This window comes from Brucella sp. IR068, assembly GCF_049065885.1.
Lineage (GTDB): Bacteria > Pseudomonadota > Alphaproteobacteria > Rhizobiales > Rhizobiaceae > Brucella > Brucella intermedia.
In genome coordinates this window covers 1-55,556 of record NZ_JBAKHE010000015.1, presented here as the reverse complement: position 1 = coordinate 55,556, position 55,556 = coordinate 1, and the positions used below count along the sequence as shown (strand labels likewise).

Genomic DNA, 55,556 nt, shown 5'->3' with positions numbered 1-55,556 from the left:
TGATGCCAGCGGATCGATCCTAACAACGACAGGGGGAGAGGGATGGACGGCAATCGGTGACGCCGCGATGACCTTCGATCCCTTGTCTTCACACGGTATCTTGAACGCCTTGGCTCACGGAATATTTGGGGCAGAGGCAATAGCGAAAGCCATTGATGGCTCCCATCAAGAATACCACTCTCTTCAGAGAGAAATACAAATCAAAAGAAATACGTATAAAACAGATATAGCATTCTTATACGCAAAAGAAACAAGATGGAATACTTCTTTTTGGAAGGTAAAACATGAATACGAAGCCTAATGTAAATCTAAAAAGCCCGACACTATCTCCTGATACAATAGAAGTGGAAGATGAAGATGCTGTCGTTGCAGTTACCGTCCCGCCATACCCAAACATGAAAGCCGGAGATCATATATATCTGGATGTCGGCCTCTTTACCTCCGAGCCTTACGAAGTTACAGAAAACGATGTCGGGAACAATATTACCCACTTGCTAAAGAGGGAAGAATTCTCCGACCAGGATATGAAACCAAACACCACAATTCCAGTTTCATATATCGTGCCGGTGGAAAGTGTCGAAGGTTATCCTGCCATATCGAATATATCGCAGGTATCGTATCTCAAAGTCTCTTCCGTGAACCCCGATCGCTAGTGCCCCGATGACTTTCGAGTTTATTCCTACATGGATTTAGAACGCTCTGCCCTAAGGGATGTTGGGGGCAGAGGTCGTAATGAGAGCGTTGATGGCGCTTATTCAGAATTTTCGAAAGTTAATTCTAAACAACCTCAGTATAAATTATCTAAAATTAAATAACGCATTTTTAAAGAGGGATCATAATGAAAAAGATTCACGTAACGCCGTCAATTTATCGGTCCGATGACTCTTTGACCAGGAACGCGACACCTAATCAAAATTTAAAGAGCCCAACACTTTCTCCTGAGAAAATAGGGGTTGAGGAAGAAGATTTTGTCGTTCTTGTTACCATACCACCATATCAAAACATGAGAAAGGGAGACCGTGTATATTTGAACGTCGGCATTTCCACCTCTGAATCATATGAAGTCTCAGAGAACGATGTCGGGACCAGCATTATCTTCTTATTAAAAAAGGAACAACTCGCAGGTCAGGACATGAGGCCGGGCGCCACAATTCCGATTTCCTATGCCGTGCCGACAGGAAGCGTTGAAGGCTACCCTTCGGTATCGAACATATCGGAGGAATCAGGCCTCAAGTTCTTTTCGGATATAACGCTCGACTTGACGCCACCGCACTTATCGTCAGGCCTGACATACATGACGGAGCCTCCGCAGAACCTTCCCCCGGTTTCTTCCGCTGTTGTCCTGCAATATGTCGAGGAATTGACCGAAAATGATATACTTTATTTATATGCTGTTGTTGGCGACGGTGAATATGTACACCAAACCCGGATCAATTATCGCAACTCTTCAGTGTCCCCTCAGAATTCATACAAGAGCATACTTATCCCATCAAAGGATCTTTTTCCTCACGCCGGTAAAAAAATCGCCCTATGGTATACCATAAATACCGGTGCAAATGATGGGGGCGCGCTGTACAAATCCACGACCACCGAGATCGACATACCAAATATAATTAGTGGATTACCCGTAGAAATACTAAATAAAGATCTTTCTCAGCTTCTTTCTACCTCAACTACATCAAAAGCATATTTAGGAAACTATTCTTTATATATAAGCATACCTCCGTACATTGATATGTCTAGTGACGATTATATTGTATTGAACACAAACAACGACTACGGATCTAGCAAATCATACGAACTAGCTGCGTCGGACTGGACAATAGACGGGAGCTCTAAAATAAAAATAGACACTTATGCAATAATATCGAATGATATTCAAAGAAGGTCTTTGTCGTACTATTATATAAATTACACCGTATACAAGAATGACGGCAGAAAAATAATCGGAGACTATACATATTTCAGGTATGCGTAGCCAACATTTATAATGTAATTTGTTAAACATCAACAATAAAAAGAGCCCATATTCCCTCTTTTAACGCCCCGTAAATCCTTTAAAGCGGGCAGCTTGCAGGCTGCCCGTCCAGCCCTTCATTGAGGCGCTCGAAACGGGCGCTTGAATGCCCCTCGCTGCGCTGGATATGCAGCACATAGATGCTGTCGAAATCATCGCCACGCCATTTGGGCACCGCAGCTTTATCTCCGCCATTCTCCTGCAGAAGATTCCGGGCCAGCTTGTAGAGCTGCTTGTGCTCCCAGCCGATCAGTATCGTGGCACTGGCATATTGCGGCTGTTCAAGTGCGGCTTGCAGCTTTTCGATCTCGCCATAACCGAAGCGCGTATCGACCGGCATTCCGAAGCGGATCGCCGTCGGCTCCACCGTCGCCAGCGGGCGGATATAGGCGTAGGAAACGCCGCCATCCATCTTCTCCTTTGCGGGATCTGGCGCGAAAATGGCGTCCGGCTTGCCAAAATCCTTTGCAATGACGGCGGGCAGTTTCAGGGAACGGTTAAGGCCCCGGCAGCTCAACTGCCCCATGCCGCCTTCCGGCTTCTCGCCATGGCGGACAAGGATGATCGTCTCGGTGGTTTGCGGGGGCGCGGCATGGGACGCGGTTGCACCAATCAGGAATGCGAAGGCGGTAAGGAAAATCTTGCGCATGAAAACGTTCTCATAAAATCATTCGGCTCAAAAAATCATTCGGCTCGAAAAATCCCGTCAGGCTTTCTATTCGACAGGTTTCCGGCTGCAAATTCAAATAATCGCGAAGGGTGAAGCGAAAAATACGCTGCAGCCGATTCCAATTGCCACAAAACCAGTCTAGAAAAACCTGTTTCTCCCTGCCCTGTCGCCTGCCATGGAGCCCGCGATGACGACACTTGAAAATCCCGAAATGCAAGCGCAACTCCTGTCCGCAGCCCTGCCCTATATGCAGCGCTACGAGAACAAGCATGTCGTCGTGAAATATGGCGGCCACGCCATGGGCAATCCGGAGCTGGGCAAGGCTTTCGCACGGGATATCGCGCTTTTGAAGCAGTCGGGTGTAAACCCGATCGTCGTACATGGCGGCGGCCCGCAGATTCAGGCCATGCTGACCAAGCTCGGCATCGAATCCCGCTTCGAAGGCGGCCTGCGCGTCACCGATGAAAAGACCGTCGAGATCGTGGAAATGGTTCTGGCCGGTTCCATCAACAAGGAGATCGTCGCGCTCATCAATGCCGAAGGCGAATGGGCCATCGGGCTTTGCGGCAAGGACGGCAACATGGTCTTTGCGCGGAAGGCGCACAAGACCGTCATCGACCCGGATTCCAATATCGAGAAAGTGCTGGACCTTGGCTTCGTCGGCGAACCGGCGGAAGTGGACCGCACCCTGCTCGACCTTCTGGCCCGCTCCGAGATGATCCCGGTCATTGCGCCGGTGGCGCCGGGCCGCGACGGCCACACCTACAACATCAATGCCGACACTTTTGCGGGCGCGATTGCCGGTGCGCTGGCCGCAACGCGCCTCCTGTTCCTGACCGATGTGCCGGGCGTGCTGGACAAGGACAAGAACCTCATCAAGGAACTGTCGGTTGCCGATGCGCAGGCGCTCATCAAGGACGGCACGATTTCCGGCGGCATGATCCCCAAGGTGGAAACCTGCATCGACGCCATCCGCCGCGGCGTGGAAGGCGTCGTCATCCTTAACGGCAAGACCCCGCATTCCGTGCTGCTTGAGCTTTTCACCGAGCACGGTGCCGGCACGCTGATCGTGCCTTAAAAAAGAAGCACGTTGATCGTGCCGTAAGGAAAAAACCATGACCGATATTCCGGACAGAGCTGCCTTCGCCCACGTCACGGACTGGGTGTTCGACCTCGACAATACGCTCTACCCGCACGCCGCCAATCTGTTTTCGCAGATCGACGTGAAGATGACGAGCTATGTCGAGGCGCTGCTCAACCTGCCGCGCGACGAGGCGCGCAAGATTCAAAAGCAGTTCTATCTGGAATACGGCACCACGCTGAAAGGCCTGATGGAGTGCCATCAGATCGACCCGGACGACTTTCTGCAAAAGGTTCATGATATCGACTATACGTGGCTGAAGCCCGATCCGGCTCTGGGCGAGGCCATCAAGGCGCTGCCGGGCCGTCGCTTCATCTTCACCAATGGGGATCGCGGCCATGCCGAACGCGCGGCGCGCCAGCTCGGAATCCTCGATGATTTCGACGATATCTTCGACATCGTGGCGGCAGGGCTGACGCCGAAACCGGAACGGGTCACCTATGACCGTTTCCTCGGCTCCTTCGGCATCGATGCGGGCAAGGCCGTGATGTTCGAGGATCTGGCGCGCAATCTGGTCGTCCCCAAAGCGCTTGGCATGAAAACCGTGCTGGTCGTGCCGAATAATTTTGAGCCTACTTTTTCCGAAATATGGGAAAGCGATCCCGAGTTCACCGATCAGGTGGACTATGTGACCGACAACCTGACCCGGTTTCTGGAAGAAATTGTTGCGCCAAGATAGGCATTTCACCGGCCTTGAAAAATGGCTGGACGCGGCAGCGCATCGTGTTCTCGATGCCCTGCCCCGCCATCCCGTCTCCGACGCCCTGATCGAATTTCTGGTTTTCGGGCTGAAACAGGCATGGGCCTGCCTTTTCGGCGGCGCCATGCTGGCGCTCATCATCATCACCCGCTGGTTCTGGCCGGATGGCGGAGCGGGGTTCGTTACCCGCTATGATTTCCTGTTCCTCGCCGCGCTTGCGATCCAGCTCGCCATGCTGGTCTTCAAGCTGGAAGCGTGGGAGGAAGCCAAGGTCATCCTCATCTTCCATGTGGTCGGGACTGCGATGGAGGTGTTCAAGACCCATGCCGGTTCATGGGTCTATCCGGAGGAAAACTTCTTCCGCATCGGCGGCGTGCCGCTCTTTTCCGGCTTCATGTATGCGGCTGTCGGCTCCTATATGGCCCGCATCAACCGCATTTTCGATATCAGGCTGAACCACTATCCACCGCTCTGGATGACCGTAGTTCTGGCTGCGGCGATCTACATCAATTTCTTCGCCCACCACTTTATCCAGGACATGCGCTGGCTGCTGTTTGCCGCGACCTTCGCGCTTTTCTGGCGTACCTCCATGCATTACCGCGTCTTCCGCTTCCGGCACAAGATGCCGCTGCTGATCGCCTTCCTGCTGACCTCGCTCTTCATCTGGATCGCCGAAAACATCGGCACTTGGTCGAGGGCCTGGCTTTACCCCAACCAGCGCGACGGCTGGGAGTTCGTATCGATGAGCAAGCTCGGCTCGTGGTATCTGCTGATGATCATCTCGGTGGTGCTGGTGACGCTCGTTCACCGTCCTCGTCCCTATCGAGCAGAAGATGAGCTGCAAAAAGAAACGCCCGAATAGATGCGCGTACAAACAAAGAGACAGAGCGGTCCCAATGACTCCGTTTTAACCGGAACCGCTCTGGCCGAGCGCATCGCACAGAATATCCGGGACGATCAGAGCTTGTAGAAATCCCTGATCTGCCCCCAGGCTTCGTCGGCGGTTTCCACGAAATTGAGCAGTTCGATATCGGCGGGCGAAATCGTGCCCTGCTCGGCCAGAAACTCGATATTGATCGCCTTGGTCCAGAACTCCTTGCCGAACAGGATCAGCGGCAGGCGCTCCATCCGGTTGGTCTGGATCAGCGTCATCGCCTCGAAAAGCTCGTCCATCGTGCCGAAACCGCCGGGGAAGACGCAGATCGCCTTGGCGCGCATGAGGAAGTGCATCTTGCGGATCGCGAAATAATGGAAATTGAAGCAGAGGTCGGGCGTGACATAGGCGTTTGGCGCCTGTTCATGTGGCAGCACGATGTTGAGCCCGATGGTCGGCGCGCCGACATCGGCGGCACCGCGATTGCCCGCTTCCATGACGCCCGGGCCGCCGCCCGTCACCACGATGAACTCGCGATAATAGGTGGTGGCGGAATATTCCGAGCAAAGCCGCGCGAATTTGCGCGCTTCCTCGTAATATTGCGCGTTGGCTTCGAGGTTCTTCTTCTGGACCTCGTTCTTGGCCGCCCAGGCCTCGCCGCCGGGTTCGGGAATGCGCGCGCCGCCGAACATGACCACGGTGGACTTGATGCCCCGGTCGGCCAGAATCATTTCCGGCTTCAGCAATTCCAGCTGCAGACGCACCGGGCGCAGGTCGCGCCGGGTCATGAACTCGTCGTCCGTGAATGCAAGGCGATAGGCCGAAGCTTCGGTCTGCGGCGTCTGCGGTACGGTTCGCGCCTGCTTGACAGCTTCCTCTGAATTGGGGAACGGCGTCCAGCCGGACTTCTCCATCGGGTTCATGCTACTCACCTGCTCCTTCATTCCGCCATGCAAAGAATTGAACATTCATTCTGGCGCTAATTGCTTAATCTGTCTCAAACGTGGCGCCGCAATCGGATCACGAACGCGATTGACCCATATGGCGCCATCGCTTAATCAATTTCCCAGCAAACGGGCTGGACCTTTCCCGCCTGCCTTCCGCCGCCCCATTCATGGAGACCGCACCTTATGACCAAGCCAGACCTCGCCTCCCTTGAGAAGACAATCGACAAGGCTTTCGACGAGCGCGACGGCATCAATACGGCAACGCGCGGCGAAGTGCGCGATGCCGTCGAACAATCGCTCATTCTGCTCGACCGCGGTGAAGCCCGTGTCGCAGAAAAACAGGCGGACGGCAACTGGCATGTCAACCAATGGCTGAAGAAAGCGGTTCTGCTCTCTTTCCGCCTCAACCCGATGGAAGTCATCAAGGGCGGCCCCGGCCAGTCGTCATGGTGGGACAAGGTTCCCTCCAAGTTCGACGGATGGACAGCCAATGAATTCGAAAAGGCGGGCTTCCGCGCCGTGCCGAACTGCGTCGTGCGCCACTCGGCCTATATCGCGCCGAATGCTATCCTGATGCCGTCCTTCGTCAATCTCGGCGCCTATGTCGATGAAGGAACGATGGTCGACACCTGGGCGACGGTCGGTTCCTGCGCACAGATCGGCAAGAATGTTCATCTTTCCGGCGGCGTCGGTATCGGCGGCGTGCTGGAGCCGATGCAGGCCGGCCCAACCATCATCGAGGACAATTGTTTCATCGGCGCCCGCTCGGAAGTCGTTGAAGGCTGCATCGTGCGTGAAGGTTCCGTGCTCGGCATGGGCGTCTTCATCGGCAAATCCACCAAGATCGTGGACCGCGCGACGGGCGAAGTCTTCTACGGCGAAGTGCCGCCCTATTCCGTCGTCGTCGCCGGCACCATGCCGGGCAAGAACGTTCCCGGCGAAAACTGGGGCCCGAGCCTCTATTGCGCCGTCATCGTCAAGCGCGTCGATGAAAAGACCCGCTCCAAGACCTCGATCAACGAATTGCTGCGGGACTAGAACGCGTCTGTTTGGTGGATCGCCGAAATCGGTCCACGCTTTTCGGGATGCGCTTTGAGACGCAGGCATATCAAGGAAAAAGGCGACGCCGCTGGCGTCGCCTTTTTCATAACTGGTCGCCCCTTCGGATGGCGCAATGCCTCTGATCCGGGCAGTCCGGGGAGACACTGACGCCATCCTCCGGGGAGATAGTTTTAAAGCTTTCCGGTTGCCCTGCATGGCTGATGCGTGAGGGGGACGAACGCAGAGCCACGCAGGACGACCGGGAGTCTCAACTATCAGAACCGATTAGTTCTGGTAGCTGGACGGGGAAGCGTCGCCGAAGCGGTGAGCCGAACCATCCTGGCTGACCGGCGCAGACTGGCGAATGGCAGCCGGAGCCGTATAGTCGATGTTGCTGCGGGTCGAAGCGACCGGGGTTTCGCCGGGAAGCACGAAGGCCTTGTCCTGGGCAGCCATTTCAGCAGGCTGGCCGACAAACGGGTTTTCGGCATAGGCGGCACCGGCGCTGAGAGCGACAGCAAGGGCGGCAAGAGCAAACTTTTTCATATCTCTATTCCTTTTCCATAGCGTCCCCGACATCGGCTTTCACCGGTCGAACCTCAATTTCGGGCTCGTGTTCGGGCTCAGGGGGGACATTCGGTTACTTGGTAGGTAACTGGCGGTTATCTGGCGGTTGTCTAATGGCAATCCGCCGGTTGGCTGGGCCTTCGTGGCCCGCCCTACGGTGTCAGGCACATCTGGGAGGAAATGCCCCGACACCTTCGGGATGACATGCAATGTGGGTATTCATGCCCGGCCCGTCAGGACCGGAAAGACCAAAAGTCCGGAAGGACTCTTAGTTCTGGTAAGAGGAAGGCGATGCATCACCGAAGCGGTGAGCCGAACCATCCTGATAGACCGTTGCCTTGTTGATCGAGGCAGGAGCCGTGTAGTCGAGCTTCTGGGCAGCGACCGGGGTGCGGTCGTTTGCATAAAGATCGGCAGGTTCGCCAACATGCGGGTTTTCTGCGAAGGCGGCACCGGCGGTAAGAGCAAGAGCAGCGGCAGCAAGAACAATCTTCTTCATTTTCCTATCTCCTTGGAAAGTGGAGCGGCGTTTGTTCGTCGTTCCGATGCAGCTGAAATGGGTGACAGTGAGCAAAAGTTCCAGTCACGAAAATGTTTTCTTGATCACACATTTGTGCGTCCAATTTTTTGAATTTGAGCCAAACTGATTTGAAAAATCAAATAAAAACAATAAATTGATTGATATACCAGCAATCACACGACTGTTACAAAGGTGTCTTTGTTCAAGAAGCGCGAACAGTCTGTCCGGATATATTGTCCAATGAGAGTGAACAATGGGACGATTTTCACGCTTCACCCCCTTGATCGCGCAACCCGTGAAAACAAAAAGCCGCATCGAAATGCGGCTTGATGATATTCAAACGGCCTCGCAGCGTTCGACGTTGAACGCCGTACTCCCGGTCAGTTGTTCGCGACGGCGACCGACCGCCCGGCGATGGAAACCCACTGGCCGGAATTGGCTGGCGACTGCATCTTGATATAGCGGTAGGACGTCTTCTCGACGGGCAGCACCTCGTCGCGCAGATTGTCGAGGATATAATCGCCGTGATCCGTACGGGCAGTCAGGATGACATGCGGCTCGCTGCCCTGCACCATGGTAATGAGCAGCAATGACGGGCTGATGCCCCGCGCCATGAGCTGCGCCCGCTTCATCAGCACATAGTCTTCGCAATCGCCCTTGCCGTTGACCGGAAGCGTCCAGTAGTCGCGCTTGCCGTAATTCTCCTGATCGGAGACCGGCTTGATACGGTGATTGACGGAGCTGCTGACCGATTGCAGCAGTTTCATGCGCTGCGGGGTCAGCTTCATCGGCGGCAGGACGCGATGCGCGCCGCAATCGCGCTTGTTGCGATCGCAATAATCCTTGTGCCCGTAAGGAATGCTCGTAAGCCCGCCTGCTTCACTCCATTGCGCGGCCTTGGCCGGTATCGCCGCCGCCCCGAAGAGCACCATCATGCCTGCTATCGCAGAAGTGACAAAACGCATGCGCAGTTTCCCATTTTTAAAAGAGTCCCCGTTGACCGGCCCTTTGCGGGTCTCGTTATCAACTTATTTTTAACTAACGATGACAGGGGCCCTCCGGTCAAGGAAATTTCGTTCCCAAATTGAAACCGGTTGAGAAAAACAAGTGAAAGGCGAAACATCCCCCATGCACAACCGCCGCCCTTCACACGCATCCTGGTCCGAAAACCGCTTCGCACTTTTCGGGATGCGACTTTGTTTTCTCGCGCATCTTGATCCGAAAACCGCTTCGCACTTTTCGGGATGCGCGATAATCTCGCCATCAGACGATTCCCTTTTCAAAAAGTCCCGATCACATGAGCTTAGCCGTCAATCCCGCCGAAAATCTCGCCGCCCTCATTCGCTGCCCATCCGTGACGCCCGCTGAAGGCGGCGCGCTGACGGCACTGGAAGCGATGCTGAAGCCGATGGGGTTTTCGGTGGAGCGGCCCGTCTTCCGCGATGAAGGCACGCCCGATATCGAAAACCTCTATGCGCGCAAGTCGGGCAACGGCCCGCACCTGATGTTCGCGGGCCATACCGACGTCGTGCCACCCGGCAATGAAGCCGACTGGAAACACCCGCCCTTTTCCGCCGTCATCGAAGACGGCGTGATGTACGGTCGCGGCGCCGTGGACATGAAGGGCGGCGTCGCCTGCTTCGTCGCAGCCGTTGCCCGCCACATCGAAAAGCACGGTAGCCTCAAGGGCAGCGTTTCCTTCCTCATCACCGGCGACGAGGAAGGCCCGGCCATCAATGGCACGGTCAAGCTTCTCGACTGGGCCAAGCAGCGCGGCGAAAGCTGGGATGCGTCCATCGTCGGCGAGCCGACCAATCCCAATGCGCTCGGCGACATGATCAAGATCGGGCGGCGCGGGTCGCTGTCAGGCACCATCACCGTCCACGGCGTGCAAGGTCATGCGGCCTATCCGCATCTGGCCGAAAATCCGGTGCGCGGCATCACAACGCTGGTCGACAGCCTGCTTTACCCGGCTTTCGACGCAGGCACCGCCGATTTCCAGGCCAGCAATCTGGAAGTCACCACCATCGATGTGGGCAACACGGCCACCAATATCATTGCGAACAAGGCAACCGCCTCGTTCAACATCCGCTTCAACGACACATGGACCGCGGAGAGCCTGCAAGCGGAAATCGTGGCGCGCCTCGAAAAGGCCGCCCGCGACAATCGCCTGCGCCCGGGCCGTGAAACGCCGATCAATTATGAGCTGACCTGGCGCGAGCATCCGAGCCATGTGTTCCTGACCCGCGACGAAAAGCTGATCGGCACGCTGACCGCATCGGTGGAGGCCATCACCGGCAAGCGCCCGGAACTATCGACTTCCGGCGGCACGTCCGATGCCCGCTTCATCAAGGATTACTGCCCGGTGGTCGAGTTCGGCCTCGTCGGGCAGACCATGCACATGGTCGATGAGCGCGTGGCCCTTGCCGACCTTGAAGGCCTGACACAGATTTATGAACGCTTCATTGCCGATTTCTTTGGGTAGAGCATAGCCCCGGACAGTCGCATGACGTGTCCGCCCGGATTATGCGAAAAATTGGGAATCTCATGCCAAGCCTGGACGATATTTTCAGATATTTCTGGGGCGTCTGGAAAATGATGCTCGGGCGCAAGGATGGACTGGATCATCTCGACATTTCCGCCGAGGGCTTCTGGTCGTCCTTCTATGCGATAGCCATTGCGCTGCCGCCGATGTTTGCAGGCTGGGTCGCTTATGCGGCGAACCTGACGGCGGGACGCGAGGAGGCGGGCCTGCGCTTCGCCATCGTCACCCGCGCCGCCTTCGTCGACATAGCGGCATGGATCGTCCCGCTCGTCGTCATCGGGCTTATCGCCAAGCGCATCGGCATCGCCAAGCGTTATGCTGCGTTCGTGATTGCCACCAATTGGGGCAGCGCGCTGATTTCGTGGATCTTCGCGCCGATCACGCTGCTGCAACTTTTCTTCCCCGGACGCACCGATGTGGCGACATTGTTCGCCTTCATCATGTTCGGCATATCCGTCGTGCTGAGCTACCGGCTGACTTTCATCGCGCTGCAGCGCCCGCATGCCTATGCAGCACCGTTCTTCGCCTGCATCTTCTTCGGTTCGCTGTTCCTGACCGTCCTGTTGCAGAATTTACTCGGAATCGGCTTCGAACCCCACGCTTACTGATACGATAGCCGTTATACCGGCATGGGATGATTGAGGGCACCAGCAATCTCGGCCATGACGGCGCGCAGAGCCGGGACGGCCTTCATGTCGGAGTGAACAACCATCCAAACCTCACGCAGAAGCGGAGCATGATCCGGCAGCGCTGGCACGAGATGCTCCTGTGTTTCAGCCATGAAATCCGGCAGCATGGCGATGCCAGCGTTCTCGCTCACGAGCGCGAGCTGCATCTCCAGCGTGTTGGCGCGCAAGGCAATTGGCCGGGTGCCAGCCAAGGCAAGCAGGTAAGCCTGCTGCGGCGCGTCCTCCAAACTTTCATCATAAGCAATGAACTGCCATTCTTCTGGGCGGGTTCGCGCCAGATAGTGTCGACTTGCGTAAGGGCGAAAGGCTTCCTCGCCAAGCCTGCGAATGGTGAGGTCGCCGGTCGTCGGACGTGTCAGGCGTATAGCTATATCCGCTTCCCGACGGTTCAGGGAACTGAAGCGCGCCTCCCCCATCACACGGATATGGATACCCGGATACTGCGCCGATATTGCAGCAAGCGGCCTGGCTAGTCTCGCAACCGCGTAGGAAGGCGGCGCCGTGAGTGTAACGGTAGCGCTTATACCAGTATCGCGGACTGCGCCCAGCCGACTAATAGCCTGCGCTTCGTCTTGCATCTTGCGGGCAATTGCAGCGATCCGTTCCCCGTCTTCCGTCAGCAGAAAACGTCGTCCCCGACGGTCAACCAACTTCAAACTGGTTTCGCTTTCCAGGGCAGCCACACGTCGCGCTATCGTCGCATGCTCTACATTCAGCATCCGCGCCGCGCCCGACAGAGTGCCGGTATCGGCCAAAGCTACAAAGTAACGTACGCTCTCCCAGTTCACCATTGTGAAATTTTTCCCATACGTTGCGATCAAAACAGCAATTTTTTCCCGTTTCTCTATCCCCGATACTGCCCCGGATTGCAACGGAGGCTAAACTGATGGACCACGAGATCATTCTGAACGAAACCGGTGAAGCAGGGCTGCTTCAGACAGTCCCGCAGACACCCCGAAGCCCCGGTGCGGGCGAGATACGCATTCGCCACGAGGCAATCGGCGTGAATTTTGTCGACATATACCATCGGACCGGCCTCTATCCGCTGCCGTCCTTTCCCGCTGTGCTCGGCGTCGAAGGCGCAGGCGTGGTGGAAGCCGTCGGATCGAGCGTAACTGATCTCAAACCGGGTGACCGGGTGGCCTATGCAGGCCTCCCCGTGGGTGCCTATGCCTCGACCCGGCTTTTACCCGCCCAACGGGCCCTGATGCTGCCCAATACAATTTCCGCGCAGACGGCGGCAGCCACAATGCTGCGCGGTCTTACCACCCATATGCTTCTGACCGATACATTCCCCGTTGGCCCGGATACCATCATGCTGGTGCATGCAGCCGCCGGCGGACTGGGTACTTCTGTTGACCCGCTGGGGCAAGGCTCTCGGAGCAACGGTAATCGGCACAGTCAGTTCGGAAGAAAAGGCCGAAACGGCGCGCGAGAACGGCGCGGATCATGTGCTCGCTGGGCGCGATTGTGATTTTGTCACCGCTACCAGACGCCTTACGAACGGACAGGGGGTTCACGTCGCCTATGATGGCATCGGTGGAGAAACTCTGCCCAAAACCGCGCAATGCGTGCGCCATCTCGGAACTCTGGCGAGCATCGGTCAGGCCGGTGGAAAAATCTCCCAGACGGTCATTGATGCACTTGGCAATCAAGCAGATCTTTCTTTCGTCCGGCCAAGCGTGATCGCTTACATCAACGATCTGGATAATTACCGGAACTCCGCTGCCAAGCTTTTCGGCATGATGGAAGAAGGCCTCACCGGAACTGTCGGCGCCACCTATGCACTGACCGAAGCAGCGGAAGCCCATCGTGCGCTGGAGACGGGAAAATCGTCAGGAAGTTTGCTTTTGATCCCCTAGAGCGCGCTAAAACGGAAAGGCGTAGTCCACACCAATCAGATAAAGCCCATAGGGCGGGGCAACCTGCCCGCAGGCCTTGCGGTCACGCGCTTCCAAAGCAGCTTGCAGATCATCCGCAGTCCAGCGACCCACCCCCACTTCCATCAGGCTGCCGGCAAAGGAGCGCACCTGATTGTGCAGGAAGGAACGCGCTGAAACGCGCATCTCTATCATGTCGCCATTGCGCGTCACATCGAGGCGATCAAGCGTCTTGACCGGGCTCTTGGCCTGGCATTGCGTGGCGCGAAACGTCGTGAAGTCGTGCTCACCCAGAAGCCGCTTCGCCGCTTCATGCATTGCATCGGCATCGAGCCGCTTCTGCACCCACCATGCACGCTGGTAGTCGATCGCCAGAGGCGCACGACGATTATGGATGCGGTAGAGATAATGCCTGCTACGCGCCGAAAAACGCGCGTCGAATGTGTCCGTCGTCTTCTCGACGTTCAATATGCTGACGCGCTCATCGGCCATGACCAGATGCGCATTCACCGCGTCGCGCACCTTGCCCGCGTCCCAATCCTTGGTGAGATCGACATGGGCAACCTGCGCCGTCGCATGAACGCCCGCATCGGTACGGCCCGCAGCGCTTAGCGTCAGGTCTTCGCCGCAGAACTTCTTGAACGCCAGTTCGATTGCATTCTGCACCGCATGGCCGTTTTCCTGCCGCTGCCAGCCGACATAGGGCGTGCCGTCATATTCGACAGTGAGCTTGTAGCGCGGCACCGCCTACAAAACCTTCGTGACCTGTGCGCCGCGCAGAAACTCCTGCGCAGGCAATGGCTTGCCGCCGGAACGCTGCAGCGTGACGAGCCGAACGGCACCCTCGCCGCAGGCGACCGTCAGGCGATCATCCAGCACCGCGCCCGGTTCGCCCCTGCCCTCGCCCAAGGTGGAGCGCTGCAATTTCACGCGCTCGACAGCGCCGTTGATTTCCATTTCGCACCAAGCACCCGGAAAGGGCGACAGGCCGCGAATGGTGTTGTGCACGTCCTTCGCAGGCTTCGACCAGTCGATGCGCGCCTCGGCCTTGTCGATCTTGGCGGCATAGGTCACGCCTTCCTCCGCCTGCGGCTGCAAGGCAAGGCTTTCACGCTCAAGCGCACCCAGCGCACGGATCATCAGATCGGCCCCGATCATGCTCAGGCGATCATGCAACTCACCTGCCGTCATGTCAGGCGTGATGGCAACCTTTTCAGCCATTGCAACAGGACCGGTATCGAGCCCCGCATCCATCTTCATGATCATCATGCCGGTTTCCGCATCGCCCGCCATGATGGCGCGCTGGATGGGAGCAGCACCGCGCCAGCGCGGCAAAAGCGAGGCATGGCCGTTATAGCAACCGAGGCGCGGCGCATCCAGAATGGCTTGCGGCAGCAGCAGGCCATAGGCCACGACAATCGCGACATCGGCTTCGAGGCTTGCGAAAACGTCCTGCTCTTCCGTGCTTCTGAGGCTCTTCGGCGTGAACACCGGAATGCCGAACTGCTCGGCTTTTTCATGCACCGGCGACTTGGTCAGCTCCAGCCCGCGACGGCCCGCCGGGCGCGGCGGCTGCGTATAGACCGCAACAACCTCATAACCGTGACCGATGATGGCGGTGAGGATCGGCACGGAAAATTCCGGCGTCCCCATGAAAACGACACGCATTAAAGAACCTTCTTAGGCGCGCTCTGGCTGGCGAGCTTCTTGAATTTCTTGATGACCATATCGCGCTTCAGCTTGGAAATATGATCGATGAAGAGCACGCCGTTCAGATGGTCGATCTCATGCTGCAGGCAGGTGGCCATCAGCCCGTCGGCTTCCATTGCATGCGGCTTGCCGTCAGCATCGAAATAATTGACCTTGATGGCGGCTGGCCGTTCAACTTCCGCATAATAATCCGGGATCGAAAGGCAGCCTTCCTCATAGGTGCTGGCTTCATCCGTCACGCCGACGATTTCGGGGTTGATGAAGACATGCGGCGCTTTCGGTTCACCTTCCTTGGCGAGGTCGATGACGAGCATGCGGATCGGCTCGCCCACCTGAATGGCGGCAAGGCCAATGCCCGGCGCATCATACATGGTGTCGAACATGTCGCCGGCAAATTTGCGCAGCTGGTCGTCAAAGCGCTCCACAGGCTTGGAAACCTGGCGCAGGACGGGATCGGGAAGGATGACAAGCGGTTTTACAGACATGGGCTTTCACGTAATGGCTCGCGTGAGAATCGTCAATTACACTTTGCAAAATGTTCTCGTTTTGATCTCATCAAGGCGACACGAATCAGTTAAGCTCACTTCATGGAAAACCAGAATCTCTTGAATGAGCCGCTTCTGCAGCTCGGCGCCACATCCTTCACGCTCGGCAATATCCTGCTGGCGGGTATCGTCGTGCTGGTGCTGTGTCTTGCCATTTTTCTGATCGCTGCAGCCCGCTCCGCCCGGCTTCGCGCAGTTGCGGAAGCGCAGGCTGAGGACCGTGCCCGCGATGCGGAATATCGCATGGCGGAAATCCTCAAGGCGCAGGCCGAGATGCAGGGCCGGATGCAGACCATGGCGGAAGTGTTCGGCTCAAGGCAGGCCGAGCTTAACCAGTCGATCCGCGAGCGGCTCGACGGCATGACGCATCGCATCGGCCAGACCATGACCGAGCAGACCCGCTCGACGCATGAAAACCTTGCCAAATTGCAGGAGCGCCTTGCCGTCATCGACACGGCGCAGAACAATATCCAGTCGCTCGCCGGACAGGTGGTGCAGTTGCAGGCGATCCTCGCCAACAAGCAGACGCGCGGCGCTTTCGGCCAGTCGCGCATGGAAGCGATCATCGCCGATGGCCTGCCGCAAGGGGCCTACGAGTTCCAGGCAACGCTTTCCAACAGCACCCGTCCCGATTGCCTTGTGCGCATGCCGAACAATGCGCCCTCGCTGGTGATCGACGCGAAATTTCCGCTCGAAGCCTGGAATTCGATGCGTGAGACGGAACAGCCGGAGGCGCGCAAGGCGGCAGTCGCCCAGTTCCGCCGCGACATGGAAATTCATATCAAGGACGTGTCCGACAAATATCTGATACCCGGCGAAACGCAGGACACGGCTTTCCTGTTCGTGCCCTCGGAATCGATCTTTGCGGATATTCACGAGCATTTCGAGGCGCTGATCCAGCGTGCGCACCGGGCACGGGTTGTCATCGTCTCGCCCTCGCTGCTGATGCTGTCGATTCAGGTCATTCAGGCCATCCTGAAGGATGCCCGCATGCGCGAGCAGGCGCATGTGATTCAGGGCGAAGTGATCCGCCTGATGGAAGATGTCGGCCGTCTGGATGAGCGCGTGCGCAAGCTGCAAACCCATTTCGTGCAGGCCAACAAGGATATTGACGATATTCTTGTGTCGTCAGCCAAGGTCACGAAACGCGGCGCGAAGATCGAGGCGCTGGAATTCGGCGAAAAGCCTGCCGAGGAAACACCTCGCTCGCAGGCAAGACCGGCGGACGGTTCGACCAGCCAGCTACGCCTGCGCGTGGTGGATGAGGATTAGTTTCTTCGGTTTGGAATAGCGATGCTGCTTTTTCCCTCGTCTTTCGATCCTTCGATCCTTCGATCCTTCGAGACGGTGCTGCGCACCTCCTCAGGATGAGGGAAGCGCGTATCCGCTCTCGTTCAAAAAGTCGGCGCCCTTCTTGATCAGCCGCCTGGATATCTAACTTCGATGGCCTCCCCTCATCAAGCTCGCTGCCGCCCTCATCCTGAGGTGCGGAGCGAAGCGTAGCCTCGAAGGATCAGGGGTAAGAAGCCCTCACGAACTGACTGGCCGGTCGGAATGACCGAGATCGCGCTCCGGCCAGACCAGATCACGCACGCGCTGCTTCAACACCTTGGCTTCCGGAAAGCCGCCATCGCGCTTGCGCTCCCAGATGAGTTCTTCGCTGCCGTCTGGCATATGAACGCGGATTTCAAACACCCCGCCCGTGCCCGGACGCAACGCCACTTCCGCCAAATCCTGCCCGAAAGTCTGCAACAGCTCCTGCGCCATCCACGCAGCGCGCAGCAGCCAATTGCATTGGGTGCAGTAGGTGACGGAAATGCGGGGATTTGCGGACACTGATTTCAACCTTCCGAGCGCGAGGGATCCTGAAGCCGGTAGTCGTGGCTTGTTCGACAGCCAAATTTGAAGCAACATTTAGCTTCCAAAGACGCGCGGGGGCAAGTCATGGAAGTAACAGTCTACATTCTGCGTTGCGCGGATGGGTCTTATTATACCGGGCTTACCAAGCAGAACATCGAAGCCCGGTTGTGGGAACACAACCAAGGTATCTACGATAGCTATACGAAGAAGCGCCGACCGGTCGAGCTTGTCTTCACCGAGACCTATGACCGGATCGTCGATGCCATTGCGCGAGAACGACAGATCAAAGGATGGTCGCGGGCAAAGAAAGAAGCATTAATGGCTATGGATTATGAGCGTCTGCCCGAACTTTCGAAGCGGGGATGAGATCGGTTGTTGAACTCGTCCCCCCTCATCCTGAGGAGGCGCCCTGAGCGCAGCTCAAGGGAGCCGTCTCGAAGGGCTGAGGGGGAGCGCTGTCGCCCCGTCCTTCGAGACGCCTCCTTCGCAAGCTCAGGAGGCTCCTCAGGATGAGGGCGAGCGGCGTGTCGTCAAAAAGATAGGGCGCCGAAGCGCCCGATCTCTCAGTCAATGTTCAACAAATCGACAATGGATCAATCATCACCCATCTTGAGCGCCTGAATAAAGGCCTCCTGCGGGATTTCGACCTTGCCGAACTGGCGCATGCGCTTCTTGCCTTCCTTCTGCTTTTCCAGAAGCTTGCGCTTGCGCGTCACGTCGCCGCCGTAGCACTTGGCCGTCACGTCCTTGCGCAGCGCCGAGATCGTCTCGCGCGCCACGATGCGGCCGCCGATCGCCGCCTGGATCGGGATCTTGAACATATGCTGCGGGATCAGCTCTTTCAGCTTTTCGCACAGCGCGCGGCCGCGCTTTTCCGCAGCCGTTCGGTGCACCAGCATCGACAGCGCGTCGACCGGCTCTTCGTTGACGAGGATCGACATCTTGACCAGATCGCCCTCGCGGTAATCCGAAAGATTGTAATCGAACGAGGCATAACCCTTCGAGATCGACTTCAGCCGGTCGTAGAAATCGAACACCACTTCGTTGAGCGGCAGATCATAGGTGATCATGGCGCGCGGGCCGACATAGGTCAGGTCGATCTGGATGCCGCGGCGTTCCTGGCAAAGCTTCATGATAGCGCCGAGATAGTCATCCGGCGTCATGATGGTTGCCTTGATCCATGGCTCTTCAATCGCGTTGATCTTCACGATATCCGGCATATCGGCCGGATTGTGCAGCTCCTTCTGCGAACCGTCCTGCATGTTGAGACGGTAGACGACCGAAGGCGCGGTCGTGATGAGGTCGAGATTGAACTCGCGCTCAAGACGTTCCTGAATGATTTCCAGATGCAGAAGGCCGAGGAAACCGCAGCGGAAGCCGAAGCCAAGCGCGGCGGATGTTTCCATTTCGAACGAGAACGACGCATCGTTGAGGCGCAGTTTGCCCATGGCGGCGCGCAGGTCCTCGAAATCAGCGGCATCGACCGGGAACAGGCCGCAGAACACCACCGGCTGCGCGGGCTTGAAGCCGGACAGCATCTTTTCCGTCGGGCGGCGATCTTCGGTGATCGTATCGCCGACGCGGGTGTCAGCCACTTCCTTGATCGAAGCGGTGATGAAGCCAAGCTCGCCGGGGCCGAGTTCGTCCACCTGAACCATTTTCGGCGTGAAAACACCGGTGCGCTCCACCGGATATTTCGCGCCCGTACCCATCATGCGGATGGTCTGGCCCTTTTTAAGGACGCCATCGATGATGCGCACCAGAACGATGACGCCGAGATAAGAGTCATACCAGCTGTCGACCAGCATGGCCTTGAGCGGCGCATTGCGGTCGCCTTCCTTCGGCGCGGGCAGCTGGGTGACGATGGCTTCCAGCACATCCTCGATGCCGAGGCCGGTCTTGGCGGAAATATGCACGGCCTGCGCCGCATCGATGCCGATCACTTCCTCGATCTGCTGCTTGACGCGCTCGGGCTCGGCAGCGGGCAGGTCGATCTTGTTCAGCACGACCACGATTTCATGATTGTTGTCGATGGCCTGATAAACGTTCGCCAGCGTCTGTGCTTCCACGCCCTGGGAAGCGTCCACCACCAGAAGCGAACCTTCGCACGCGGCCAGCGAGCGCGAGACTTCATAGGCGAAGTCGACGTGTCCGGGCGTGTCGATCAGGTTCAGCACGTAATCCTCGCCGTTCTTCGCCTTGTAGGAGAGACGGACGGTCTGCGCCTTGATGGTGATGCCGCGCTCGCGCTCGATATCCATCGAGTCGAGAACCTGATCCTTCATCTCGCGCGTATCCAGCCCGCCGGTCAACTGGATGAGGCGGTCGGCCAGCGTCGATTTGCCGTGGTCGATATGGGCGACGATCGAAAAATTGCGAATATGGTCAAGTGGTGTGCTCATGCGCGCGATTTAACAGCAAGACGCCAAATTTCAAAGGAGTATTCGCGCCAAAAGGCGGGAAAACCGGCAGCTTTCGCAATCGTGACAACAAGTCCCCTTTGCCTTGTGGCAAAAAGGCGATAAATCACCGCTCGAATAGCGTGCTTTCATGCAGGAGTTTAGGATGAAGACCGAACCGAACGAAGTCCATAACAGGCCGAAACTGGTCACCGTTTTCGGCGGCTCAGGCTTTGTCGGGCGCGCAGTGGTTGCGGCTCTCACCAAGCGCGGCTACCGCGTGCGCGTTGCCGTGCGCAAGCCGGAAATTGCCTATTACATGGCGCCGCTCGGCAATGTCGGCCAGATCCAGATGGTGCAGGCCAATGTGCGCCATCGCGGCTCCGTGGAACATGTCATCAAGGGTTCCGACCATGTGGTCAACCTCGTCGGCATTCTGTCCGAAAGCGGCCGCCAGCGTTTCAACACGGTCCAGGTGCTCGGCGCGAAGAACATCGCCGAAGCCGCCAAGGCCGCAGGCATCCGCATGACGCATGTGTCCTCGCTTGCAGCCGACGCCAATTCGCCGTCGGATTATGCGCGCACCAAGGCGGAAGGCGAAAAGGCCATTCTTTCCGTCCTGCCGGACAGCGTCATCCTGCGCCCGTCGATCATTTTCGGTCCCGAGGACCGCTTCTTCAACCGCTTCGCCAACATGGCGCGCTTCTCGCCATTCCTGCCTGCAATCGGCGGCGGCGAAACGAAGCTCCAGCCGGTCTATGTCGGCGACGTGGCGGAAGCCGTGGCGCGTGCCGTCGACGGCAAGCTGATGCCGGGCGGCGTCTATGAACTCGGCGGCCCCGATGTGCAGCCGTTCAGGAACTGGATGAAGGACATGCTCGGCGTGATCGCCCGCAAGCGCCTCATCGTTTCCATGCCCTGGTGGGTTGCCCGTTTGCAGGCATCCATCCTCGGCCTGCTGCCGAACCCGATGCTCACCAACGATCAGGTGACGCTGCTGAAATTCGACAATGTGGTTTCGGAAAAAGCCATCAAGGAAGGTCGCACTTTGCAGGGCATGGGCATCACGCCGGAAAGCGTCGACGCCGTGCTGCCATCCTATCTGTGGCGCTACCGCGTCGCCGGCCAGTACACCAAGACCGGCTTTGCTTGATCCACAGCCGCAGCGGAAATGAACAAGGGGCCGGAAGGCCCCTTTTTGCTGTCCGGCTCACGGGCTTTTTGTCCGCTGCGCGGACCGCACCTCATCCCCAGATCAACAGTGCCGCCATTCCGAGCGCACCGACGATCAGACGCCACCAGGCAAACAGCTTGAAGCCGTGGCGGGATACGTAATCGAGCAGATAGCGCACGACGAAAACGCCGGAGATGAAGGCCATCACAAAGCCTACCCCGATCAGCGCCCCGTCGTTGAACGACAGGATATCGCGGCTCTTGTAGAGATCATAGGCAAAAGCGCCCGCCATGGTGGGCATGGCGAGGAAGAACGAGAACTCGGCTGCCGAACGCTTGTCGGCGCCGAGCAGCAGCGAGCCGACAATGGTGGAACCGGAGCGAGACACGCCCGGTATCATCGCCAGGCACTGGATGAAGCCGATGGCCAGGCACATGGGCAGCGGATAATCCATCACATCATGATAGCGCGGACGCAGATTGAGCTGGTCCACCCACAGCAGGACGAACCCGCCGATGATAAGCATGGCGCAGACCAGCATCGGCGTTTCGAACAGCACGCTCTTGATGAAGCCATGCGCGAGAGCGCCGATGACGGCCGCAGGCAGGAAGGCGACCAGAATGCCGAAAACGAAGCGCCGCGTGCGGGCATCGCGGGGGAAATCGGTGAGGATTTTAAGAAGTTTCGCCGAATAGACCGTCAGAATGGCCAGAATGGCGCCGAGCTGGATCAGCACCTCGAAGGTCTTTCCTGTGGATTCAAAGCCAAGAAAGTGCCCGACCAGCAGCAAATGCCCGGTGGAGGAAACAGGGATAAATTCGGTCAGACCTTCGATGAGACCGAGAAATGCAGCTTCCAGTAGATTGAAAATATCCATGAAGTCAGTACCTTGGGATAGTGGGCACGGTGACGGGTTAAAAAGGCGGATCGGGATAGCGGGCCATCGGCTGAAAACACGCATTTCCAGCGATTGCTTGTCTCACGCAAACATAGCCCTTATAGACTTTATATTCCGTTGAGGCGGCGTCGAATCGCTTGATTGCAGGAATTAGCCTGCTGCATGCGCAAACGCCAGCCGCCGTGCAAACTCCGGACGTTCAATTCAAGCTTCAGTCGAGAGTCTCGCGTCGATCATGCTTACGCTTTTTCATCATCCCATGTCTTCGGGTTCGCGCTATGTGCGGCTCATCCTCGGCGAATATGGCGTTGAAGCGGAACTTATCGAGGAACGGCCGTGGTCGCGCCGCAAGGAATTCCTGGCGCTGAACCCGGCGGCAACCCTGCCCGTGCTCCTGGCCGAAAACGACCTTCCGGTCGTGGGCGCAACGGTGATCGCCGAATATCTGGACGAGACGCGCGGCGCATTGAAGCGCAGCCGCCGCCTCCTGCCGGAAAGCCCGATGGAGCGCGCCGAAGTGCGCCGCCTGGTCGACTGGTTCCTGCTGAAATTCGAAAATGAAGTGACGCGCCACATTGCCCGCGAACGTGTATTCAAGTTGCAGATGGCGGCAGAGATGGGCGGCAGCGCGCCGGATTCGACCGCCATCCGCGCCGCCCGGACCAATATCCGCCAGCATATGAAATATATCGACTGGCTGGCCGCGACCCGCGACTGGCTCGGCGGCGCGCATCCAAGCTATGCCGACATGGCGGCGGCAGCTTCCATATCCGTCCTTGATTATCTGGGCGAGATCGAATGGGGCGAAACCAAAGCGGCGCGTGACTGGTATGCACGCATGAAATCGCGCCCGGCTTTCCGCCCGTTGCTTTCCGACCGCGTGCGCGGGCTTGCCCCGGTGGCCCATTATGGCGACCTCGATTTCTGATAGCCGCGAACAGAAACTCAAGCGCTTCCTGATCGAAGAGGCGAAGGCGGCTGGTTTCGACGCGGTTGCCTTCACCGCGCCCGATGCAATTCCGCAAGCGCCCGAACGGCTGCGCCAGTATATTGCCGACGGCCATCACGCCGATATGGACTGGATGGAGGAAACGGAAGCCCGCCGCGCCGATCCGAGCGTATTGTGGCCGGAAGTCCGTTCCATCATGATGCTGGCCATGAATTACGGGCCGGACGCCAATCCGCTCGCCATTCTGGAAAAGCAGGATCGCGCGGCCATATCCGTCTATGCGCAGAACCGCGACTATCATGACATCATCAAGGGCAAGCTGAAGCACATTGCGAGCCGTTTTGCCGCGCGCGCCGGACAGGATGTCAAGGTCTTCGTCGATACCGCGCCCGTCATGGAAAAGCCGCTGGCGCAAGCTGCCGGTCTCGGCTGGCAGGGCAAGCATACCAATCTGGTCAGCCGCGAGCTTGGCTCATGGCTGTTCCTCGGCTCGATCTTCACCACGGCGGAAATTCCGCCCGACGAGCCCGAGCGGGACCATTGCGGCTCCTGCCGCGCCTGTCTCGACGCCTGCCCGACCAAGGCTTTCCCGGCACCCTATCGCATCGATGCGCGACGCTGCATTTCCTATCTCACCATCGAGAACAAGGGACCGATCCCGCAAGAGTTCCGGAAAGCGATGGGCAACCGTATCTATGGCTGCGACGACTGCCTTTCCGTCTGCCCTTGGAACAAGTTCGCGCAGGCGACCAGCGAAATGAAGCTGAAAGCCCGCGAAGACCTGAAGGAACCGCGTCTCCACGATCTGCTGGCGCTGGATGATCCGGCTTTCCGCACGTTCTTTTCCGGCTCCCCGGTGAAACGGATCGGGCGCGATCGCTTCATCCGTAATGTGCTGATCGCTACCGGCAATTCCGGCGATGCGACGCTTCTGCCGGATGTCGAACGATTGCTGGAAGACGAAGCGCCGGTCGTGCGCGGCGCAGCGATATGGGCCTTGAAGCAACTGGCAAGCCCCGACCACGCGGCCAGTGTTCAGAAACGCCTGGCCTCATCGGAAGAGGATGCTACGGTGCAGGCAGAGTGGGATATGGAGGAAGTTTGATGCGCATATTTCTGTTCGGAGCCGGTTATTCCGCCCAGGCCTTTGCACGCAGGGTGACCGGCGAAGCGGAACGCATCGACGGGACCACGCGGCACGAGCAGAAATTCCCCCTCCTCGAACAGGCGGGCATAAAGCCGCTGCTTTTCGACGGCCAAACACCCTCGCCCGAACTTCTGGACAGGCTTGCGCAGTCGACCCATGTGGTCGTTTCGATCTCTCCCGGCGAAAGCGGCGATCCCGCTGTCGCCATCGTCGAGGAGGCGCTTCGCCGTTCCGACAACACCATCCGCTGGATCGGCTATCTGTCGACGGTCGGCGTCTATGGCGACCATCAGGGCGCATGGGTAGACGAAACCACGGCCTGCAAACCTTCCTCGCGCCGCAATCTGGAACGCGTCGAAGCCGAAAAGGCGTGGGGACAATTGAGCGAACGGCACGGAACGCCGCTCGCGATCTTAAGGCTTTCCGGCATCTATGGGCCGGGCCGCAATGCCTTCGTCAATCTGAATCGCGGCACCGCGCGGCGCGTCATCAAGGAAAACCAGATTTTCAACCGCATCCATGTCGATGACATTGCCGGTTCCTTGCGCTTTCTGGCAGGCACCGATACGGGCGGCATCTTCAATATCACCGACAATGAACCGAGCCCCCCGCAGGATGTCGTCACCTACGCCGCCGAACTGATGGGCGTGACGCCACCGCCGGAAGTCGCCTTCGAGGATGCCGATCTGACGCCGATGGCCCGTTCCTTCTATGGCGAGAACAAACGTGTCTCCAACCGGCGCATCAGGGATCTGGGTTACGAATTTGCCTATCCCGACTACCGGACGGCCTTTTCGGCCATGTGGCGCGATGATCGCTGGCGCTGAAGCCGTGCTGCTGCTAAAAGCAAACTCGTAACAGAACCGGGACAACACAGAATGAGCAGCACCGAACTCGCAACCAGATAAGCCGCAACAGCCTTTCCGACCTGTTGCGGCGTCTGCCCCGGACCAATTCCCCTTAAAACGCATCCCGAAGATGCGCGTTTATAAAAGGCAGATAGCCGCCCGATTTTTCTCGAGCGGATGCTTAGTCATGCCTTTTGATAACAAACAAACTCCACAGTGGAGCTATTCCCTGCCTTTCGCGCTCGCGCTGATGGCTCCTTTCGACATTCTCGCCTCGCTGGCCATGGACATCTACCTGCCGGTCGTGCCGTCCATGCCCTCCATCCTGCGAACGACCCCCGCCATGGTGCAGCTGACCCTCAGCCTCTACATGGTGATGCTGGGCGTCGGGCAGTTGCTGTTCGGCCCGTTGTCGGACCGTTTCGGGCGCAGGCCCGTCCTGATCGGCGGCGGGCTGGTTTTCGCCCTTTCGTCTTTCGCCCTGGCGATCACAGACAATGCAGCGGTTTTCGTGGCGCTTCGTTTCGTACAGGCAACGGGCGCATCGGCGGCGCTGGTCGCCACTTTCGCAACGGTCCGCGATGTTTATGCCGCCCGTCCGGAAGGTGCGACGATCTACGGCCTTTTCAGCGCCATGCTTTCCTTCGTCCCAGCGCTCGGGCCGATTGCCGGTGCGCTTGTCGCAAAGGGTTTTGGATGGCGGGCGATCTTCGCCATGCTCGGCCTCCTCGGCCTCGCCGTGACGTTGCGCGCCATGCGCCACTGGCAGGAGACGCGGCCACCCGGCGCTGCTCCAAGTGTCGGAAATCTCCGCCGGATCGTGCGCGACTTCAGCTTCTGGACCTATACGCTCGGCTTCGCGACGGCGATGGGCACGTTCTTCGTGTTCTTTTCCACCGCACCGCGCATTCTGATCGAACGCGGCGGCTTTGGTGAAACCGGCTTCAGCTTCGCCTTTGCAAGCGTTGCCCTCGTCATGATCGCCGCCACCCGCGTCCTGCCCCGCAAGACGCAGAAATGGGGCGCGCGCACCAGCGTGGCGCTGGGCATGGCCACACTTCTTGCCAGCGCCCTGCTTCTGGTCCTCGGCGAAACATTGCTGGCGCCTTCGTTCCTGAGCCTCATCGTCCCCATGTGGCTTGCCGCTGTCGGCATCGTTCTCACCGCATCGATGACGGCAAACGGTGCGCTTGCCGCCTTTGACGACAGCGCGGGCATGGCGGTCGCGGTCTATTTCTGCATCCAGAGCCTGATCGTCAGCCTGGCAGGAACAGCACTGGTAATCTTCCTGCCCGGCGATACCGCATGGCCCTTGATCGCCTTCTGCACGGTGATGCCATTGCTGGTTCTGGCCTTGCTGGCAAGGCTGCGGCAGCACTGACGAAAATGCGGTCGGCAGCACAAACTGCCGACCGCCATTGAAGCCCCGCCGTTGACACAGCATAATGCCCGCAATCCGGCCGCTTTGATTCGCAGCCACAGCCCCGGCAAAACATGGAATTGCCCCATGATCGCAAACAGATTGAAGAAGATCGTTCTCGCAGCTTCGCTTGCCGCAATGATCGCCCCCGACTTCGTGCCCATGGCCGTCGCGGAAGACATGCCCGCCAAACAGGCTTTTGGTGCGCAGGCGCTTCCTGTTCTGGCGCAAGACCCGCAATCCATCGGCTTTTATGCCAAGGGATGCCTCGCCGGAGCCGTGGCTCTGCCGACGGACGGACCGAACTGGCAGGTGATGCGGCTTTCGCGCAATCGTCGGTGGGGCCATCCGCGCATGATCGGCCTTCTGGAAAAACTCTCCCGCGATGCGGCAAAGGACGGCTGGCCCGGCCTGCTCGTCGGCGACATTTCGCAGCCGCGCGGTGGCCCGATGCTGACCGGCCATGCCTCGCATCAGGTCGGCCTCGATGCCGATATCTGGCTGACGCCAATGCCCAAAAAGCGATTTACCGATGCCGAACGTGAAAGCGTTTCCGCCGTTTCGATGCTGAAACCGGATTCGCTCTATGTCGATCCGAAGAAATGGACCCCTGCCCGCACGGCCCTTATCAAACATGCCGCAAGCTACCCGGAAGTCGAGCGCATCTTCGTGCATCCCGGCATCAAGAAGGAGCTTTGCGACACGGTGAAGGGCGACAGGAGCTGGCTCGGCAAGGTTCGCCCTTACTGGGGTCACTTCTACCATTTCCATGTGCGCCTGACCTGCCAGCCCGGTTCGCCCCAGTGCAAGGGACAGCCGAAAGTGGCTGCCGGTGACGGTTGTGACAAGTCGCTCGCCTGGTGGTTTACGGATGAACCGTGGAAGCCGGCAAAGCCATCGACGGAACCGCCGAAAAAGCCGCGCCCGGTGATGGTCTCCGATCTGCCGAAGGCTTGCGCCGCCGTGCTCAACGGTCCATCCCCGAATTCGATCGCCGATGTCACCTACGGCGTGCAGTGAGGCTTTTAGCGCTTTTCAGGTCCTGGGCACTTCGCTATAAGTTTAAAACGATTTAGAATGCCAATGACAAGGTTATCAACTCGTAAGGTTGCTCATTCATGACGGAACGCCTGCGCATCGCATTGATCGCCCACGACCAGAAGAAGGACGACATGGTCGCCTTCGCAAAAGCGCATGAGCAGGCACTGTCCCGCTATGACATCGTGGCGACGGGAACGACCGGCGGCCTCATACTTGATGCCTGCCCTTCCCTCCGCATTCAGCGCGTGAAAAGCGGGCCGCTCGGCGGCGACCAGCAGATCGGCGCCATGATTGCGGAAGGAACGGTGGAAGTGCTCATCTTCTTCATCGACCCGCTGTCTCCGCTTCCGCACGATGTCGATGTGAAGGCGCTGACGCGCCTCGGCAGCGTCTACGACATTCCGATGGCGCTCAATCGCGCAACCGCCGAAAGGCTGATCAAGGCGCTCGACTGAAACAAAAGCACTGATCCGCCGCGGGCGTTTTTCTGCGGACGGATGACATGACCAGGGAGAGGACATGCCCGCGACGATCGCATGTCCCAAAAACGGGAACCGGTTCTGGGACAAAGACATGCATGAAAACAAAGAGATAGAGCGGGCCGAACAGGGTTTCCGGTTTCCGGTACTTGTCGGCGATATCGGCGGCACCAATGCCCGTTTTGCCATCCTGGTGGATTCCAATGCCGAGCCGAAGGAGTTTCCCGTTCTCCAGACGGCGGATTATGCAACCATCGATGAGGCCATACAGGACGCTGTTCTCGATCATATCTCGATCCGTCCGCGTTCCGCCATTCTGGCTGTGGCTGGTCCCGTCGACGGCGACGAGATCGACCTCACCAATTGCGACTGGGTCGTGCGCCCGAAGAAGATGATCGCCGATCTCGGCTTCGAGGATGTGACCGTGCTGAACGATTTCGAGGCGCAGGCGCTGGCCGTCGTGTCTCTGGGCAGCGAACATCTGGAACAGATCGGCGGCAGGCCCGAAGAAGTGATTGCTACCCGCGTCGTGCTCGGGCCGGGCACCGGGCTTGGCGTTGCCGGTCTTGTCCGCACGCGCCACGCATGGGTGCCGGTGCCGGGCGAAGGCGGCCATATCGACATCGGTCCGCGCAGCGAACGCGACTATCAGGTCTTCCCGCATATCGAGCGCATCGAGGGCCGCGTCGCTGGCGAACAGATTCTTTGCGGGCGCGGACTGCGCAATCTCTATCTGGCCATATGCGCCGCTGACGAGGTGACGCCGACGCTGGAAACCCCCGCCGACATCACCTCCGCCGGGCTCGACGGCAGCAATGCGCAGGCGGAAGAAACCCTGCATCTGTTCGTCACCTATCTCGGGCGGCTGGCAGGCGATCTGGCGCTGATTTTCAAGGCGCAAGGCGGCGTCTATCTTTCCGGCGGCATTCCGCAGCGCATCCTTTCCGCGCTCAAGGCGGGTGCTTTCCGCGAGGCGTTCGAGGACAAGGCCCCGCACAAGGCCATCATGCGCGACATTCCTGTCCGCGTGATCACCCATCAGCTTGCAGCCCTTGCCGGGCTTTCCGCCTTCGCACAGGCCCCCGCCCGTTTCGAAGTCTCGACCGAAGGGCGCCGCTGGCGGATCGACTGAGCGACGGGGCAAATATCAGAGTGGTGCCGACGGCTCCATTTTAACCTGAACCGCTCCAGCCGCTAAAGCTTGAGGATGGTCAAGCCGCGCGGATAACGTTATAGAAACGCTGCACCGAAATTGCCGAGAGCTTTTTCAGTGCAGCGTTTCCGTATGGAAGTCGTATTTTCAACGATAGCCGCCGGTCCAGCCGGAGGGCCAAGAGACAAAAAGCGCTTTTGCACGTGAGTCTATTCAAGAAGAAAAACAAGAAGATCGATACGGGCGAAGCCACCCGCGTAATCCGGCGCATGATGTCGGAAAACATCCGCGAATATAAGCAGAACTACATCATAGCCATACTGGCATCGCTCATCGTCGGCGGATCGAACGGCGCGCTCGCCTATCTGATGAAGCCGATGATCGACAAGATTTTCTACGAGCAGAATCTCGGTCTGGTCTGGGTCATCTGCGGCGCATTGCTGGGCATTTTCATCTTGCGCGGCATTTCCGGCTACATACAGGCCGTTGAGCTCGCCAAGATCGGCAACAATCTGGTCGCGCGCTATCAGAAGCGTATTTTCGACCATCTGATGAAGCTCGGTCTCGATTTCTACAATGATACCCGTTCCGGCCATCTGGCGGCACAGATCAACCAGAATGTTTCCGGCATCCGCGATCTCCTCAACATGACGATTTCGTCGATCGCGCGTGACCTTATCTCGCTGATCGGTCTCGTCGCCACCATGTTCTACATGGACCCGATCCTGTCCGTTGCGATCTTCCTGATCGGACCGCCGCTCATTCTGGCCGTAGCCTATATTTCGCGCCGCATTCGCTCCGTCACCCGCGATCTCGTGCATCTCAATTCACATCTGCTGGGTGCGATGCAGGAATCGATTCAAGGCATTGCCATCGTCAAGGCCTTTACGATGGAAGACCAGCTGCGCGCCAAGATCGGCAAGCTGATCGACCAGTCGGAAGGCCGCAGCAACAAGATCGCCAAGGTATCCGAGCGGACGACGCCCATTTCCGAAATGCTGGCCGGTTTTGCCGTGGCGGGCGTGCTGGCCTATAGCGGCTATCGCGCCATTCTCGAACAGCAGCCTCCCGGCGCAACCTTCGCCTTCATCACCGCGATGCTGCTCGCCTATGACCCGGCCCGCCGTCTTGCCCGCCTTCAGGTCGGGCTGGAAAAGGCGCTCGTCAACGCACGCATGATCTATGAGGTGCTGGATATCGAACCGCGCCAGCGCGATGTTGCGGACGCGGTGGAGCTGAAAGCCGGTCCCGGCGAAATCCGCTTCGAGGATATCTATTTCTCCTATAACAAGGCCGCGCCGGTGCTGCACGGCCTCAGCTTCGTCGCCAGGGCGGGCGAAACCACCGCCGTGGTCGGCGCTTCGGGTGCCGGCAAGTCGACGCTCATCAACCTTGTCCAGCGCTTCTACGATCTCGACCGCGGCCAGATCCTGTTCGATGGGCAGGACATTGCGCACGTCAGGAAGCAGTCGCTGCGCCATGCCATCGCCTATGTCTCGCAGCAGCCTTATCTGTTCGAAGGCACCATTGCCGACAACATCCGCTATGGCCGCCCGGACGCGACGGATGAGGAAATCATCGAGGCAGCCAAGCTTGCCCATGCGCATGAATTCATCCTGCAGCAGCCGCAGGGCTACGATACGCCGGTCGGCGAAAACGGCGTGACGCTTTCCGGCGGCCAGCGCCAGCGCGTTTCCATCGCTCGCGCCATCGTTCGCAATGCACCGGTTCTCCTGCTCGACGAGGCGACTTCCGCCCTCGACAATGAATCGGAGAAGCGAGTCCAGCAGGCGCTGGAAGGCATCATGCAGAACCGCACCACGGTCGTGATTGCGCACCGCCTTTCCACCGTGGTGAATGCGGATCGTATCGTGGTGATGGAAGCCGGGCGGGTGGTGGAGGAAGGCCGTCACGACGACCTCATCGCCATCCCGAACGGCGTCTATGCCCGTTTCTATCAGTTGCAGAGCGGCAACGGCGATTTCATCACCGAAAAGACGACAGAAGAACTGCGGACAGGAGAACCACGATGAGCGGAGAAACGCAGAACAGCGAAATGGGTCTGGTCGTCGTCGGCGCGGGCGGACGCATGGGCCAGACCCTGATCCGCACCATCCAGACCATCGAAGGCGCGAAACTGGTCGGCGCCATCGAACGGTCCAGCTCTCCGCTCCTGGGCAGGGATGCGGGCGAAGTCACCGGCATCGGCCCGCTCGGCGTGCGCATCACCGACGATCCCCTGCCGGTCTTTGCCGGGGCGCACGGTGTCCTTGATTTCACAAGCCCGGCGGCAAGCGTCGAATTTGCGGGCCTCGCCGCACAGGCGCGCATCGTGCACGTCATCGGCACGACGGGCTGCTCGGCTGAGGACGAGGACAAGATCCGCGCCGCTGCCCGCCACGCAACCATCGTCAAGTCGGGTAATATGAGCCTCGGCGTCAATCTTCTGTCCGTTCTGGTGCAGAAGGCGGCGCAAGCGCTCGATCCGGCGGATTTCGATATCGAAATCCTTGAAATGCACCACAAGCACAAGGTCGATGCGCCATCCGGCACCGCCCTGCTTCTCGGCGAAGCGGCAGCGAAGGGACGCGACATTGCACTGGCGGAAAACAGCGTTCGCGTGCGCGACGGCTACACCGGACCGCGTGAGACGGGCTCCATCGGCTTCGCCACCTTGCGCGGCGGTTCGGTCATCGGCGAGCACTCGGTCATTCTTGCCGGGCCCGGTGAGCGCATTGTTCTCTCCCACCATGCCGAAGACCGCTCGATCTTTGCGCGCGGTGCGATCAAGGCCGCACTTTGGGCCTATGGCAAAAAGCCCGGCCTCTATTCGATGCTCGATGTTCTCGGGCTGAACGACTGATTTTTCCACCGGAGTACCGATCCTGTTCAGATCGGCGCTCCAGAGTTTTGTTTTATCGCGCATCCTATCCGAAAACCGCCTCACACTTTTCGGGATGCGCTCTCTAACGGAGCGTTGCATATGTCTCGTACTCTCGTCCTGGTCCGCCACGGTCAAAGCGAATGGAACCTCAAGAACCTGTTCACCGGCTGGCGCGATCCGGGCCTGACCGAACAGGGCCATGCCGAAGCCAAGGCCGCTGGCCAGCGCCTGAAGGCCGCCGGTCTCAAGTTCGATATCGCTTACACGTCCGCGCTGTCGCGCGCGCAGGTGACCTGCCAGCACATTCTCGATGAGCTTGGCCAGTCGAACCTCGAAACGATTCGCGACCAGGCATTGAACGAACGCGACTATGGCGACCTGTCCGGCCTCAACAAGGACGATGCCCGCGCCAAATGGGGCGAGGAACAGGTCCATATCTGGCGCCGTTCCTATGACGTTCCGCCTCCGGGCGGCGAAAGCCTGAAGGATACCGGCGCGCGCGTATGGCCCTATTATCTGCACACGGTGCAGCCGCACGTGCTGCGCGGCGAGACGGTTCTGGTCGCCGCACACGGCAATTCGCTGCGGGCGCTCATCATGGCGCTGGACGGCCTGACTCCGGAACAGATTCTCAAGCAGGAACTCAACACCGGCGTTCCGGTCATTTACCGGCTCAATGCTGATTCGACCGTTGCTTCGAAGGAAATTCTCGAAGCCTGATAGCCGTTTGGCTGTGAATTTGTCGGGCGCGCCCGCGCGCCCGACGACCTTTTCAACGCGAAAAAAGCATCGGCTGAAAAAAAGCTGGCTGAATGTCGAAAACGCGATTGACAGAGGCAGGTCGACCCCTTAGATGGGTCCTCGTCGCCCAGATGGCGGAATTGGTAGACGCACCAGCTTCAGGTGCTGGCGCTCGCAAGGGCGTGGAGGTTCGAGTCCTCTTCTGGGCACCATTTCCAAGTCTTCGGACCACTACCAAGGTTCAGAAGCACCCCAAAAAGCCCGCGCAAGCGGGCTTTTTTGTTTCTGGAGCATGGTCCCGCCGTCTCACGCTTTGCGCTCAAGCATGTCGTACTTTATCGTATTCAGGCGACATGCTCTCTTTATTTCAACCGATAATTGGCAGTCGATGCAGTTTTCTCCTTCCGAACGCACCGCTTTCTTTGAATTGCTGAAATGGCGGCGGGATGTACGTCACTTCAGCGACCGACCCGTGGACGATGGAATCATCAAGGCTTTGCAGGAAGCGATGGATTATGCCCCTTCCGTCGGCAATGCCCGCCCCTGGCGGGTGATTTCGGTTGAAACTGCTGGAAAACGCGCGGCGGTTCACGACATTTTTCTGAAGGCCAACCGGTCAGCCGCGCAGATTTATGACGGCGAGCGCGCACGGCACTACCGGGACCTGAAACTGGAAGGCATCAGCGTCGCCCCGGTGCAGCTTGCCATTTTCACCGAAACTGCGCCGACCGAAGGACATGGGCTCGGCAGGCAGTCCATGGCCGTCACCCTCGAGCACAGCACGGCAATGGCGGTCCAGAACCTCAATCTGGCGGCAAGATCGTTCGGGCTTGGCGTCGGCATGGTCTCGATTCTCGATCCGCAGGCCATGGAAAAGCTGTTTCAGGCCCAGCCGGGCTGGCGCTTCAGCCTTTACCTATGCATCGGCTGGCCGTTGGCTGATGACGACACACCCTTGCTGCACAAAAACGGCTGGCAGGAGAACAAGCCGACGGTCTGGCGGCGCGCCTGAGCGCTCTTCAACAGGACGTTGTCAACAGGGCAAGCGCCTCCCGGAATTGTGCCTATTGCGCTGATCTCGCAATTGGCGGCACAATCCCTTTGCTCAGATATAATAACGGGGAGCGAATATGCGCCGAAGAGGCTTGCTGGAATTCGCAGGAAACAGAACGCTCTATGGCCTGTTCCTGCTCTGCGCGATCTGCGCCATCGCGGGCAGCGTGATGAGCTATAATGGCGAGGTTTCAGGCTGGCGCTGGCTGCATTATCTGACCAAGCCAACCGCTACGCTGCTGCTGCTCGCAGCCGTCCTTTGCGCCGGGCGGCCCAAATCGAAATCCTATGGCTTTACCGTGGCCTTCGGTCTGGCTTTCGCGGCACTGGGCGACTTTTTCCTGATGCTGCCCGGCGACTATTTCATGGCGGGCCTGATCTGCTTTCTCATCACCCATTGCGCCTATATCTATGCCCTTTGCCGTCATGCGCGCTTTGCGGCGCACAAAGGCGTTTTCGCCATTTTCGCCATCGCAGCCCTTGCCATCATAGCTGGCCTCTGGCCGTCGCTGCCGACCCCGCTGATAGTTCCGGTCATCATCTATGCCGCGGCCCTTGGCATCATGGCGGCACAGGCGATGAGCCGTGCGCTCGGCACCGAACCTGAAACGCCGCAACGCTACGCCGCGTGGCTTGCCGCAGCGGGCGGTCTTTTCTTCATGGCAAGCGACACGCTGCTTGCCTATGGACGTTTCAGCCTCGACATTCCGCTGAATGGCCTCTGGGTGCTGGCAACCTATTATGCCGCGCAATTCCTCTTTGCCCGCTCGACCGAGGATTTTGTCTATGGCGGCTGAAGAACAGATGTTGCAACTGCCGTTCGAGCGCCTGCGTCACGCCTGGCTTGAGAGCCGTCCCGCCTGCGAGCAGCGTCTGGACGACCTGAAACGCCTGCGGGAGCGGCTTGAAGCAAGGCTGGATGAGATGGCGAAGGCCATCAGCGCGGATTTCGGCAATCGCTCGCTGCATGAAACCCTGCTTGGCGAAGCCAGCGTCGTCTTTGCCGAAATCGACGATGCCCTGCACAACCTCAAGCGCTGGATGAAACCGAAACGCCGCAGGGCCGGTTGGAAAATGTGGCCGGCAAAAGCCGAAATCCGCTATGTTCCCCTCGGCGTGGTGGGGATCATCGCGCCGTGGAACTATCCGGTCAATCTGGCACTGGCACCGCTCGTCGCGGCAATCGCGGCTGGAAACCATGTCTTCCTGAAACCATCCGAACATACGCCGCGCACTGCGCAATTTCTGCAAAGCCTGCTTGGGGAAGTCTTCCCGGAGGACCGCGTTGCCGTTGCGCTTGGCGACGCAGCGCTTGCCGCGCAATTCGCTTCGCTGCCATTCGACCATCTCTTTTTCACCGGATCGACCAGTGTCGGGCGCAAGATCATGGCGGCGGCGGCGCCAAACCTGACGCCCGTGACGCTGGAACTCGGCGGCAAGTCGCCCGCCATCGTCAGCGAAAACGCCAATATCAAACGCGCCGCCCGCGCAATCGCGACGGGCAAGTTCTTCAATGCCGGGCAAACCTGCATCGCGCCCGATTACGTTCTGATCCACCACAGCCAGCGCGATGAATTCGTGAACCTCCTGCGCGCCGAAATGCAGGCGCGCTATGGCGGTTCACCAGCGGAAAAAGACCGCACCACGATCATCAATGACGCGCAGGAAACACGGCTCGCGAAGCTGCTGACCGATGCCGCCAGCAAGAGCGAATCCGTCATTGAGCTTCTCCCCGGTTCCGGTCAACCGCGATTGATGCCGCCCGCCCTCGTGCTGCAACCCGACCCCGACAGCGCCATCATGCAGGAAGAGATTTTCGGCCCGCTTCTGCCGATCATCAGTTACCGACTGCTCGACGATGCGATCGGTTTCGTTCTGAAGCTTGATCGTCCGCTGGCGCTTTACTGTTTCAGCGACAACACCGCAGAAATTGAAATGATGTTGAGCCGCATCGTTGCGGGCGGTGTCTGTGTCAACGATACGCTCTACCATTTCGCCTGTAGCAACCTGCCATTCGGCGGCGTGGGTGCAAGCGGCATGGGCCAGTATCACGGCCATGACGGTTTCCTGACCTTTTCCAAGGCAATGCCGGTCCTGACCAAATATGCCCCAGCGCCGAGCGATCTCATCAAGCCGCCTTATACCGGCCTCACCGACCGCCTGATCCGTTTCATTGCAAGATGAGACCTGGAACCTTGAAGCATATCCCCGAGGGGTGAGTTTGATCAGGCACGAAGCGCTCTAAGAGTGCACTCGCGTCTGGCTCTCGCCGAATTGTGTAGGCAATTGCTATTCAAACGGATGTACAATCCGACTATATAGAAACGGATGCGAGTTTATCTCACTGGCAGAAGTCATTGTCTTTCGGAACCGAATAGCTGACTGGTGAAAAACGGGTGCTGAAAAAGAAAGAACCAAACCGGATATCGAAGACCATTCTGACTGCGATCCGGAACAGGCCGGGCTACAGGCCGCTCAACGCCAACATTACCGGCGGGGATGTCGTCATTGCATCCTATAATGTCCACAAATGCATCGGCATCGACAAGCAGTTCAATCCGCAGCGCACGGCTGAAGTCATCAGCGAAATCGACGCGGACGTGATCGCCTTGCAGGAAGCCGACAGGCGTTTCGGCGAGCGTTCCGGCCTGCTTGATCTGGGCCTGCTCGAACGCCGCCACGGGCTCGTGCCGGTGCCGATAACCGCCACGATGCCCAAGGGTCACGGCTGGCACGGCAACGTGCTTCTGTTCCGCGAAGGCGTGGTGCGCAATGTGCAGCAGCTCAAGCTGCCCGGTGTCGAGCCGCGCGGCGCGCTGGTCGCGGACCTGCAATTCCCGGCGGGGCCATTGCGCGTCATCGCAGCCCATCTTGGCCTCCTGAAGCGCTCCCGCGAGCAGCAGGCCGAAAGCATCCTTACCGTCCTGCAGGAGGCCGACACGCTGCCGACCCTGCTGATCGGCGACCTCAACGAATGGCGCGTCGGCAAGCGTTCCTCGCTCGCGGCCCTCATGCCGACATTCAACCATGTCGCAACGGCAGTACCGAGCTTTCCCTCGCGGTTCCCGGTTTTTGCGCTGGATCGCGTGCTTGGCGCACCCCACAATCTTGTCACATCGGTTGAAGTGCACAACACGCCGCTGGCGCGGCTGGCATCCGATCACCTGCCGGTCAAGGCACATCTCGACCTCAAATCGGCAACGAGCCTGCTCGAGGAACTCAGCCCGGAAATATTTAACAGCCGAACCGGATGATATTCACAGGTAAGGCGAACCCAGCCAGATAATCCGGTCCAGAAGGCGCTCCAGGAAAGGCCGGCTCTTGAGACGCGCAAGGTTGACCTCGCGGCTGTCCTCTATCACCTTGCCGATGCGCTCCTCCACCTGACGCGCCACATCGCGGTCGAGGATTTCCAGATCGACTTCGAAATTCAGCCGCAGCGAACGCGGATCGATATTGGACGATCCGACATAGGACCATGCGCCGTCGATGGTCATCAGCTTGGAGTGATTGAAGGCACCGCCCGCCCGCCAGATGCGGCAGCCGTCCTTCAGCAACTGGTCGAACTGGGCGCGCATGGCGCGGTCGACGAGCTTCAGATTATTGACGCCCGGCACGACGATATCCACCGACACGCCGCGCCGCGCAGCCGTCACCAGCGCGCTGATCAATTCGCGGTCCGGCAAGAGATAGGGCGTCATGATGAGAATATGCTGCTCGGCAATCGAGAAGGCGCCCATCATCATGCGCTGGTTGGTTTCCACGTTCTTGTCCGGCCCGGATCCGACGACGCGCACCAGCGTTCCGGTGCCCGGCGGGTTTTCCGGCGGTGCGATCTTCCATGCTTCCCCGGTGAGAAGCTCGCCGGTCGCAAAGCGCCAGTCTTCCGATGCGATATGAAAGAGATCGGCAATCGCCGGACCTTCCAGCTTGAAATGCGTATCGAAGGCAACCGCGTCGCCGGCTATCCTTCGCACGAAGCCCGCACGAATATTCATACCGCCGGTGAAGGCGATCTTGCCGTCGACGATGAGGATTTTACGGTGGGTGCGCAGATTGGCGTAAGGCAGGCGCAGCCCGATGATGATATTGCCGTTGAACACATCGACCGCGACGCCCTTGTCTTTCAGGAGCTTCACGATGCTCGGAAAGGAATAGCGCGCACCGACCGCATCGACGAGCACGCGCACTTCCACGCCGCGCCGGACCGCATCGCCCAGGGCATCGGCAAATACTTCCCCAATCCCATCCCGGTCGAAAATATAGGTTTCCAGCATGATGCTGCGCTCGGCGCGGCCTATGGCGTCGAGCATGGCGGCATAGGCTTCGTCGCCCGTCTCCAGCATGTCGATATTGTTGCCGCTCGTGAAGTCATAGAGGCTCACCGCATCGCCCAGTATCTTCATCGCTCCGAACTGACGCCCGAAGGCTGCGCGCACGAGGTCATTCGTCGTATCGAAGTGCGACAGGTGATAAAGCGCAATCTTGCCCCGGTTGGCGCGCTGGTGGCTGAGGGTCGAACGGCGGATGCGGTTCACACCCGCAATGGCATAGACCACCGCTCCCACGATCGGCGAAAGCACGATCACGCCTACCCAGCCGATGGCGGTGCGCACTTCTTCCTTCGTCATGGTCGCGTGAATGGCGGCGATCGCTCCGAGAACAACCGACAGGACAAACAGGATATGCGGCCAGTAGTGGGAAACGAGATCGAACATCGGCAGACTTTAAGCGGAAAACGACTGTAATAGCAAAGGGATATAATGCTGCGCCCCCCAAACGAACAGGGGCTGCGACAACGATCCGCCAAACCTGCGCATGACTTGGAGGCGCCTTAGCACCGGACCACAGAAAACTGCGCCTTGCAGTCCCGCATCACGAAGAACGCGGCGGTTGTGATAAGCTGGTCAAATTCAATACATGCTCTATACTGGTCATGAGGCTTGACAATTTGAGGGACGTCTCATGGCAACAGCTCATAATGATATCGACCGCCCGACCTTTCCGGCAGAACTTTCCAGCAAGTGGGGCTGGTTTCTCGCCCTTGGGGTGGCGCTGCTGATCCTCGGAGGCATCGCCTTCGGCAATCTGGTTCTCGCCACCGTGGTCTCGGTCTACTATGTCGGCCTGATGATGCTCATCGGCGGCGCCATGGAAATCGTTCATGCATTCGGCGTCAAAACCTGGGGCAGCTTCTTCTTCTGGCTCCTGAGCGGCCTGCTTTATACGGCGGCGGGCATCGTCGCCTTCATCAATCCGGTGCTGGCGGCCGGCGTGCTGACCTTCCTTCTGGCGGCGGCACTTCTCGGTTCCGGCGCATTCCGCATCTGGCTCGGCTTCAAATCAAAACCATCGGCTGGCTGGGGGTGGATCGTTGCGGGCGGTGTCGTCACCTTGCTGCTTGGCCTCATCATCGCCATCAAATGGCCGGTCAACAGCCTGTTCGTCCTTGGCCTTTTCCTGGCGATAGACCTGATCTTCCAGGGCTGGTCCTTCATCGCCTTCGCCCTCGGCATCAAGAGCCGCTAAAAGCGCCGCGCACCATCGGCAAAGCGGCGCAGACTGCGCCGCTTTCATCCGCCACGAGACTTGTAACATGGCGCTTGTTGAGATTCTGGCCAACTCCTGCTAGATGCTGGCCAACATCTTCGCGGCGCGCCTTCACGCGCAGCCCAACATTTCGCCATCACGAGTTTCTTCATGCCCGCTGACCATCCCGTTTCCAAGCGCCGCACATTCGCGATCATCGCGCACCCGGACGCCGGTAAGACCACGCTGACCGAAAAGCTGCTGCTGTTCGGCGGCGCCATCCAGCTTGCCGGTGAGGTGAAGGCCAAGAAGGACCGCATCCAGACCCGCTCCGACTGGATGAACATCGAGCGCGACCGCGGCATTTCCGTTGTCACCTCCGTGATGACCTTCGAATACAAGGATTGCATCTTCAACCTGCTCGACACGCCGGGCCACGAAGATTTTGCCGATGACACTTATCGCACGCTGACCGCGGTCGATTCCGCCGTCATGGTCATCGACGCCGCCAAGGGTATCGAACCGCGCACGCTCAAGCTTTTCGAAGTCTGCCGCATGCGCGACATTCCCATCGTCACCTTCGTCAACAAGATGGACCGCGAGGCGCGAGACCCACTGGAAATCCTCGATGAGATCGAGGAGAAGCTGGCGCTCGACACGGCCCCGATCACCTGGCCCATCGGTTCGGGAAAAAGCTTTGCAGGCACCTTCGACCTGCACAGCGATACGCTGCGCCGCCAGGACAATGAAGAACAGCCGACCAAGGTCAGCGGACCGGAAGAAGCCGCAAGGCTTCTGCCGGAAAACGAGCGTGAAGCGTGGCTGGAAGGTGTCGAACTGGCGCGTGGCGTCTGCCGCCCGTTCGACCTCGCCGCCTTCCGCGAAGGCCACATGACCCCGGTCTATTTCGGCTCGGCGCTGAAGAACTACGGCGTGCGCGACCTGATCGAAGCCTTCTGCGATTTCGGCCCTTCCCCGCGCGACCAGCAGGCCGATGCCCGCATGGTGGCGGCGACCGAAGACAGGATGACCGGCTTCGTGTTCAAGATTCAGGCCAATATGGACCCGAACCATCGCGACCGCATCGCCTTCCTGCGCGTGTGCTCGGGCAAGCTGTCGCGCGGCATGAAGGCAAAGCTGGTGCGCACCGGCAAACCGATGAGCCTTTCCGCACCGCAGTTCTTCTTTGCCCGTTCGCGCCAGATTGCCGACGAAGCCTTTGCGGGCGACGTGGTCGGCATCCCCAACCACGGCACGCTGCGCATCGGCGATACGCTGACCGAGGGCGAGGATATCCTGTTCCGCGGAGTGCCGAACTTCGCGCCGGAAATCCTGCGCCGCGTTCGCCTCGATGATGCAATGAAGGCCAAGAAGCTGCGCGAAGCGCTGCAGCAGATGGCGGAAGAAGGCGTCGTGCAGCTCTTCCTGCCCGATGACGGTTCGCCGGCTATCGTCGGCGTTGTCGGTGCGCTGCAGATCGACGTCCTGACCGAACGCCTCAAGGTCGAATATTCGCTGCCGGTCGGCTTTGAAATGTCGCGCTTTTCGGTCTGCCGGTGGATTTCCGCCGACGATCCGGCTGAAGTCGACCGCTTCATTGCCGCCCATCGCGCCGATATCGCACACGATCTTGACCGTGACCCGGTATTTCTGGCCCAGAACGGCTTCTCGCTCAACTACGAGGCCGAGCGCTGGAAAGACATCCGCTTTGCCACCGTCAAGGATTATCAGGTCCGCGGCAAGGCCTGATCCTTTGGAGAGAAAATGAACGATCCGGTTCTGGCTGCGCTTGATCTGCCTCAGGCGCTGCGGCAGGAATTGCGGGATTATCGCAGTCGGCAGGACGAGCTTGGCCGCTCAACGGCCAATGTGCATCTGCTCGACCATCCCGAACGAGAACCTCTGGTTCTGAAAGTGGAGCCGCAAAGCCCGGTCGGCGAACTTGCCGATGAAGCAGCACGGCTTCGCTGGCTCAGACAGCAAAACCTTGCCTGCCCAGAAGTCCTCGCTTTCGAAATCGCGCCGGAACACAGCTTTTTGCTGATGACGCGCCTGCCGGGTCAGGATCTGGCCTCGGCAGTCGGCACGCTCGCGCCGGAGCGTATTGTCGATATTCTGGCGACCGCCCTGAAATCGATGCATGCCATCGACCCGGCTTCCTGTCCGTTCGATCACCGGCTGGAGTTCCGCATCGAAGACGCCCGCAAGCGTGTCGAAGCGGGCGCGGTCGATGAAGAGGATTTCGACGAGGAACGTGAAGGGCGGACACCGCAGGGAGTTTTCGAAGAACTGCTTCGCCTGAAGCCCCAAAGCGAAGATATTGTAGTCACCCATGGCGACGCCTGCCTGCCGAATTTCATGGCCGACAAGGATGCCTTCACCGGTTTCATCGATTGCGGCAGGCTCGGCCTCGCCGATCGCCATCAGGATTTGGCGCTCGCCTGCTGGAGCATCCGTTACAATCTGGGCGAAGAATGGGTAACGCCGTTTCTGGCCACCTATGGCGGGCCGGCAATCGAAGAAGCAAAGATCAGCTATTATCGCCTGCTGGACGAGTTCTTTTGAAATCCGGTTCAGCTCGATTGAAACTCCGCATATCGTCACCGAATTGCAGATGGCGCAGTTTTTCGGGATTGCGAACGAGATAGATCGCGTGAACCTGCCCCTCGGCAATCTCCAGTGCGGCGACCTGCGGCAATCCATCCGCTTCCATGCTGATATGCCCCGGCAGACCGTCGAACACGGCGAACTGCCGGATGGCGGGAGGCACACCATCGGCCTTGCGGGAGATCCCCTCGTAGAAGCGCATGATCTTCGCTCGCCCATAGATGGGATTGAGCGCCGCGTTGCGAACACCGCCGCCATCGGAATACATGATGGCATCTTCCGCCAGAAGGCCCTGCAATGCACTGAGATCGCCACTGCGTGAGGCTTGAAAGAAGGCTTCCGCAATGGTGCGTCCGCGGTCTTCCGGCAGGGTGAATCGCGGCTTTTCCTGGCGCACATGCATCCGTGCCCGGCTTGCAAGCTGTCGGCAGGCCGCCGCGTCACGGTCGAGCACTCGCGCGACTTCCCCAAAGTCCATGCCGAAAACATCGTGCAGCAGAAAGGCCGCCCGCTCCAGCGGCGACAGCCGGTCAAGCGCCAGCATGAGCGTCAGCGTGATATCGTCGCTCCGGTCTTCCTCTTCCTCGACCAGAGGTTCGGGAAGCCATAAACCGGGATAGGTCTCACGGCGCACGCGCGCGGATTTCAGATAATCGAGCGCGAGCCGGCTTACGACCCGCACCAGCCAGCCCTCCGGTTCCCGGACGGCTTCCTGGGCTGCCGTATTCCACCGCAACCAGGCTTCCTGCGCAATGTCCTCGGCTTCCGCATGAGAGCCTATCATGCGGTAAGCGATGCGAACGAGCCGGGGCCTCAGGGCCTCGAACGCGTCCGCATCGAAGCTGTTGCCCGTTTCAGCCTGCTGGCGCATCGGTCGTGACCGGATGCACGGTGCGGAACCCGACCGCTACACGGTTCCAGAGGTTGATCATATTGATGGCCATGCTGAGCTTCACGATCTCCTCATCGGTGAAATGCGCTTTCAACGCTTCGTAATCCTCGTCCGGCGCGCGGGTCTGCGCAATCAGCGTCAAGGCTTCGGTCCAGGCCAACGCAGCGCGTTCACGCGGCGTGAACAACGGCGATTCGCGCCACGCGGCCACGAGGTAGAGGCGTTCTTCAGTCTCTCCCGCCTTGCGGGCATCGCGCGTGTGCATGTGAATACAATAAGCACAGCCATTGATTTGCGATGCGCGAATACGCACGAGCTCATAAAGACTATATTCCAGCCCGGCCTCCGACACGGCCTTTTCCGCCTCGACCATAGCCTGCATGATCTTCGGTGCCAGCTTGTACGGAACGAGTCTTGCTTCCATGATATGTCTCCTTGGGGCTTACGATTTGAAGTCGTTCACCATCAAGACGAAACAGGCACCGCAGATGTGACATGGCTTGCAGAGAAATTTACCTGTCTGCTTCCAGCAACCTTTCGGCGATCTTTCCGGCCAGTCTTTCAGCGACCTGTTCCTTGCTCATTTCCGGCCATTCCTCGATACCGGACCGGCTGAGGATACGGACATGATTGCGGTCGCCACCCATCACGCTGCTGCCATCCGGTGCGTGCGAAACATCATTGGCAACGATCCAGTCCGCGCCCTTTTTCTCAAGCTTGGCTCTCGCATTTCCGGCCACATCCTGCGTTTCGGCGGCAAAGCCGACCACAAGGCCGGGACGCCTGTCGCTATGGCCGACACCGGCCAGAATGTCGGGGTTTTCGACCATGGCGAGCGTCGGCGCGCTTTCCCCGGGCTTCTTCTTGATCTTCTGCCCGGCTTCATTGGCCGTGCGCCAGTCGGCAACCGCCGCCACCATAACCGCCGCATCGGCGGGAAGATGCCGCTCCACCGCAGCCTGCATTTCACGCGCCGTCTCGACATGAACGACATCAACGCCTTCGGGATCGGGAATGGTTACAGGGCCGGACACCAGATGCACCGTCGCGCCAAGCCGCGCGAGTGCTGCCGCGATTGCATGGCCCTGCTTGCCCGACGAGCGATTGGCGATATAGCGGACCGGATCGATAGGCTCGTGCGTCGGCCCTGACGTCATGACGATGGTTTTGCCCGCAAGTGGTTTCGCCTGCGGTGAGAGCAGGTTTTCAATGGCCGCGACGATTGCCAGCGGCTCGCTCATGCGGCCCGTTCCAGCCTCGCCGCTTTCCGCCATTTCGCCCCTCTCGGGTCCGACGAAGCGAACGCCATCCTTTTCAAGCGTCAGGCGGTTGCGTCTTGTCGCGGGATTGTCCCACATGGCCGGGTTCATGGCAGGCGCGATCAGAACCGGCACCTTACGGGCCAGCAGCACGGCACTTGCCAGATCGTCGGCAAGACCGTTGGCCATCTTCGCCATCAGATCGGCGGTCGCCGGCGCGACGACGATCAGGTCCGCATCGCGCGCAAGCCGGATATGCCCAACATCCTGCTCGTCCTCCCTCGAGAACAGATCTGTAAAGACATGGTCGGCGGACACCGCGCCGATGGTCAGCGGCGTCACGAATTGCTGCGCGGCAGCAGTCATCAACGGGCGCACATGCGCGCCACGCTCACGCAGACGGCGGATGAGATCAGGCGTCTTGTAGGCTGCAATGCCACCGCCGATAATGAGAAGAATGCGCCTTCCGGCCAGAGAAGCCCCTGCCCCGGGCGACCCCGCCACGACCGGCGCGGCTTCATTCAGCCCGGCCAGCAAGATGCGCGCCTCTTCTTCCATGGAGCGCCCATTTTGTGCCGCCCGAATACGGAGACGTTCCTTGGCGGTGTCATCAAGATTACGGATGGTAATGCTGGCCATGTGATTGCACCTGCCTGTTACAAGTGCAATCATTGAAATCACTTTAAAAGCTGGCTGTCACCTTAAAAGTTAGATTGTCACTTTAAAAGTGATTCATAGCCAAATATAAAGCTTGATAGCGATTGCAGCGAGCGAAATCGCAATCACGACCTGCGCGATGCGGCCCCAGCGCGAATGGCGCGCCTCTGCCCGACCGATAGCTTCCGCGGTCGCCTCGTCAAAGCGCAATCCATTCACCGCCATGTCGTCCAGCGCAACGGAAACACGTTCCACGCGCGCCACAAGTTCCGGCGTCTTGCGCGTGAAATGCAGCAGCGAATAAGCGCTGTCCTTCGCATCGAGAAGCATACCCTGCGGCCCGAGGTTCCTGGCGATCCAGTCGCCGACCACCGGCTCCGCCGCCTTCCACATGTTGAAATGCGGATCGAGCGTGCGTGAAACACCTTCCACAACCACCATGGTCTTCTGCAGCATCAGAAGCTCGGGGCGGGTTTCCATATCGAAAAGCTCGGTCACTTCAAACAGCAAGGTCAGAAGCTTGGCCATGGAAATGGTTTCGGCGGGCTGGCCATGGATCGGCTCGCCAATGGCGCGGATCGCCTGTGCAAAGCTTGCCACGTCATGCGTATGCGGGACGTAGCCGGCTTCGAAATGCACTTCCGCCACGCGCATGTAATCGCGTGTGATGAAGCCGTAGAGAATCTCGGCAAGGAACCGCCGCTGCTGCTTGTTGAGCCGCCCGGTAATGCCGAAATCGACCGCAACGATCAGGCCCTGATGGTCCACGAACAGGTTACCCGGATGCATGTCGGCATGGAAAAAACCATCACGCAGCGTATGGCGCAGGAAGGACTGGATCAGCGTCTCAGCAAGCTTCCGGAGATCGAAACCGGCGGCTTCAAGCGCTGAAATGTCCGACATCTTGATGCCGTCGATCCATTCGAGCGTGAGCACATCGCGGCCCGTGCGCTCCCAATCGACCTTGGGAACACGGAACCCCGCATCGTCCTTGATGTTCTCGGCAATCTCGGAAAGCGCTGCCGCTTCAAGACGCAAATCCATCTCGATGCGGGTGGTCTGCTGGAGTGTCTCCACAACCTGAACCGGACGCAGGCGGCGGGTGAAAGGAACATGGCGCTCCTGCATGCGCGCGACCATGTAGAAACCTTCGAGATCGCGGGCAAAACGCTGGCGCACACCCGGACGAATGACCTTGACGGCAACCTTCTGGCGCGCTCCGTCCTTCATGATTTCGGCCGGATGCACCTGCGCCATGGAAGCGGCGGCTATCGGCGCATCGAATTGCATGTAAAGATCATCGATCTTGCGGCCCAGCGAACCTTCGATTGCCGCAACGGCATCAACCTGCGGGAAGAAGTCGAGCCTGTCCTGCAAAAGTTCGAGGTCGGCAGCAACATCGCGCCCCACGATATCTGGCCGCGTCGCCAGAAACTGGCCGAGCTTTACATAGGATGGGCCGAGCTTGTTCATGGCGCGCGACATGCGCTCGGAACGCTGCATGTGGCGCGCGCGCGGACGCGCCAGAATGCCCGCAATCTTGTGCCCGAACGCCGGAAGACCGGAAAGCCCCTCAACAGGCAATGCACTGATGACGCCTTCGCGCGTCAATATCCATCCGGCCCGCATCAACCGGAAAGCGGCGGAAAAACTGCTCATGCCCCGATGCCCCGTTCCTGACCCCGTTTCATCACAGGCACGATCAAAGCTTCCAGCCGGAATGGAGCGCGGCAATGCCGCCGGTGAAATTGCGATAGCTGACGCGCTCGAAACCAGCCTTCTCGATCATCACCGCAAAATCCTGCTGCTTGGGGAATTTGCGGATCGACTCGACCAGATAGCTGTAGGAATCCGCGTCGCCCGTAATCATCTTGCCGATGCGCGGAATAGCGTGGAACGACCATTGGTCATAAATCTTGTCGAGAACCGGCAGTTCAACCTCGGAGAATTCGAGGCACAGGAACCGGCCGCCCGGCTTCAACACGCGATAGGCTTCGGACAGCGCCTTGTCGATATGCGGCACATTGCGAATGCCGAAAGCAATCGTATAGGCGTCGAAGCTGTTGTCCTGGAAAGGCAGTTCTTCGGCATTGGCCTCGACGAATTCGAGATTGTCGGCAAGGCCCTTCTTGATCGCGCGTTCACGCCCGACACCCAGCATCGAGCCGTTGATATCGAGAATGGTGACATGGGCCTGACGACCGGAAGCCTCGACGATGCGGAAGGCGATATCGCCGGTGCCGCCAGCAACGTCGAGCGAGGTCCAGCCCGGGCGCTTCGACGGCGCCAGCCATGCGATCATCGCATCTTTCCAGACGCGGTGCATGCCCGCCGACATGAGATCGTTCATCACGTCGTACTTGCTGGCGACCTTATGGAAAACGTCGTTGACCAGGCCCTGCTTCTCGCTTTCGTCAACCGCCTTGAAACCGAATGAATGCTCCATGCCGCCTTGTGCGCCCACGCGGTCCGCATTGCCGTTCTGCTGGCTCATAGCTCATCCTGCTTCTGATTATTAAGACGAAAACGATTTCCGTAATGCATATAAAGCTTGTGCCGGACGATACAAGCAGAGACCGCCCTCCACTACCCCTTTTGTGAAGGGACCTTGCGAACCGTCTTGCGTTAGCGTTTAAAAATGGCCAAAGAGACATAAAACTGTGCGTGCGCGCTCGCCACGCGTTTTCTCCGGCGCAAACTGCCGCTAAAGTCAAAAAGATAACAAGAAAAGTGGAAAGATCATGGGCGTTACAGTCGTCAGCCATCCGCTTGTCCAGCACAAGCTTACCATCATGCGCAAGAAGGAAACGTCCACGGCCAGCTTCCGGCGGCTGCTGAAGGAAATCTCGTTGTTGCTCTGCTATGAAGTGACGCGCGATCTCGAACTGACCACCATGCCCATCGAAACGCCATTGATGCCGATGGACGCACCGGTGCTCGAAGGCAAGAAGCTCGTCTTCGCGTCGATCCTGCGCGCTGGCAACGGCCTTCTGGAAGGCATGCTCGATCTGGTGCCTGCTGCCCGCGTCGCCCATATCGGGCTTTATCGCGATCACGACACGCTGCAGCCGGTCGAATATTACTTCAAGGCCCCCGAAGACATCGTAAACCGCCTCATCATCGTGGTGGACCCGATGCTGGCCACCGGACATTCGGCAATTGCAGCCATCGACAAGCTGAAGGAACGCGGCGCGACCAATATCCGCTTCCTCTGCCTGCTGGCGGCGCCGGAAGGCATCAAGCGTTTCACCGAAGCCCATCCCGATGTCGACGTGTTTACCGCGTCCATCGATGAGCGCCTCGATGAAAAGGGCTATATCGTTCCCGGTCTCGGCGACGCCGGCGACCGCATGTACGGCACCAAGTAAGCATTAACCCGCGCCTGCTATCGTGCTCCAAACGGGGACAGCATGGCGCGGGCGTTTACGATCCTTCTGGTATTCGCGGGACTGGCAATCGCCTTCCCGCTCCTGTTTGAAAAATTCAGCCCGCAACTGAAAGCCGGTTCAAGCACAGCCGCGACAGCCTCATCCGCTTCTTCGTCGTCCTCCACTGCCTATAGCGGCCGCCGCGCGCAGATCACGCCGGACAGCCGCGGCCATTTCATCGCGGACGTCAGGATCGCCGGTCAAACCCTTCGCGCCATGGTGGATACCGGGGCAAGCGTCGTTGCAATCAACGCAAACGCCGCGCGGCGCATCGGCCTGTCGCTCAAACCCGATGATTTCAGATATCGCGTCTCGACCGCCAATGGCCAGACCCTTGCAGCACATGCCGTCCTGCCGAGTATCGAAATCGGACGTATCCGTGTGGAGAATGTGGACGCGATGGTCCTGCGGGACGACGCGCTCTCGGATACGCTGCTTGGCATGAGTTTTCTGAAGCGTCTGCGTCACTATGAAGTATCGAATGGCGCACTCATGCTGACGCAATGATGTGATAGCGTACTTCCGATACAGGTCAAAAGCGGTTACATCCACTGACCAGAAAGCCTCAAGACCGATGGAAGCCAGCCATGACAGCGGACCAACGCCTGACCGAGCTCGAAATTCGCGTAGCCGAACAGGAAAAGACAATCGATGAATTGTCATCCGTTCTGGCCGAACAATGGAAAACCATCGACCAGCTTTCCAAGAAGCTCGGCGCACTGACCGATCGCTTTCTGGAACTGGAAGAGCAGACCGCGCCGGACGTGCCGGTCACCAAACCACCGCACTGGTAGAACATTATGCTTCAGATTGTCCCGCTTGCCGACCGTCCCGATCTCGTAACCGTCTGCGCCGCATGGAACCATGCGGAATGGGGTGAATTTACCGGGTCCACCCCCGAACAGACCGCACAAGCCTTTTACGACATCTCCCGTGAAGACGATGGGCAGGCAGCGCGGGTCGCGCTGTGGAACGGGGAACCTGCCGGGCTTGCCCTCCTCATCCATAGCGATCTGGAAACGCATCCGCATCTGAAGCCGTGGGTGGCAAGCGTGTTCGTTGCGCCCGGCCATCGCGGCAAAGGCATCGCCAAGGGTCTTGTCGGCGCCATTGAGGACGCCGCCCGGCAACATGGCTATGGAGAGGCCTATCTCTACACCAACAAGCCGGATCTCTACCGGCAGATCGGCTGGAGCGATTTCGAGCTGCTCGATGGCGACTATGCGGGAATGCTGATCATGCAAAAGAAAATCGCGCGGTAAGAACCGCGCGATCTTTTATTACCGGCCCGCTTATTGTGCCAGCGGGATCGGGCAACTCACGCCAGTGCCGCGCAAGCCGCAATAACCGTTCGGGTTCTTCGCCAGATATTGCTGGTGATAGTCCTCGGCATAATAAAACTCCGGCGCATCCTCGATTTCGGTAGTGATCGGGCCGAGTCCGCGAGCGGCGAGCGCCTGCGTGTAGTTTTCACGGCTCTTTTCCGCCACCTCACGATCCGCCTTGTCGAAAGTGTAGATGACCGAACGGTAGGTCGTGCCGATATCGTTGCCCTGTCGCATGCCCTGCGTGGGGTCGTGCTCTTCCCAGAAGAGGGTCAAAAGCTCGTCAAGGCTCACAACCTTCGGATCGTAGACGACCAGCACGACCTCCGCATGGCCGGTGAGTCCTGTGCAGGTTTCCTCATAGGTCGGGTTGGGCGTAACGCCGCCCGCATAACCGACCGCCGTCACATATACGCCCGGCACCTGCCAAAACAGGCGTTCGGCACCCCAGAAGCAGCCCATCCCGAAAAGAACCTGCTTGTAGTCTTCCGGCCACGGTCCTTTCAGCGGGCGCCCGTTCACGAAATGGGTGGCGGCAGTCGGGATCGGCGCCGCGCGCCCGGGCAAAGCCTCGTCCGTCGAGGGCATCTGCATCTTCTTGCGATAGCTGTCCAAGAAACTCATGGTCTCCATCTCCTGATTATCGGGCGGTGAAACGTCCCAAAGGGCGCTCTCGACGATGACCGATTGCATAGAATAAAAGGGCGAGAATGCCGAAAAGAAGCCAGCCCGGCTGCTCGAGCAAAGGAACGCAGACGGCATTCCAGGCTCCTGCCCCTATATAGTGCGCCACGAAGGTTTCTGCATCGGCCAATGTTTCGGGCGCGTTGCGTGACCACATGGATAAAAGCGGCTTGGCGATAAACTGCGACGCGCCAACGGAGCGCGCGCCATCAAGGACCGCGAAGATCACCGCGAAAGCGAGAAAAACAACCGCAAAACTACGCAATACAAATCGGATCACGATTCTTCGCCCCGGATTCCTACCCTGCTCACGGCCCCGGTTTTGAGCCCGGCCTGCCGAAGATTTGTCTTTTTGACGTTGCTAAAGCATAGCACACAGAACCTGCCACACTCAAAGCCAAGCTCGAACACAATTCCTCGACCACAATAAAATCAATGATTTCAGATATTTATCCCGGCGGCATCGCTCTTTGCACAGGTTCGGCGATTTAGACGCAAAAACTTGCAAATAGCTGTTGAACATATGCATTTTCTGGCTATATTCGCGCCGCACCCGCTAGTCGGCGATTAACCAGCGCCTGTTTCGAAAAGCGGTGTCACGTTTGCAGTCAGTTTTCACCGTGAGACACGGTTTCCCGACAGCAAGGCAGACGGAGAGGTGGCCGAGTGGTTGAAGGCGCACGCCTGGAACGCGTGTATACGGGAAACCGTATCGAGGGTTCGAATCCCTCTCTCTCCGCCATTATCATCCACCCGGCGACGGGCCGCGCCTATCTTGATGCAGCGTACGTACAATTTTGATGATGATATCGTCTCTGCAGTGGCGTTTTCCCTAAAGGTAAAAAAATCTGACTTGGATATGAAGCCCGCAGACGCAGGCTTCATAGCGTTCCCTGATCAAGACTGATCGAGAAATTCCGTCAGGAAACGTCGAAACGATCGGCTGCATTCGACCGGGGCCATGTGAGTTTGGCCTTCGAGAACTTCCAGTTTAGCGTCGACGATACCATTTCGGGCGGCTTCCATCATGCCGTCGCCAAAAAACTGATCCAGTTCCCCTCCGATAATCAGTGTCCTTGCTGTGATCGCGGTCAGATCGACTGGCTCAGCCTGCATTATCAATTGAAGATACCGCACAATAACGTCACCGGAGTTCATTTTCTCTGGAAGTTTGTTGCGGTCCACCCATAGCTTTATCTTCAGTAACAAATTCAGCAGGGGATTGCGGAATATTGCCGCAAAGTCATTGATCAGCTCGTAATACTGCTCCTGTTGGGCGAACTGGATTTGTCGGTTTATCCTGATTTCGCCATTCTCGCTGAACTTGTGAGCGCTCGCCACCAGAATCAGCTTGTTAACCCACCCTTCACGCGCTGCCGCAAGCCTTGTCGCCAGCAGTCCGCCATAGGATATCCCCATGAGCGAAAACGCCGGGACCTTCATTTCTCTGATGGCGCGCTCATAGTCTGACACGATTGTCTCAATTGTTGCTTTCGTATCGAGCTGCTGATCGTAGCCGATCAGGATAAAGCCCTGTGTTGGCGGCAGCATACGTGCGACACGTTTTGCGTCATGCATCATCCTGTCGAAGCTGTGTTTGCGGACAAAACCTTGCCCGCCATTGATCACGATCAGGGGATCAGATTGATCACCCATGCGAATATAGGGAATTCTTCCGAGCAAAAAGCCGGTCTCAAATTTGGTCATGACAATCCTCAGCAGCAATAGCTGCTTTCGTCAGCATATTGGCTGTTGGGTTATTTATCAGCGATCTGGCGGGCAATAGCTTGCGCCAGAGGCGGCATCGGCAGCTCCATGCGGATGTAAACACGGCCGTCCCGTGTTCTCGATACCAAACCGGCATCGCAGATCTCGCGGCGCAGCAAAGCGTGATCTCCGAAACTGTGCCACGCTTTCATAAGCGCGTTCACCTCGGCTTCCGTCAGTTTCGTCCGGGCCGGCAAGCGAGACCAAAGCACCCATAGAACCGATATCTGATCCGAACGTTTGCTTGGAAAGCGCGTAAGAACACCATCCTTATCAAAGCAGCGGGCCACACGCTCCACGCTCGCTCGGTCGATAACATGGTGTTTTTCTTCCTTTACAGGCTCTTTCGCACCGCTTCGCAGGTGCTGGAAGTTTTTGTATCCTGCACCTTTCGCAAGAATATTCAAAACTTCAAGGTGAGAAGGCTGTTTTTCGCGATCGGCATAGGCACTACGAATATTGCGCGCTAAAGCCGAAATGTCATTGACATGTAATGGTATTAATTCCCTGGGCATGGTCCCTGATCCTTGAGGCGTGCCTGTCAAATTGAGATCGGTGATCGCCATTCCGACGCGGCACGAACAAGGTGGTCGATGCGTCAAGGAACTAAAGAAGCAGGTTTAGCTTGCCCAGAGGGCGGCGATGCCTAGGTGAACTGCGGACCGGTGGCCCGTTTATCAAAAGGACAAATTGCCTGCAAGAGCAATTTGATCTTGGTTCTCCGGACTATCTAACCGAGTTACGGGACCGAGCAAGCCTCTCCCGGCTGCCGGCGCGGTTGTGCGTGACATGATGGTAAAACGCCGTTCGAAACCAATGGTTTTACGGTTTGCTCTGGAGCCCCAAAAAGGTGAGGCCTGTTCTACGACAAGTGCGCAATGCGAAGGCGGTGCATGCAGTCCGGGCTGAATTTCTTTACTGAACGACAAATCGTTTCATATGGAATGACCGTGCTGGGTCGAGCATCATTCGGTCGACAACACGCAAGCCAAGCGGAAATCGATAATACGGCCCACGGATTGGCCGGGACCAGAGGTGACAAGCAATTGCGCTTATGGCGGACCGTGGTTCGTGCATGTCACGGCAACTCACATCCGTTATCGTGAGAGCTCGTTCGGAATGTCTACCTGATTGTCGTGGGGAGAGGATGGTGCAGAATCATGAGCTATTTGAAGTAACCGCCTCTGACCGGAGCGGCGCCACTTCAAAAGCCCTTTTGCACAAAATCGGCGGCCCAATCGCGCTCGTCGCGCCGATTGGGCCTCGTTTTATGTAACTTACTCGGCGGGCTTACGGGTATCGCTGGTGCTGATCACCCGACCTCCGAGGATCGTTGCCAAAACCGGCACATCACGGATGGCTTTCGGAGCGACCGTCGCAGGGTCATCGCCCAGCACCACGAAGTCCGCGAACTTGCCAGCTTCGATGCTGCCGACTTTCTCATCGATCCCAAGAGTATAGGCGGCATCGATCGTTACCATGCGCAACGCCTTGTCCACCGATATGCGCTCAGCCGGAGCCAGAACCTTCTTGGAGATCGCACCAATACGATTCACAGCGATCCACACTTCTTCCAGTGGACGCGGCGGCGCAACGGGCGTGTCGGTGTGAAGCGACACGACGACACCTGCGTCCGTCAGCGTCTTCAGCCGGGCAGCGGTATTGGCCCGATCGGTGCCGAACTCAGGTCCGTTCAGGTCCGCGCGTTCGTAGACATAGTAAGGGTTGATGCTCACCACACCGCCAAGGGCACTCACCCGCCGCGCCTGCTCGGGGGTGGAAATACCATAATGTTCAAAGGTGAAGCGGTGATCGAAGCGCGGCTTATCCTTTTGCAGCGCATCCAGCGCATTGATGGTCGCCTCGTTTCCGGCATTGCCATTGGTATGCACGTGGATGTGGAAGTTCTGCTCCCACCACGGCTTCATGTCGGCCACGAAGTCGGACAACTTGTCAAACATGAAGAGGCCGCTGTAGCGGTCGGAGTGGATATAGCCCGGATTCTGTATCTGCATGCTGAAGCTCAGCAGCCCATCATCGGAGAAGAATTTCACCCCTTCGAACATTAGCCTGTCATTGCTCGAGTCGCGCAGCTTGTTTGCTTCGGCGATCGCATTGTCGCCATAGGTGCTCGCGAAAGTATGCCCGTCGACCACAACGACAAGGCGCTGATTGGCCTTCGAACTATCGAAGGAAGACTTCAGCACCTGGTGCTCAAGTGGAATATTGATCAGCCCGAACGCCAGGTCGGACATCGTGGTCACACCCGCCTGCTGGGACAGGTCAGACAGATATTTGACGTTCTTCAGCGCGATATCCGGCGCCAGCAATGCGTTGATGGTTGGAGCGAGCACATATTGAGCAGCGCGCTCACCCAGGAACTTTCCATTGAGTTCCCCGTCGGAGCCAACCCCAATGCCCAACACCTTCTTGGCATCCTCGGTGGTGAGGCCCCGCTTCTTGATCGCGGCACTGTTGGTGAAGACGAAATGCTCGGAAGCATCCCAGACAAAAATCGGCTTCACGGTAGAAATCTTGTCGAGCTCGGTTTTGTCGAGATGGCCGCCCATCGCCACGACGTCGAAGCCAAAGGCCAGCACATCGGCGTTCGGGTCCTTCGACGCCTCTACATATTCCGCCAGCTTGGCAAGCGCTTCCTGCCGCGTCTTCACACCGGGAAACGCTGGCCCATAAGGGTTGAGCATCGGATAGTAGCTCAACGGCGGGCGGGTCAACGAGGTTGCGCCAACGATAGGATGGGAATGGGCCTCGACAAACCCCGGATAAATGACGCGATTCTGGAACTGCTTGTCGATCTTGTGCGGATACTTGTCGAGCCAGGGCTTCAGGTCGTCCAGGGTCCCTACCGAGAGAATCTTTCCGTCCTTCACCGCGACGGCCGTTGCCTCGGGCCAGCCCGGATCCATCGTCACAATTTTTCGCGCCGTGTAGACGGTGACCAATCCATCATCCGTTGAGGCAGTCGCAGATTTGGCAGAGCCATCAGCAGATGTTTGAGCGAGTGCTAATAAAGGAAAACTTAAAGTAAAGACAACGGACAATACGCCGACAGCAGACTTTATCTTCATCACGACCCCTCGAACAACCTCTAATAGAACCTTAAACGAAGAAGGAGTCAGCCATTAATAAAGTAAATCTGCTCCAACCAATGCCAAGCTATGAGCAGTCATTACAATTGTCAATCAGGTGTTCTTTGTTTTATATTATAGAATTACATTATATTCGAGGTTTATCTCGGGCTTGGATGGTGCATTTTTCTCGCGCGCGGAGGGAGCACGCGCTGCAAAATCAATCCTGCTGTCGTGATCGACGCAGCGAAACACTGCTGCATCCGAAACCGGCAATTAAAAAGCAACGGTGTTAGGTGTCAAGCACCGTTGCGTTTGCGTCCCGGATTCTCGCGTTGAGGATAATGATCATTTTTCGCATGACGGCGACGAGTGCGACTTTGCTCGGCTTTCCCTTTTGCTTGAGGCGCTGGAAGAACGCCTTCAT

General features: G+C 58.5%; 56 protein-coding genes, 2 tRNA genes and 2 pseudogenes (1 of these 60 running past the window's edge). 36 read left to right on the top strand and 24 right to left on the bottom strand.

Annotation, left to right across the window (positions count from 1 at the left end; genetic code table 11):
* The 3 genes from ACOWVS_RS19960 to ACOWVS_RS19950 form a co-directional block, all read left to right on the top strand.
* Positions 1 to 301, top strand: partial view of an NAD(P)/FAD-dependent oxidoreductase gene (locus ACOWVS_RS19960; protein WP_063881526.1) — the final stretch only. It extends 767 nt beyond the left edge of the window; 301 of the gene's 1,068 nt are visible here — the last part of the coding sequence; its start codon lies beyond the left edge, outside the window; it ends in the stop codon at positions 299 to 301.
* A complete protein-coding gene (locus tag ACOWVS_RS19955; protein ID WP_113387999.1) occupies positions 285 to 653 on the top strand; it encodes a hypothetical protein in 369 nt (122 codons plus the stop codon). Before ACOWVS_RS19960 ends, ACOWVS_RS19955 begins: the two co-directional genes overlap by 17 nt.
* A 185-nt stretch (positions 654 to 838) precedes the next feature.
* Positions 839 to 1,978: a hypothetical protein gene (locus tag ACOWVS_RS19950; protein WP_112702347.1), complete on the top strand. Its 1,140-nt coding sequence runs from the start codon at positions 839 to 841 to the stop codon at positions 1,976 to 1,978.
* Positions 1,979 to 2,057: 79 nt separating this feature from the next.
* Here the strand turns inward: ACOWVS_RS19950 and ACOWVS_RS19945 are convergent, their stop codons facing one another.
* A complete protein-coding gene (locus ACOWVS_RS19945) occupies positions 2,058 to 2,666 on the bottom strand; it encodes a hypothetical protein (protein ID WP_063881529.1) in 609 nt (202 codons plus the stop codon).
* A 208-nt stretch (positions 2,667 to 2,874) separates the two neighbouring features.
* On the opposite strand from ACOWVS_RS19945, the gene argB reads away from it, so the two are divergent.
* The 3 genes from argB to ACOWVS_RS19930 are packed head-to-tail and all read left to right on the top strand — an operon-like array spanning position 2,875 to position 5,390.
* Positions 2,875 to 3,765, top strand: coding sequence for an acetylglutamate kinase (gene argB, locus ACOWVS_RS19940; RefSeq protein WP_006472297.1), 891 nt, complete (start codon positions 2,875 to 2,877; stop codon positions 3,763 to 3,765).
* 37 nt (positions 3,766 to 3,802) lie between these two features.
* Complete coding sequence (locus ACOWVS_RS19935) at positions 3,803 to 4,507, top strand: pyrimidine 5'-nucleotidase (RefSeq protein WP_025090810.1); 705 nt, start codon at positions 3,803 to 3,805, stop codon at positions 4,505 to 4,507.
* On the top strand, positions 4,494 to 5,390 hold the full coding sequence (locus tag ACOWVS_RS19930; protein WP_063881530.1) for a DUF817 domain-containing protein: 897 nt from the start codon (positions 4,494 to 4,496) through the stop codon (positions 5,388 to 5,390). The genes ACOWVS_RS19935 and ACOWVS_RS19930 overlap by 14 nt, the downstream gene beginning before the upstream one ends.
* Before the next feature lie 95 nt (positions 5,391 to 5,485).
* Here ACOWVS_RS19930 and ACOWVS_RS19925 read toward each other — a convergent pair whose 3' ends face one another.
* Positions 5,486 to 6,325 carry an LOG family protein gene (locus ACOWVS_RS19925; protein ID WP_031346854.1) on the bottom strand — a complete coding sequence of 280 codons (840 nt, stop codon included), beginning with the start codon at positions 6,323 to 6,325 and terminating at the stop codon, positions 5,486 to 5,488.
* Between the two features lie 207 nt (positions 6,326 to 6,532).
* Here ACOWVS_RS19925 and dapD point away from each other — a divergent pair, with 207 nt between their 5' ends.
* Positions 6,533 to 7,387 carry a 2,3,4,5-tetrahydropyridine-2,6-dicarboxylate N-succinyltransferase gene (gene dapD / locus ACOWVS_RS19920; protein WP_006467573.1) on the top strand — a complete coding sequence of 285 codons (855 nt, stop codon included), beginning with the start codon at positions 6,533 to 6,535 and terminating at the stop codon, positions 7,385 to 7,387.
* A gap of 288 nt (positions 7,388 to 7,675) precedes the next feature.
* Here dapD and ACOWVS_RS19915 read toward each other — a convergent pair whose 3' ends face one another.
* From ACOWVS_RS19915 to ACOWVS_RS19905, 3 genes are all read right to left on the bottom strand, one after another.
* Positions 7,676 to 7,936 (bottom strand): hypothetical protein, encoded by a 261-nt coding sequence (locus ACOWVS_RS19915; RefSeq protein WP_006467574.1) that lies wholly within the window; start codon positions 7,934 to 7,936, stop codon positions 7,676 to 7,678.
* Positions 7,937 to 8,225: 289 nt separating this feature from the next.
* Positions 8,226 to 8,456 carry a hypothetical protein gene (locus ACOWVS_RS19910; RefSeq protein WP_006472293.1) on the bottom strand — a complete coding sequence of 77 codons (231 nt, stop codon included), beginning with the start codon at positions 8,454 to 8,456 and terminating at the stop codon, positions 8,226 to 8,228.
* A 401-nt stretch (positions 8,457 to 8,857) separates the two neighbouring features.
* Positions 8,858 to 9,409: a transglutaminase-like cysteine peptidase gene (locus ACOWVS_RS19905; protein WP_006472292.1), complete on the bottom strand. Its 552-nt coding sequence runs from the start codon at positions 9,407 to 9,409 to the stop codon at positions 8,858 to 8,860.
* Positions 9,410 to 9,774: 365 nt separating this feature from the next.
* Here ACOWVS_RS19905 and dapE point away from each other — a divergent pair, with 365 nt between their 5' ends.
* Together dapE and ACOWVS_RS19895 are read left to right on the top strand one after the other, a co-directional pair.
* Positions 9,775 to 10,962 (top strand): succinyl-diaminopimelate desuccinylase, encoded by a 1,188-nt coding sequence (dapE, locus tag ACOWVS_RS19900; RefSeq protein WP_075042317.1) that lies wholly within the window; start codon positions 9,775 to 9,777, stop codon positions 10,960 to 10,962.
* A 62-nt stretch (positions 10,963 to 11,024) separates the two neighbouring features.
* Positions 11,025 to 11,630: a hypothetical protein gene (locus ACOWVS_RS19895; RefSeq protein ID WP_021587105.1), complete on the top strand. Its 606-nt coding sequence runs from the start codon at positions 11,025 to 11,027 to the stop codon at positions 11,628 to 11,630.
* Positions 11,631 to 11,641: 11 nt separating this feature from the next.
* Here the strand turns inward: ACOWVS_RS19895 and ACOWVS_RS19890 are convergent, their stop codons facing one another.
* Entirely contained in the window at positions 11,642 to 12,502 is an 861-nt protein-coding gene (locus tag ACOWVS_RS19890) for a LysR family transcriptional regulator (protein WP_075042318.1), read from the bottom strand.
* Between the two features lie 95 nt (positions 12,503 to 12,597).
* On the opposite strand from ACOWVS_RS19890, the pseudogene ACOWVS_RS19885 reads away from it, so the two are divergent.
* Positions 12,598 to 13,573, top strand: a pseudogene (locus ACOWVS_RS19885) (quinone oxidoreductase family protein).
* Between the two features lie 6 nt (positions 13,574 to 13,579).
* On the opposite strand, the gene truA reads toward ACOWVS_RS19885, so the two are convergent.
* From truA to def, 3 genes are read right to left on the bottom strand one after another with little or no spacing between them, the layout of a single operon-like run.
* Positions 13,580 to 14,335, bottom strand: coding sequence for a tRNA pseudouridine(38-40) synthase TruA (gene truA, locus ACOWVS_RS19880; RefSeq protein WP_075042319.1), 756 nt, complete (start codon positions 14,333 to 14,335; stop codon positions 13,580 to 13,582).
* A gap of 3 nt (positions 14,336 to 14,338) precedes the next feature.
* Entirely contained in the window at positions 14,339 to 15,259 is a 921-nt protein-coding gene (fmt, locus tag ACOWVS_RS19875; RefSeq protein ID WP_075042320.1) for a methionyl-tRNA formyltransferase, read from the bottom strand.
* A complete protein-coding gene (def, locus tag ACOWVS_RS19870; RefSeq protein WP_025090800.1) occupies positions 15,259 to 15,786 on the bottom strand; it encodes a peptide deformylase in 528 nt (175 codons plus the stop codon). Before def ends, fmt begins: the two co-directional genes overlap by 1 nt.
* A 102-nt stretch (positions 15,787 to 15,888) precedes the next feature.
* On the opposite strand from def, the gene ACOWVS_RS19865 reads away from it, so the two are divergent.
* Entirely contained in the window at positions 15,889 to 17,118 is a 1,230-nt protein-coding gene (locus ACOWVS_RS19865; RefSeq protein ID WP_063881536.1) for a DNA recombination protein RmuC, read from the top strand.
* Between the two features lie 258 nt (positions 17,119 to 17,376).
* Here the strand turns inward: ACOWVS_RS19865 and ACOWVS_RS19860 are convergent, their stop codons facing one another.
* The gene (locus ACOWVS_RS19860) at positions 17,377 to 17,682 is read right to left on the bottom strand and encodes a SelT/SelW/SelH family protein (RefSeq protein ID WP_063881537.1); all 306 of its coding nucleotides are present in this window, start codon (positions 17,680 to 17,682) and stop codon (positions 17,377 to 17,379) included.
* 108 nt (positions 17,683 to 17,790) lie between these two features.
* Here ACOWVS_RS19860 and ACOWVS_RS19855 point away from each other — a divergent pair, with 108 nt between their 5' ends.
* Positions 17,791 to 18,072 (top strand): GIY-YIG nuclease family protein, encoded by a 282-nt coding sequence (locus ACOWVS_RS19855; protein ID WP_063881538.1) that lies wholly within the window; start codon positions 17,791 to 17,793, stop codon positions 18,070 to 18,072.
* Between the two features lie 227 nt (positions 18,073 to 18,299).
* Here the strand turns inward: ACOWVS_RS19855 and lepA are convergent, their stop codons facing one another.
* Positions 18,300 to 20,108, bottom strand: a complete 1,809-nt coding sequence (gene lepA, locus ACOWVS_RS19850; protein ID WP_006467592.1) for a translation elongation factor 4 — start codon at positions 20,106 to 20,108, stop codon at positions 18,300 to 18,302.
* Positions 20,109 to 20,271: 163 nt separating this feature from the next.
* On the opposite strand from lepA, the gene ACOWVS_RS19845 reads away from it, so the two are divergent.
* Positions 20,272 to 21,258 carry a complex I NDUFA9 subunit family protein gene (locus tag ACOWVS_RS19845; protein WP_063881539.1) on the top strand — a complete coding sequence of 329 codons (987 nt, stop codon included), beginning with the start codon at positions 20,272 to 20,274 and terminating at the stop codon, positions 21,256 to 21,258.
* A gap of 91 nt (positions 21,259 to 21,349) precedes the next feature.
* On the opposite strand, the gene ACOWVS_RS19840 is transcribed toward ACOWVS_RS19845, so the two are convergent.
* Positions 21,350 to 22,156 (bottom strand): undecaprenyl-diphosphate phosphatase, encoded by an 807-nt coding sequence (locus tag ACOWVS_RS19840; protein ID WP_063881540.1) that lies wholly within the window; start codon positions 22,154 to 22,156, stop codon positions 21,350 to 21,352.
* 256 nt (positions 22,157 to 22,412) lie between these two features.
* Here ACOWVS_RS19840 and ACOWVS_RS19835 point away from each other — a divergent pair, with 256 nt between their 5' ends.
* From ACOWVS_RS19835 to ACOWVS_RS19765, 15 genes are all read left to right on the top strand, one after another.
* Positions 22,413 to 23,105, top strand: a complete 693-nt coding sequence (locus tag ACOWVS_RS19835; RefSeq protein ID WP_006467595.1) for a glutathione S-transferase family protein — start codon at positions 22,413 to 22,415, stop codon at positions 23,103 to 23,105.
* Entirely contained in the window at positions 23,086 to 24,231 is a 1,146-nt protein-coding gene (queG, locus tag ACOWVS_RS19830) for a tRNA epoxyqueuosine(34) reductase QueG (protein WP_063881541.1), read from the top strand. The genes ACOWVS_RS19835 and queG overlap by 20 nt, the downstream gene beginning before the upstream one ends.
* Complete coding sequence (locus ACOWVS_RS19825; RefSeq protein ID WP_075042321.1) at positions 24,231 to 25,100, top strand: SDR family oxidoreductase; 870 nt, start codon at positions 24,231 to 24,233, stop codon at positions 25,098 to 25,100. Before queG ends, ACOWVS_RS19825 begins: the two co-directional genes overlap by 1 nt.
* A 208-nt stretch (positions 25,101 to 25,308) precedes the next feature.
* Positions 25,309 to 26,502 carry a CmlA/FloR family chloramphenicol efflux MFS transporter gene (gene cml, locus ACOWVS_RS19820; RefSeq protein ID WP_063881543.1) on the top strand — a complete coding sequence of 398 codons (1,194 nt, stop codon included), beginning with the start codon at positions 25,309 to 25,311 and terminating at the stop codon, positions 26,500 to 26,502.
* Positions 26,503 to 26,628: 126 nt separating this feature from the next.
* Positions 26,629 to 27,561, top strand: coding sequence for a penicillin-insensitive murein endopeptidase (gene mepA / locus ACOWVS_RS19815; RefSeq protein ID WP_031346857.1), 933 nt, complete (start codon positions 26,629 to 26,631; stop codon positions 27,559 to 27,561).
* A 98-nt stretch (positions 27,562 to 27,659) separates the two neighbouring features.
* Complete coding sequence (locus ACOWVS_RS19810; RefSeq protein ID WP_021587119.1) at positions 27,660 to 28,037, top strand: methylglyoxal synthase; 378 nt, start codon at positions 27,660 to 27,662, stop codon at positions 28,035 to 28,037.
* Positions 28,038 to 28,155: 118 nt separating this feature from the next.
* Positions 28,156 to 29,193: a glucokinase gene (locus tag ACOWVS_RS19805; protein ID WP_063881578.1), complete on the top strand. Its 1,038-nt coding sequence runs from the start codon at positions 28,156 to 28,158 to the stop codon at positions 29,191 to 29,193.
* A gap of 224 nt (positions 29,194 to 29,417) precedes the next feature.
* Positions 29,418 to 31,247 (top strand): ABC transporter ATP-binding protein, encoded by a 1,830-nt coding sequence (locus ACOWVS_RS19800; RefSeq protein ID WP_075042322.1) that lies wholly within the window; start codon positions 29,418 to 29,420, stop codon positions 31,245 to 31,247.
* The gene (gene dapB / locus ACOWVS_RS19795) at positions 31,244 to 32,077 is read left to right on the top strand and encodes a 4-hydroxy-tetrahydrodipicolinate reductase (protein ID WP_021587122.1); all 834 of its coding nucleotides are present in this window, start codon (positions 31,244 to 31,246) and stop codon (positions 32,075 to 32,077) included. The genes ACOWVS_RS19800 and dapB overlap by 4 nt, the downstream gene beginning before the upstream one ends.
* Positions 32,078 to 32,197: 120 nt before the next feature.
* On the top strand, positions 32,198 to 32,818 hold the full coding sequence (locus tag ACOWVS_RS19790) for a 2,3-bisphosphoglycerate-dependent phosphoglycerate mutase (RefSeq protein ID WP_006472278.1): 621 nt from the start codon (positions 32,198 to 32,200) through the stop codon (positions 32,816 to 32,818).
* 146 nt (positions 32,819 to 32,964) lie between these two features.
* Positions 32,965 to 33,051: transfer RNA gene (locus ACOWVS_RS19785), tRNA-Leu, on the top strand.
* Between the two features lie 176 nt (positions 33,052 to 33,227).
* A complete protein-coding gene (gene bluB, locus ACOWVS_RS19780; protein ID WP_075042323.1) occupies positions 33,228 to 33,851 on the top strand; it encodes a 5,6-dimethylbenzimidazole synthase in 624 nt (207 codons plus the stop codon).
* Positions 33,852 to 33,969: 118 nt separating this feature from the next.
* The gene (locus tag ACOWVS_RS19775; RefSeq protein ID WP_075042324.1) at positions 33,970 to 34,689 is read left to right on the top strand and encodes a lysoplasmalogenase; all 720 of its coding nucleotides are present in this window, start codon (positions 33,970 to 33,972) and stop codon (positions 34,687 to 34,689) included.
* Positions 34,679 to 36,076, top strand: coding sequence for a coniferyl aldehyde dehydrogenase (locus tag ACOWVS_RS19770; RefSeq protein ID WP_075042325.1), 1,398 nt, complete (start codon positions 34,679 to 34,681; stop codon positions 36,074 to 36,076). The genes ACOWVS_RS19775 and ACOWVS_RS19770 overlap by 11 nt, the downstream gene beginning before the upstream one ends.
* A 212-nt stretch (positions 36,077 to 36,288) precedes the next feature.
* Entirely contained in the window at positions 36,289 to 37,146 is an 858-nt protein-coding gene (locus ACOWVS_RS19765) for an endonuclease/exonuclease/phosphatase family protein (protein WP_021587126.1), read from the top strand.
* A 3-nt stretch (positions 37,147 to 37,149) separates the two neighbouring features.
* Here ACOWVS_RS19765 and cls read toward each other — a convergent pair whose 3' ends face one another.
* Positions 37,150 to 38,610: a cardiolipin synthase gene (gene cls, locus ACOWVS_RS19760; RefSeq protein ID WP_006467607.1), complete on the bottom strand. Its 1,461-nt coding sequence runs from the start codon at positions 38,608 to 38,610 to the stop codon at positions 37,150 to 37,152.
* A 247-nt stretch (positions 38,611 to 38,857) separates the two neighbouring features.
* Between cls and ACOWVS_RS19755 the strand changes: the two genes are divergently transcribed.
* The 3 genes from ACOWVS_RS19755 to aph(3')-IId all read left to right on the top strand — a co-directional run bounded on the left by ACOWVS_RS19755 (position 38,858) and on the right by aph(3')-IId (position 41,986).
* Positions 38,858 to 39,421: an HdeD family acid-resistance protein gene (locus ACOWVS_RS19755; RefSeq protein ID WP_075042326.1), complete on the top strand. Its 564-nt coding sequence runs from the start codon at positions 38,858 to 38,860 to the stop codon at positions 39,419 to 39,421.
* Between the two features lie 171 nt (positions 39,422 to 39,592).
* Positions 39,593 to 41,170 (top strand): peptide chain release factor 3, encoded by a 1,578-nt coding sequence (locus ACOWVS_RS19750; RefSeq protein ID WP_021587129.1) that lies wholly within the window; start codon positions 39,593 to 39,595, stop codon positions 41,168 to 41,170.
* A 15-nt stretch (positions 41,171 to 41,185) separates the two neighbouring features.
* A complete protein-coding gene (gene aph(3')-IId / locus ACOWVS_RS19745) occupies positions 41,186 to 41,986 on the top strand; it encodes an aminoglycoside O-phosphotransferase APH(3')-IId (RefSeq protein WP_063881549.1) in 801 nt (266 codons plus the stop codon).
* Here aph(3')-IId and ACOWVS_RS19740 read toward each other — a convergent pair.
* The 5 genes from ACOWVS_RS19740 to ubiE all read right to left on the bottom strand — a co-directional run bounded on the left by ACOWVS_RS19740 (position 41,952) and on the right by ubiE (position 47,330).
* Complete coding sequence (locus ACOWVS_RS19740; protein ID WP_063881550.1) at positions 41,952 to 42,899, bottom strand: sigma-70 family RNA polymerase sigma factor; 948 nt, start codon at positions 42,897 to 42,899, stop codon at positions 41,952 to 41,954. The genes aph(3')-IId and ACOWVS_RS19740 overlap by 35 nt on opposite strands.
* Positions 42,883 to 43,344 (bottom strand): carboxymuconolactone decarboxylase family protein, encoded by a 462-nt coding sequence (locus tag ACOWVS_RS19735; protein WP_063881551.1) that lies wholly within the window; start codon positions 43,342 to 43,344, stop codon positions 42,883 to 42,885. The genes ACOWVS_RS19740 and ACOWVS_RS19735 overlap by 17 nt, the downstream gene beginning before the upstream one ends.
* An 88-nt stretch (positions 43,345 to 43,432) precedes the next feature.
* Entirely contained in the window at positions 43,433 to 44,818 is a 1,386-nt protein-coding gene (gene coaBC, locus ACOWVS_RS19730) for a bifunctional phosphopantothenoylcysteine decarboxylase/phosphopantothenate--cysteine ligase CoaBC (RefSeq protein ID WP_245670593.1), read from the bottom strand.
* Positions 44,819 to 44,911: 93 nt separating this feature from the next.
* Positions 44,912 to 46,495, bottom strand: a complete 1,584-nt coding sequence (gene ubiB, locus ACOWVS_RS19725) for a 2-polyprenylphenol 6-hydroxylase (RefSeq protein ID WP_063881552.1) — start codon at positions 46,493 to 46,495, stop codon at positions 44,912 to 44,914.
* A gap of 43 nt (positions 46,496 to 46,538) precedes the next feature.
* Positions 46,539 to 47,330: a bifunctional demethylmenaquinone methyltransferase/2-methoxy-6-polyprenyl-1,4-benzoquinol methylase UbiE gene (ubiE, locus tag ACOWVS_RS19720; protein WP_063881553.1), complete on the bottom strand. Its 792-nt coding sequence runs from the start codon at positions 47,328 to 47,330 to the stop codon at positions 46,539 to 46,541.
* A 247-nt stretch (positions 47,331 to 47,577) separates the two neighbouring features.
* On the opposite strand from ubiE, the gene upp reads away from it, so the two are divergent.
* The 4 genes from upp (at position 47,578) to ACOWVS_RS19700 (ending at position 49,526) form a co-directional block, all read left to right on the top strand.
* Positions 47,578 to 48,204, top strand: coding sequence for a uracil phosphoribosyltransferase (gene upp / locus ACOWVS_RS19715; protein ID WP_006467614.1), 627 nt, complete (start codon positions 47,578 to 47,580; stop codon positions 48,202 to 48,204).
* Positions 48,205 to 48,246: 42 nt separating this feature from the next.
* Positions 48,247 to 48,771 carry a retropepsin-like aspartic protease family protein gene (locus ACOWVS_RS19710; RefSeq protein ID WP_063881554.1) on the top strand — a complete coding sequence of 175 codons (525 nt, stop codon included), beginning with the start codon at positions 48,247 to 48,249 and terminating at the stop codon, positions 48,769 to 48,771.
* Positions 48,772 to 48,851: 80 nt separating this feature from the next.
* Positions 48,852 to 49,058, top strand: a complete 207-nt coding sequence (locus tag ACOWVS_RS19705; RefSeq protein WP_063881555.1) for a SlyX family protein — start codon at positions 48,852 to 48,854, stop codon at positions 49,056 to 49,058.
* 6 nt (positions 49,059 to 49,064) lie between these two features.
* Entirely contained in the window at positions 49,065 to 49,526 is a 462-nt protein-coding gene (locus ACOWVS_RS19700; protein WP_063881556.1) for a GNAT family N-acetyltransferase, read from the top strand.
* 30 nt (positions 49,527 to 49,556) lie between these two features.
* Here ACOWVS_RS19700 and msrA read toward each other — a convergent pair whose 3' ends face one another.
* A complete protein-coding gene (msrA, locus tag ACOWVS_RS19695; protein ID WP_075042327.1) occupies positions 49,557 to 50,213 on the bottom strand; it encodes a peptide-methionine (S)-S-oxide reductase MsrA in 657 nt (218 codons plus the stop codon).
* Between the two features lie 16 nt (positions 50,214 to 50,229).
* Positions 50,230 to 50,553 (bottom strand): hypothetical protein, encoded by a 324-nt coding sequence (locus tag ACOWVS_RS19690; protein ID WP_025090776.1) that lies wholly within the window; start codon positions 50,551 to 50,553, stop codon positions 50,230 to 50,232.
* 372 nt (positions 50,554 to 50,925) lie between these two features.
* Between ACOWVS_RS19690 and ACOWVS_RS19685 the strand changes: the two genes are divergently transcribed.
* Positions 50,926 to 51,015, top strand: a tRNA-Ser gene (locus ACOWVS_RS19685).
* Positions 51,016 to 51,170: 155 nt separating this feature from the next.
* On the opposite strand, the gene ACOWVS_RS19680 is transcribed toward ACOWVS_RS19685, so the two are convergent.
* The 4 genes and pseudogenes from ACOWVS_RS19680 to ACOWVS_RS19665 form a co-directional block, all read right to left on the bottom strand.
* Positions 51,171 to 51,980 (bottom strand): alpha/beta fold hydrolase, encoded by an 810-nt coding sequence (locus tag ACOWVS_RS19680; RefSeq protein ID WP_075042328.1) that lies wholly within the window; start codon positions 51,978 to 51,980, stop codon positions 51,171 to 51,173.
* 50 nt (positions 51,981 to 52,030) lie between these two features.
* Positions 52,031 to 52,606, bottom strand: coding sequence for a DUF2087 domain-containing protein (locus tag ACOWVS_RS19675; protein WP_247644461.1), 576 nt, complete (start codon positions 52,604 to 52,606; stop codon positions 52,031 to 52,033).
* Positions 52,607 to 53,317: 711 nt separating this feature from the next.
* Entirely contained in the window at positions 53,318 to 55,129 is a 1,812-nt protein-coding gene (locus ACOWVS_RS19670) for an amidohydrolase (protein ID WP_112702356.1), read from the bottom strand.
* A 292-nt stretch (positions 55,130 to 55,421) separates the two neighbouring features.
* Positions 55,422 to 55,556: pseudogene (locus ACOWVS_RS19665) on the bottom strand (IS110 family transposase); the annotation flags it as partial.

Coding starts and splice junctions, on each gene's coding strand:
- ACOWVS_RS19950 (WP_112702347.1), top strand. CDS start 839: ATGAAAAAGATTCACGTAACGCCGTCAATTTATCGGTCCGATGACTCT.
- ACOWVS_RS19770 (WP_075042325.1), top strand. CDS start 34,679: ATGGCGGCTGAAGAACAGATGTTGCAACTGCCGTTCGAGCGCCTGCGT.
- ACOWVS_RS19945 (WP_063881529.1), bottom strand. CDS start 2,666: ATGCGCAAGATTTTCCTTACCGCCTTCGCATTCCTGATTGGTGCAACC.
- ACOWVS_RS19750 (WP_021587129.1), top strand. CDS start 39,593: ATGCCCGCTGACCATCCCGTTTCCAAGCGCCGCACATTCGCGATCATC.
- ACOWVS_RS19925 (WP_031346854.1), bottom strand. CDS start 6,325: ATGAACCCGATGGAGAAGTCCGGCTGGACGCCGTTCCCCAATTCAGAG.
- ACOWVS_RS19790 (WP_006472278.1), top strand. CDS start 32,198: ATGTCTCGTACTCTCGTCCTGGTCCGCCACGGTCAAAGCGAATGGAAC.
- ACOWVS_RS19910 (WP_006472293.1), bottom strand. CDS start 8,456: ATGAAGAAGATTGTTCTTGCTGCCGCTGCTCTTGCTCTTACCGCCGGT.
- ACOWVS_RS19680 (WP_075042328.1), bottom strand. CDS start 51,980: ATGACCAAATTTGAGACCGGCTTTTTGCTCGGAAGAATTCCCTATATT.
- queG (WP_063881541.1), top strand. CDS start 23,086: ATGGCGACCTCGATTTCTGATAGCCGCGAACAGAAACTCAAGCGCTTC.
- ACOWVS_RS19955 (WP_113387999.1), top strand. CDS start 285: ATGAATACGAAGCCTAATGTAAATCTAAAAAGCCCGACACTATCTCCT.
- dapE (WP_075042317.1), top strand. CDS start 9,775: ATGAGCTTAGCCGTCAATCCCGCCGAAAATCTCGCCGCCCTCATTCGC.
- ACOWVS_RS19840 (WP_063881540.1), bottom strand. CDS start 22,156: ATGGATATTTTCAATCTACTGGAAGCTGCATTTCTCGGTCTCATCGAA.
- ACOWVS_RS19835 (WP_006467595.1), top strand. CDS start 22,413: ATGCTTACGCTTTTTCATCATCCCATGTCTTCGGGTTCGCGCTATGTG.
- ACOWVS_RS19700 (WP_063881556.1), top strand. CDS start 49,065: ATGCTTCAGATTGTCCCGCTTGCCGACCGTCCCGATCTCGTAACCGTC.
- mepA (WP_031346857.1), top strand. CDS start 26,629: ATGATCGCAAACAGATTGAAGAAGATCGTTCTCGCAGCTTCGCTTGCC.
- ACOWVS_RS19890 (WP_075042318.1), bottom strand. CDS start 12,502: ATGGTGAACTGGGAGAGCGTACGTTACTTTGTAGCTTTGGCCGATACC.
- ACOWVS_RS19740 (WP_063881550.1), bottom strand. CDS start 42,899: ATGCGCCAGCAGGCTGAAACGGGCAACAGCTTCGATGCGGACGCGTTC.
- upp (WP_006467614.1), top strand. CDS start 47,578: ATGGGCGTTACAGTCGTCAGCCATCCGCTTGTCCAGCACAAGCTTACC.
- ACOWVS_RS19905 (WP_006472292.1), bottom strand. CDS start 9,409: ATGGTGCTCTTCGGGGCGGCGGCGATACCGGCCAAGGCCGCGCAATGG.
- def (WP_025090800.1), bottom strand. CDS start 15,786: ATGTCTGTAAAACCGCTTGTCATCCTTCCCGATCCCGTCCTGCGCCAG.
- msrA (WP_075042327.1), bottom strand. CDS start 50,213: ATGAGTTTCTTGGACAGCTATCGCAAGAAGATGCAGATGCCCTCGACG.
- ACOWVS_RS19735 (WP_063881551.1), bottom strand. CDS start 43,344: ATGGAAGCAAGACTCGTTCCGTACAAGCTGGCACCGAAGATCATGCAG.
- lepA (WP_006467592.1), bottom strand. CDS start 20,108: ATGAGCACACCACTTGACCATATTCGCAATTTTTCGATCGTCGCCCAT.
- ACOWVS_RS19670 (WP_112702356.1), bottom strand. CDS start 55,129: ATGAAGATAAAGTCTGCTGTCGGCGTATTGTCCGTTGTCTTTACTTTA.
- ACOWVS_RS19705 (WP_063881555.1), top strand. CDS start 48,852: ATGACAGCGGACCAACGCCTGACCGAGCTCGAAATTCGCGTAGCCGAA.
- ACOWVS_RS19915 (WP_006467574.1), bottom strand. CDS start 7,936: ATGAAAAAGTTTGCTCTTGCCGCCCTTGCTGTCGCTCTCAGCGCCGGT.
- ACOWVS_RS19895 (WP_021587105.1), top strand. CDS start 11,025: ATGCCAAGCCTGGACGATATTTTCAGATATTTCTGGGGCGTCTGGAAA.
- ACOWVS_RS19805 (WP_063881578.1), top strand. CDS start 28,156: ATGCATGAAAACAAAGAGATAGAGCGGGCCGAACAGGGTTTCCGGTTT.
- ACOWVS_RS19825 (WP_075042321.1), top strand. CDS start 24,231: ATGCGCATATTTCTGTTCGGAGCCGGTTATTCCGCCCAGGCCTTTGCA.
- cls (WP_006467607.1), bottom strand. CDS start 38,610: ATGTTCGATCTCGTTTCCCACTACTGGCCGCATATCCTGTTTGTCCTG.
- ACOWVS_RS19865 (WP_063881536.1), top strand. CDS start 15,889: ATGGAAAACCAGAATCTCTTGAATGAGCCGCTTCTGCAGCTCGGCGCC.
- ubiB (WP_063881552.1), bottom strand. CDS start 46,495: ATGAGCAGTTTTTCCGCCGCTTTCCGGTTGATGCGGGCCGGATGGATA.
- ACOWVS_RS19855 (WP_063881538.1), top strand. CDS start 17,791: ATGGAAGTAACAGTCTACATTCTGCGTTGCGCGGATGGGTCTTATTAT.
- argB (WP_006472297.1), top strand. CDS start 2,875: ATGACGACACTTGAAAATCCCGAAATGCAAGCGCAACTCCTGTCCGCA.
- coaBC (WP_245670593.1), bottom strand. CDS start 44,818: ATGGCCAGCATTACCATCCGTAATCTTGATGACACCGCCAAGGAACGT.
- ubiE (WP_063881553.1), bottom strand. CDS start 47,330: ATGAGCCAGCAGAACGGCAATGCGGACCGCGTGGGCGCACAAGGCGGC.
- dapB (WP_021587122.1), top strand. CDS start 31,244: ATGAGCGGAGAAACGCAGAACAGCGAAATGGGTCTGGTCGTCGTCGGC.
- ACOWVS_RS19810 (WP_021587119.1), top strand. CDS start 27,660: ATGACGGAACGCCTGCGCATCGCATTGATCGCCCACGACCAGAAGAAG.
- ACOWVS_RS19845 (WP_063881539.1), top strand. CDS start 20,272: ATGAAGACCGAACCGAACGAAGTCCATAACAGGCCGAAACTGGTCACC.
- cml (WP_063881543.1), top strand. CDS start 25,309: ATGCCTTTTGATAACAAACAAACTCCACAGTGGAGCTATTCCCTGCCT.
- ACOWVS_RS19775 (WP_075042324.1), top strand. CDS start 33,970: ATGCGCCGAAGAGGCTTGCTGGAATTCGCAGGAAACAGAACGCTCTAT.
- ACOWVS_RS19935 (WP_025090810.1), top strand. CDS start 3,803: ATGACCGATATTCCGGACAGAGCTGCCTTCGCCCACGTCACGGACTGG.
- dapD (WP_006467573.1), top strand. CDS start 6,533: ATGACCAAGCCAGACCTCGCCTCCCTTGAGAAGACAATCGACAAGGCT.
- ACOWVS_RS19710 (WP_063881554.1), top strand. CDS start 48,247: ATGGCGCGGGCGTTTACGATCCTTCTGGTATTCGCGGGACTGGCAATC.
- ACOWVS_RS19675 (WP_247644461.1), bottom strand. CDS start 52,606: ATGGCGATCACCGATCTCAATTTGACAGGCACGCCTCAAGGATCAGGG.
- ACOWVS_RS19755 (WP_075042326.1), top strand. CDS start 38,858: ATGGCAACAGCTCATAATGATATCGACCGCCCGACCTTTCCGGCAGAA.
- bluB (WP_075042323.1), top strand. CDS start 33,228: ATGCAGTTTTCTCCTTCCGAACGCACCGCTTTCTTTGAATTGCTGAAA.
- fmt (WP_075042320.1), bottom strand. CDS start 15,259: ATGCGTGTCGTTTTCATGGGGACGCCGGAATTTTCCGTGCCGATCCTC.